The following is a 57,151-nucleotide window of genomic DNA, read 5'->3' as shown; positions in this document are numbered from 1 at the left end:
GTCAGCGGCGCAGGTCCTGTGCGATGCGGGCGGCGATCCACGCATGGCCGGACGGGGTGGGATGCAGGCCGTCGCGGATCCGGGGGAAGGTCCATCGCTCACCGAGGGGATCGAACACGACCACCGCCCCGTCGGCCGAACGCGCTGCGCCGATGATCGTGCGGTCCAGCGCGACCGCCGCCGGCGTCGGACCCGCACGCGTGCTGAACACCGACACCAGACCGAGGCGGGCATGCGGCGCCGCGCGACGGATCGCCCCGAACAGGGCTGCGACCTGCGACGCGACCGCCCCCGGCGGACGGCCCACGTCGTTGTAACCGCCCTGCACGATCACCATGGCGGGGTCCAGCCTGGCCAGATCGAGGCGCCCGAGCAGGCGGGAGAACGGTCCCAGGTGGTGGGCACCGGGGTTGATGAACCCGGCGCCCGGATCCGCGACGACGACCACTCGCCAGCCCTCCGCGCGTCCCAGGAGGTAGGGCCACCCGCCGTGCGGTCCGGCGGCGCCCACGCCCGCGGCGATGGAGGCTCCGATCACCGCCAGCACCGGTTCGGCCGCGGCAGCCGTCGGGACAGGGTGCCCGGGCACCGCGACCGCCGCAGTCGCGGGACGCACGAGCGCCAGCCCTCCGCCCGCCAGCACCACGACCAGTGCGACGAGCAGGGCCGTGCGGGTCGGCGGCAGCCGGCCCGCCACCCGGGACCACGTCCCGCTCTTCATGATCGGCCGCCGGCTACCCGGCATCGGCCACGCGGAACGGCCCGGCGTCGATGATCACCACCACCGTGACGCCGGTGACGAGAACCGTGGCCACACCGGCCAACCCGAGCCATCCCCCGATCGACGCCAGGCCCAGGACGAGAACCGGCAGTGCGAGGACCAGTACGACAAATGCCGCACGCCGTGGCGAATCGTTTCGCGTGAAGAAGATGTGCTGCGTCAATGCCACCTCGACATCCTATCCTCATCGCCACGGAACGCCACCGAACGATCGCAGGAAAATACTCGCGAAAAGTACCCGCCAGACCATGAGAAGGTTAGCGAAAAGCAAATTCGAGAGAGCCTTCCCGGCCGGCTCGAAACGGAGTGCCGCCTGGTTACCATCGAGCGGGAACCCGTATTCGACGACGAGGTGGTGCAAATGCAGGACTCCGCGGCACGGCGCCGATGACCGGCGCGCGACACGATCCGGCGCGGGCGCGACCTCCGGTCCCGGCCGTCGGCCGACCCCGGGCGGCGGCCGGCGCGGACCGGGCTCGCGGCCTGCCCCTGCTCACCCACGACCCCGTGACCACGGTCATCCGGCCGGCCGCCGGTGGCAGGACCCGGACGGGCCGGAAGCCCGGCTCCAATCGGAGCGCCCGCACCACGGGGCAACGAGTGCGGCGCTGGCTGTGGCTCCTGCTGTCGGTGCTCGTCTTCGGACCGCTGCTCGCCTTCGCGATCGGGTGGATCGTGTTCCCGGTCCCCACCGCGGCGGCGGCCACCCTCACCCAGACCGCCACCTTCACCTACGCCGACGGCTCGCCGCTGGCCGTTGTGCGGCCGGACAACGTCAACCGCACCGACGTCACCCTCGACAAGGTGCCGATCACGGTCCAGAACGCCGTGCTGGCCGCCGAGGACCGCACGTTCCGGTCCAACCCCGGCTTCGACATCATGGGCATCGGGCGCGCCGTGGTCAGCCAGCTCACAGGAGGCGACGGCGGGGGGTCCACGATCACCCAGCAGTACGTGAAGAACGTCACCGGCCAGGACCAGGCCACCCTCTGGCGCAAGTTCCGCGAGGCCGTCGTCGCGATCAAGATCTCCAAGGTCGAGACCAAGGACCAGATCCTCGAGAACTACCTCAACACCATCTACTTCGGCCGTGGCGCCTACGGCATCCAGGCCGCGTCGAGGGCCTACTTCAACACCGACGTCAGCCGGCTCACGGTCTCCCAGGCCGCGATGATCGCCGGTGTCATCCAGTCACCCAGCGGCGGCGACCCGGCCAACGACCTGGTGCAGGCCAAGGCCCGCTGGACCTACGTCCTCGACGGGATGACGCAGGCCGGATGGCTGACCCCGGCCGACCGGGCCCGGCAGGTGTTCCCGACCGACTGGCTCCCCGCTCCCCCCTCCGCCGCCGGGGTGCCGGACGACGAGAGCTTCCACATCTACGCCGCCGCCAAGGCCGAGTTGGCGGCGGCCGGCATCTCCCAGGACCAGATCGACACCGGTGGACTCACCGTCACGACCACAGTGGATCCGGCCATGCAGCGGGGGGCCGTGGCCGCCGTCAGGGCGACCATGAGTAGCCAGTCGGCGGGTCTGCGCACCGCGCTGGTGTCGGTCGACCCCCGCACGGGGGCGATCGTCGCCTACGACGGCGGCCCGCAGGGGCTCGGCACCGACTACGCGCAGTCGCTGCGTCAGCCGGGGTCGGCGTTCAAGCCGTTCGTGCTCTCCGCGGCGCTGCAGGCCGGCGGCGGCGTGGGCCTCGGCTCGATCTACGACGGCTCGTCACCGCAGACGATCGCCGGGCAGGTCGTCCGCAACTCCGACGGCGTCAACTGCGACCGGTGCAGCGTCCAGACCGCCATGACCGAGTCCATCAACACGATCTTCTATCGGATCGGGGTCCAGACCGGCGTGGACAGGGTCGCGGCCGCAGCACACCAGGCAGGGATACCGGCCGGTCTGCTCCCCGTCGCCGACGGCGGCATCTCCCTCGGCGACCAGGAGGTGCACCCGGTCGACATGGCCGCGGCCTACGGCACCTTCGCCGCGGACGGCGTCCGCCACGACCCCTACATCGTGTCGAAGGTCGTCGCCTCCGACGGACGTGTCCTCGTCGACCGCACCGGCTCCCCCGCCGGCACCCAGGCCGTCCCGCAGCCGGTTGCGCGCAACGTCACGGAGTCCATGCTCGACGTCGCGCGAACCTCCCGCATCGCCCTGGACGGCGGCCGGCCCGTTGCGACGAAGACCGGCACCGTCCAGCTCGGATCGAGCAACGACAACAAGGACACGTGGACGGTCGGCTACACACCGTCGCTGTCCACCGCGGTGTGGGTCGGCACCGACAACTCCGACCCCGTCCGGACCGCTTCGGGCGCTCCCGCCTACGGCCGTACCCTCGCCGGAGCCATCTGGCAGGGCTTCATGAACGGCGCCCTCGCGGGCACACCGGTGGAACAGTTCTCCCCGTTCGTCCCGGTCGGCACCCCGCCGAGCACCACGGCACCGACCACCGATCCCACCGCGGCACCAACGGCGCCGGCGGCACCGCCGAGCACCACGAACGGGCCAGGAGCCGGCGGCGGGTACTACGACCCCAACTCCGGCATGAACTACTACCCGGACGGCACGTCCAGCCCGGCGGGGGGACGACCGCGAGGACAAGGCGGTGGCTGAGGCGAGCGGCTTGCCGAGGTCCCGGCGCCGGGCTCACCGGGTTCTCATCGGTGTCTCATCGCCTCCGCGCCAGGGTCTGGCCATGACCAGAACGCACCCCGCGGTCGGGCCGGGCGGCGACACGTCGCACTCCGCCGACACGACGCGCCGTCGCCCGCCCTCTCGCCGCTCGCTCGTCGGCGCCGTGGCCGGCCTGGGGGTGGCACTGGCCCTCGCCGGCTGTGCCGGCACGGCGCCCCCCAGCGGTTCGACGGCATCGGCGGGCCCGGCCGGCGCGCCCGCGGCCGCGGCGAACGCCCCCGACCCGAACGCACCCGAGATCATCGCGGCGGGTGACATCCCGGACAACCAGGTCTTCGTGCCCGTGACCCCGGCCGGGGCGCGGTTCACGGTGGCGGTGCCGCAGGGCTGGACGCAGTCCGTCGACGGGACGGCGACGGTGTTCACCGACAAGTTCAACAGCGTGCGTCTCGAGTCACGTCCGCGGACCGCGGCGCCGGACGTCGCGTCCGTCCGGGCCCAGGACGTGGCCCCGCTGCAGTCCTCGGCGCCCGGGTTCGCCCTGGGTGACGTGCAGGCCGTCTCCCGCAAGGCCGGCTCAGCGGTGCTCATGACCTACACGGCGACCTCACCGACCAATGCGGTCACCGGGAAATCGGTGACCGAGGCGGTGGAGCGCTACGTGTTCTGGCGGGGCGGCCAGGAAGCGATCCTGACGCTCTCGGGGCCGAAGGGTTCCGACAACGTCGACCCGTGGCGCGCGGTCACGGACTCGTTCCGGTGGCAGCCGTGAGCGCCGACACCGCGATCGAGGCGAGGTCTCTGTACCGGTTCTTCCGGGCCGGTGAGGAGGAGACCCTGGCGCTACGGGGGGTCTCGCTGGCCGTGTCCGGGGGCGAGCTCGTCGTGGTCGTCGGCCCGTCGGGCTCGGGCAAGTCGACGCTCCTCGCGTGCCTGGCCGGTCTCGACGAACCCGACGGCGGCACGGTGCTGGTGGCCGGCCGTCGGATGAGCCACCGGCCCGAGCCCGAACGGGCCCGCATGCGGGCCCGCGGGATCGGCGTCATGTCGCAGTCGGCGAACCTGTTCGAGCACCTCACCGTCCGGGCCAACCTCGCGTTCGTGCACACCGTGGCGGGCACCACCGAGACCGCGTCGCCCGGTGAGCTCCTCGACCAGGTCGGCCTCACCGGGCGCGCCGATGCCTATCCCGGCGAGCTGTCGGGCGGCGAGGCGGCGCGGGCGGGACTGGCGGTGGCGCTGGCCGGGAGCCCGGTGGTCGTCCTCGCCGACGAGCCGACCGGTGAGCTCGACAGCACCACCGAGGCGTCGGTCCTGGCGTTGCTGGTGGGGGCCGCGCGGCGAGGTGTCGCGGTGGTCGTGGCCAGCCACAGCCCGGCGGTCGCCGGAGCCGCGGACCGGATCATGCGCCTCGACGACGGGCGGGTGGCCGCGTGAGCGAGCTTGCGAGCTCACCATCGACGCAGCAGCGCCGGGCAGATCCGCACGCACCGGGAGACGCGATGCATCGCGGCCAGGACGCCGATCTGGACCTGGTGATCTGCGATGGTGCAAGCCGCACCTTCCTGCGTGGCACCGTCCGGGTGCCGGCGGTCCGGCCGACGTCCTGCACCGTCGTCCCCGGGATGCGGGTGGCGCTCACCGGGCCGTCCGGCTCGGGGAAGTCCACCCTGCTGCACCTGCTGGCCGGACTGGAGACCCCGACGGCGGGAACGGTGTCCTGGCCCGGTCTGGGCGGCCCACCGCAGGGCCGGCCGGGCGTCGTCGGGCTGGTGTTCCAGGGACCGAGTCTCGTCCCGGCCCTGGACGTCGTCGAGAACGTGACGCTGCCGCTGCTGCTCGCCGGGGCCGATGCCGTCGACGCCGTCAGCTGGGCGCACGAGGCCCTGGACCGGCTGGACATCGGCGGGCTGGCGCGCAAGCTGCCCGAGGAGATCTCCGGCGGTCAGGCCCAACGGGTGGCGATCGCGCGGGTGCTCGCGTCGGCGCCCCGGCTGATCCTCGCCGACGAACCGACCGGGCAGCTCGACCACGCCACCGGCGAACGGGTGCTCACCGTGCTGCTCGAGACCGCCGACGAGCTCGACGCCGCACTCGTCGTCACCACGCACGACGAGCAGGTCGCCCGGCGACTCGCGCTCCGCTGGCGGATGGCCGACGGCGTGCTCGCCACGGAGGAGATCTCGTGATCAGGATCTGGCTCGCCGGTCTCGTACGACGCCGCGCCGGGCGGCTCGGGGTGGCCGCCGCCGGTGTCGCGGTCGCCGTGGCACTGCTGGCGTCCCTGGGCGCGTTCCTCGCGTCGTCGCAGGCGTCGATGACCGCACGGGCGGTCCGCGACGTGACCGTGGACTGGCAGGTGCAGGTCCAGCCCGGCGCCGACCCGGCCGCTGTGCTCGACACCGTCCGCGCCGCCGCGGGCACCACGCAGGCGGTGCCGGTCGGGTTCGGTCAGGCCGACGGCCTGACCGCCACGACAGGCGCGACCACCCAGAACACCGGCGCCGCAGTGGTTCTCGGCCTGCCGTACTCCTACCGGGCGACGTTCCCCGGCGAGCTGCGCACCCTCGCCGGAACCGACCAGGGCGTGCTGGTGGCCCAACAGACCGCCGCGAACCTCGGCGTCGCGCCCGGTGGCACGATCACCGTGAACCTGCGGGGCGGTGCGGCCACCTCGTTGCGGGTCGACGGGGTCGTCGACCTCCCGGCCGCGAACTCGCTGTTCCAGACGGTCGGAGCCCCGCCGGGCAGCCAGCCGAACGCGCCACCGGACAACGTGGTGCTGCTGCCCGAGGCACGCTGGCAGGACCTGTTCGCGCCGCTGGCGTCGGGCGCGGCCGCCGCGGACGGGGTGCACACCCAGATCCACGCAGCGCGGTCGCACGCGCTGCCGGCCGACCCCGCCTCGGCGTTCGTCGCGGAGTCCGGGCAGGCCCGCAACCTCGAGGCGCAGACCGCCGGGGCCGCCGTCGTCGGGGACAACCTGGGCGCTGCCCTGGACGCGGCACGCTCGGACGCCGCCTACGCCCAGGTGCTGTTCGTGTTCCTCGGGCTCCCCGGGGCGGTGCTCGCCGGGTTGCTCACCGTGGCCGTGGCCGCGGCCGGGGCCGACCGGCGCCGCCGGGAGCAGGCCCTGGCCCGCACCCGCGGGGTGACCACCACACAGGTGCTGTGGCTGGCTGCCCTCGAGGCCGGGCTGGTCGGGCTGCTCGGCGCAGCAGGCGGGCTGGCGGCGGCCGCGCTGGTCGGATGGTCGGCGTTCGGGGCGGTCCGCTTCGGAGCCACGCCCGTGGCCGCAGTCGGCTGGACCGCCGGTGCCGCGCTGGTCGGGCTGCTCGTCGCTGCAGCGGCGATCCTCGCTCCGGCGTACCGCGACGTGCGGTCGGCCACGGTCGCCGCATCCCGCCGCACGGCCCCCGACGCCCGCTCGCGGGACCGGTCCCCCTGGTGGGCCCGCTACGGCATCGACGTGCTGCTGCTGGCCGGCGGCGGGCTGATCGTGTGGTCCACCACGGGCACCGGCTACCAGTTGGTGCTCGCCCCCGAGGGAGTGCCGACGATCTCGGTGTCCTACTGGGCGTTCGCCGGGCCGGCGCTGCTGTGGGTCGGGGCCGGTCTGCTGATCCGATGCCTGGTCGAGACGACGTTGCGCCGGCGCCGGCTGGTCGGCCGCGTGGTGGGGCCGGTCGCGGGCCGGCTGGCCTCGACCGCGGCGGCGATGATGGCGCGGGGCCGCCGTCCGCTGGCGCGATCGGTGGTGCTGTTGGGCCTCGCTCTCGCATTCGCCGTGTCTACCGCCACCTTCAACGCCACGTACGCGGCCCAGGCCGAGGCGGACGCGCAGCTGACCAACGGCGCCGACGTCACCGTCACCCAGTCTCCCGGCGTACGCGTCGGGCCAGAGGCGGCTCCGCCGCTCGCCGCCGTGCCCGGCGTGCGCGCGGTGGAGCCGCTGCAGCACCGGTTCGCCTACATCGGCAAGGACCTGCAGGATCTCTACGGGGTGCGCCCGGACACCATCACCGGCGTCACGGCCCTGCAGGACTCCTACTTCCAGGGCGGCAGCGCCCGCTCGCTCATGGCCACCCTCACCACCGCACCGGACTCGATCCTCGTCTCCGCCGAGACCGTCAAGGACTACCAGCTCCTGCCCGGTGACGTGGTGAACCTGCGCCTGCAGGACTCCACCACCAAGCAACTGGTCACCGTGCCGTTCCACTACGCCGGGATCGTGACGGAGTTCCCGACCGCGCCGAAGGACAGCTTCTTCGTCGCCAACGCCTCCTACGTGGCCGCGAAGACCGGCAACAACGCGGTGGGGGCGTTCCTCGTGGACACCGGCGGCGGCGACGTCACCACGGTGGCCGCACAGATCCAGGCCCGGCTGGGCGCCTCCGCCACCGTCACCGACATCGCGCACACCCGCTCGCGGGTCGGGTCCAGCCTCACCGCCGTCGACCTGGCCGGGCTGACCGCCGTCGAGCTGGGGTTCGCGCTCGTACTCGCGGCCGCCGCCGGTGGGCTGGTGCTGTTCCTCGGCCTGGCCGAGCGGCGCCGCACCTTCGCCATCACCACCGCGCTGGGCGCGACGCGACGCCAGATGCGCGGTCTGGTGACCGCCGAGGCGGCCGTCCTCACGGTGGGCGGACTCGTCGCAGGGGCCTCGGTGGGCTGGCTGTTGTCCCAGGTGCTCGTCGCCGTGCTGACCGGCGTGTTCGATCCACCCCCGGCATCTGCGACGGTGCCATGGGCCTACCTCGGCATCGCCGTCGCCGTCACCCTCGGCGGTCTCGGGATCGCCACCGTCGGGGCGCTGCGTCCCGGCCGGCGAGCACCGGTCGCTCTCCTTCGGGAGCTGTGAGGATGCCCCAGTCGGTGACGGAGGCCGTCGGATCGACCCCGACCCGGCCGTCCCCCCGGCGCCAAGGTCTGTGGCTCCGGGGGGCTGTCCGGGCCGGCGTGGCCGCGTCCTCGATCTCCCGGAACGTCGGGCTCGGCGCCGGGGCGATCATCGGTGGCCGGGTCACGATGGCCCTGGCCCCGTCGGCGCTGGCCGGGCTGGCCGCCGGCCGGCAGGTGGTGCTCGTCACGGGTACCAACGGCAAGACCACCACCGCCCACCTGCTCGCTGCCGCGCTCCGCACGGTCGGGCCGGTCGCCCACAATGCCACCGGGGCGAACATGCCCGACGGCGCGGTCGCGGCCCTCATGGCCGACCCCGCCGCGCCGGTCGCGGTGCTCGAGGTCGACGAGCTCCACCTCGCCGACGTCGCGGACGCGGTGGCACCGGCGGTGATCGTCGTACTCAACCTCACCCGCGACCAGCTCGACCGCGGCAGCGAGGTCCGCTCGGTGGCCGCCGCGGTGAGCGCAGCCCTCGCTGCGCATCCCGACACCGTCGTCGTCGCCAACGCCGACGACCCGATGGTGGTCTGGGCCGTCGGAGCGACGGCACGGGTCGTGTGGGTCGCGGCCGGGAGCCGATGGACGGGCGACGCGAACGCCTGCCCGCGCTGCGGCGGAACCGTGCACCGCGACCGCGGCGGTGGGGCGTGGCGCTGCGGCTGCGGGCTGACCCGGCCAGTACCGGACTGGACGGCCGGGAGCGCATCGACCGTGACCGGCGGTCGGGTGATCGCCCTGCCGCTGCGGCTGCCGGGCTCGTTCAACGTCGGCAACGCGGCGGTGGCGACCGCCACCGCCACCGCACTGGGCCTCGACCCGGACGTCGCGGCTGCCGCGATGTCCACGACGTCGGAGGTTGCCGGACGGTACGCCATGACGACCCTGCACGGTCGCCGGGCCCGGATGCTGCTGGCCAAGAATCCCGCGGGGTGGGCGGAGACGCTGCACCTGCTCGGCGAGCATCCCGTCCTGCTGGCCGTCAACGCCCGCGAGGCCGACGGGCGCGACAGCTCCTGGCTGTGGGACGTCCCCTTCGAGAACCTCGTCTCCCGGCACGTGGTCGCCAGCGGGGAGCGCGCTGCCGACCTCGGCGTCCGCCTCACCTACGCCGGGATCGACCACACCACCGTCCCCGACCCGATCGCCGCCCTCGATGCCCTTCCCCCGGGCCCGGTCGACGTCGCGGCCAACTACACCGCGTTCCACCGCATCCGCCGCCGCATCGACACCGAGCGCGGGAGTGCGGAGTGAACGGACGGGATGCGCTGTCGATCGCGGTGCTGCTCCCGGACGTGCTGGGCACCTACTCCGACGCGGGCAACGCCGTCGTCCTGGCCCAACGGGCCCGCTGGCGGGGCCTCGACGCCGACATCGTCCCGGTACTCGCCGATGACACACCACCGGCCGGTTGCGACATCTACCTGCTGGGCGGTGGGGAGGACACCGCCCAGGTCTTCGCCGTGGACTGGCTGGCCGGGCACCGCGACGTGCTGGGCGCCATGTCAGGCTCGGCGGTCACGTTCGCGGTGTGCGCCGGCCTGCAGATCCTCGGCACCACGCTCATCGACGGAAGTGGCTACAGCCGCGACGGGCTGGGGCTCCTCGACCTGTCGACGGCTCCGGCACGGGCCCGCGCCGTCGGTGAGCTCGTGAGCGAGTGCGACGTCCCGGGAGTCGGACTGCTGACCGGGTTCGAGAACCACCGCGGCACCACCACCCTGGGACCGGACGCGCGCCCTCTCGGCAAGGTCTGTTCCGGCATCGGGAACGGCGCCCCCCATCCGGGCGGAGCCGTGGACGGCGCGGTCCAGGGCGACATCGTGGCGACCTACATGCACGGTCCGGCGCTGGCCCGCAACCCCGCGCTGGCCGACCACCTGTTGTGGCGGGCCACCGGCGCGCCCTTCGACGACGCCGACATGCCCGACGTGCCCGATCTGCCGGCCCTGCGTCGAACGTACCTCGCCGCCACGGGCCGGATCCGCGCAACTCCCCGCGCAGCCCGGCCGGGTCGACGGTGAGCAGACCTCGTCGTCCACACCGGTCACTCATCAACCTCTCATCGACCGGGGCGCATGGTGGAACCCAGAGCAGCGTTTCCCGCCTGGTCCTGCTCGTCCTGGTCGCTACCGGGGCGACGCTTCTGCTGGTCCTGGCCCTGCTGGGCGTGCGCTGGTGATCGGGGGCGCCGCCGGCCCCCCCAGCCCGGACCGAGAGGAGATGACCGTGCCGCTGCCCGTGGCCGTGCCCGGTTCCGTCGGCGCCGCCGTCGTGCTGGCCCTGCTCTCGACCGTGTGTTTCGCCGGCTCGGCGGTCCTGCAGGAGCGCGAGTCCCGACAGGCGGACAGCGGCAGTCCGACGGCGGGTTGGTCGGTCCTGCGGCGGCCCCGATGGTGGATTGCCGTCGGTATGACGGTGGCCGGTGCCGGTCTGCACATCACCGCGCTCGCCTGGGGTCCTCTGAGCCTGATCCAGCCGCTCGGGATCTTGACGCTCGTCCTCGCTCTGCCCCTGGGCGCCCGCATGGCCGGCAGGATCGTGACCCGCCGGGAATGGGTGGCCGCAGCAGCCGCGGTCGGTGGGCTGGCTGCGGTCCTGAGTGTCGCCCCCCACGGTGCCCCGACCCCCCATCTCCCTGCAGCGGTGATCCTGACCACCGCTGCGGTGGTCGCGACCGGCGCCGCCGGGCTCTACGCACTCGGTACCCGCATGCAGGGACACCGGATCGCCCCGGTGATCCACGCCGTCGCCGCGGCGGTGCTGTTCGGCGCCGGCTCGGGGATGGCTCGGGTCGCCGTGACCGGAGGCCCGTTCCCGCTCGCCGCCGCGGTCGCCGTCCTGGGCTCGGTGAGCGGCCTCGCGGTCGCGCAGCGTGCCTACCGCGCAGGCGGGCTCGGGGCTCCGCTAGCCACGATCAACCTGGCCGACCCGTTGACCGCGGTGATCATCGGGGTCGTCCTCCTGGGCGAGCCGTTCGCCGCCACACCGGGCCGGGTCCTGCTCGGCGCAGCCGGGCTGCTCGCCACCGCCGCCGGCATCGGCGCGCTCACCCGTCCCCGCCCATCCCACGTCATCGTCGCGGCCACCCCGGCCGCCGGGAAACTCGAGGTTGTCCATGTGGTTCGCTGACATCGGGATCGCGATGGCTCTGGTCGCCGTCGCCGGCTGGGTTCTCGTCGCGACCCTCGCCTTCGTCCTGCCCCGGTTCGGGCGCACCGTCCCCGCGCTGCTGCTGACCGCGCCCACGCGTCTGCCGCTGCTGGCCGGTACCGGGGCGGTGGTCCTGCTGTTCGCCGCCCAGGCCGGCGTGGTGGACACCGTGGCCGACTCCGCCGGTGCCGGGTTGCTGGACCGATTGGTCTGGGCGTGGTTCGTCGCCCATCGCGATCCGGCGCTCGACCAGGTGATGATCGCCGTCAGCACCGTCGGCAACACCGTCGGGATGGGGGTGCTGGCGCTGATCGGTGCCGCGGTCCTGTGGCGCCTGCGGCACCGCGTGGAGGCCGCGCTGGTCGTGATCTCCGCAGCCGGGTCCAGCCTGCTCATCACGGGATTCAAGAACCTCTACGGCCGCGGCCGGCCGCCGGTGGCACAACAGCTGACCGCCGAGAACACGGCTGCTCTCCCGTCCGGCCACTCGCTCGGCTCGATGGTGGTGCTCGGGGTGCTCGCCGCGGTGATCGTCCTGCTGGTTCGCCGCCCGGTCGTTCAGACGCTCGCGGTTCTCGCCGCCGCGGTCGGCATCGTCACGATCGGTGCCAGCCGCCTCTACCTGGGAGTGCACTGGATGACCGACGTGCTCACCGGGTGGCTGTTGGGCGGTGCGTGGCTGGCGTTGTGCGTCACCACGCTGATCGTGTTCCGACACCTCCGACCCGTCGCCACACCGATGACCTCCCAAGCTGATCTTGTGGACGGTCTCCCCCGCAACGGAGCGGCGCGATGATCCTGCAGTTGCTGCAGCGGGCCGGCGAGCAGGTCGGGGCATGGATGTACCTGATCGCCGGGTTCCTCGCCTTCGCCGAGGCCGCGCTCATGATCGGCGTCGTGTTCCCCGGGGAGACCGCGCTGCTGGTCGCGGGCCTCGCCGCCCACCAGGGCTACATCGGACTCTGGCCGATGATCGCCGTCGCGGTGCTCGCCGCCGTCCTCGGCGACAGTGTCGGCTACGAGGTCGGCCGCACCCTGGGTCCGCGCCTGCGGGAATCCCGGCTGGGCGTCCGCATCGGTTCGCGACGCTGGGCCGACGCCGAGGACTTCCTCGGTCGCCACGGAGGCAAGGCCGTGCTGCTGGGCCGGTTCACCGCGGTGCTGCGGGCGTTGACCCCCGGCATGGCCGGCATGACCCGGACGCCCTACCTCCGAACGTTCCTGCCCTGGAACATCGCCGGCGGAGTGCTGTGGGGCGCCGGTTGCGTTCTGCTCGGCTACACCTTCTCGGCCTCGCTCACGACCATCGGCCACTACCTGACGTGGGCGCCGCTGGTACTCATTGGGCTGCTCGCCGCCGGTTACGTGACGGTGCGTGCGCGACGCCGGACCCACCCCGTGAACCAAGCCTGATGCCCGACGCCCCGACCACCCACCGGAGGACGATGACCACCCCGACCCCGCTTCGCGACGGCACCGACAGCCAGGTACCCCGCATCGGAGCCGACCGGCGTCGGTGGCGTCCCGAGCTGCGCCGCGGCATCGGCACGGCCGCGCTCGCCACGGCCGTGCTCAGCATCGGCAGCACCCTCGGGGGCCTGCACGCCCCCGAACTGTCCACGAAACTGACCGTCATCGGCTTCGCCGTCGCGTTCGTCGTCCTGGGTGTGATCGCGACCCGCGCGATCGCGTCCCAGGTGGCGGCCGCGGCCACCCGTGCGGGTGCCGGTACGGCAGGCGCGGCGAAGCTGCTGTTCCAGCTCGTCGGCTACCTCGTCGTCACCCTCGGTGTGCTCGGGCTGTTGACGATCCCCCTGCAGCAGCTGCTCATCGGCGGCGCCCTCACCGGCGTGGTGCTCGGCATCGCCGCCCAGCAGTCACTGGCCAACCTGTTCGCCGGGCTCGTCCTGCTCGCGACCCGGCCCCTCATCGGCCGCGGCCGGGTCCGCGTGCACTCCGGTGCCCTGGGCGGGCCCCTCGACGGGCACGTCGTCGAGATGGGCCTGATGTACACGATCCTCGACATGGACGGGGAGAACCTCCACATTCCGAACTCAGCGCTGCTGGGAGCGGCGATCAGCACCCTCCCCGACACCAGCACGGACGACGCCCCGGACGGGGTGTGATCCGGCCGCTGGTCACCGCGGGAGCGCACGATCGAGTGCGTCGGTCGCCATGGACCACGAGTGCCCGCCCGGGAGCTCGACGAGGCCCACGGTCAGTCCGGCCCCGCGCGTCGCGTCCGCCGCTTCCCGCGCCTGGCTCCGGAAATCGGCGTCGTCGCGCCCGACGGCGAACAGCCCCGCCCCGGACGGGTAGCGGGTCCTCCGCAGCTCGTCGACGGGGTTGACCGCCCGGAACGCCGCCTCGTCCCCGCCGAACGCAGCGCGGACGGTCTGGGCGCGATCTCCGAGCGTGGGCTCGGCCTGCCCGGCGATGTCCAGAAAGCTCGGGTAGACATCCGGCCGGCGGAGCGCGAGCTGGAGCGCGCAGGTGCCGCCGAAGGAGAACCCGCCGATGGCCAGCCGGTCGCGGTCGACCTGCAGGTTCGCGGTCAGCCACTCCGGGACGTCCACGGCGAGGTAGGTCTCGGCCGCGCCGAGCCGGGAGTCCAGGCACAGCGTGTTCCCCAGTGACGACCCCGTCGCGTCCGGCACGACCACGACCGGCGCGAGCCCGTCGTGCGCCGCGGCGAAGCGGTCCATGACCTCCGCGAGGCGACCGGCCAGGAGCCAGTCCTCCGGCCCGCCGGGTTGTCCCGGGACCATCACCAGGACCGGTAGCCGCGGTCGCGGGGACGCCAGGTAGGCGGGCGGCAGGTACACCCACGCCTGGCGGTCGGGGAACCGCGACACCCGGCCGGGGAGGTCGACACGCGCGATCCGTCCACCGCGGGGCATGCCCGGCGGGCTGCGCCACACCGCCGACATCGGCTGGCCGGCCGGTGCGGTGGCGAGCGGCGCGATACGCGGTACGTCGGCCAGATCTACCTCGTTGCCCGCCGGCAACCCCAGGACGCCGGCGAGGTTCGGCCGATACCCGTAGAACGCGTTGACCTTCACCGCCGACGTCGCGACGACCGCCAGCAGGGCCAGCACGACGGCCACACCTCGCCGGCGCCGGATCGAGCGGCGGGCGAGTGCCAGACCGGTCGCGGCGGCGGCCACCGCGACCCAGAACACCACCCGCAGCGGCAACGGGTCCGGGAAGGGCCGCGCCACCTCCACCACGGCGGCCGACAGCGCCCCGACCACGGCGCCCGCGGCCACGCACACCACCACCGTGCGCAGCCACCACCGCCGCCCCCGTCCGATCACCAGCGAGACCGCGGCCCACCGCCCCGGCCGCCGAGATCGCCGTCGGCAGCGGGCCTGCGATCAGCGGCGCGTCCAGCAGCGGCGCAAGCAGGAACTCGCCGATCAATCGCGATCCACCGTGCCCAAGGGCGCGCCGCCCTCACCCTGCACGCCCTCGGGATGGGGAACGGCGCCGTCGTGCCGGTGCTCCGTGGCGACGGACGCCACGGCACCGAGCGCGACCCCGGCACCGCCCCCGAGCGCCGCCAGTGCCGCGAACAGCGCCGCCACCACCACGACCGCCCGCCCCCGCCGGGCCCGGTTCGGCGGACCGGTGCGGGAGCCGTCGGCAGCGGGTGCGGACCGGGGATTCACCAGCGCCGCCATCAGCCGAGCAGCCCGGCGGCGAAGCCCGCGAGCAGGCACACGACGGCCCACAGCGCCGCCGCGGTGAGAACGATGGTTGCCGCTCGCCGCTGCGCCGCGTCCGGCGGAGCCGGCGCGACACCCCGGGCCCGGGCCGAGGACGACCACGCCTGGTCGACGAGCGCCCGCCACACCGGTGGCCACCCGCCGACCGGCGATGCGGGTTCGGGCCCCGGGAGGTCCGCCAGGAGGGGCGGCAGTTCCAACCTGAGCCGCGCGGCGTAGACCGCGCCGAGCCGATCCTCGGTCTCAGCGATGTCCAACCGACCCTCGACGAGCGCTGTGTGCAGCCGGTCCGCGGCCGCGGCCCGCTCGGCGTCGGAGGCCCGCATCGCCGGGGCTGTCGAGGCCGGCTGAGCCGCCGTGGCGCCGTGCCCGCTCGTGTGTTCCACCGACGCGCTCTCCTCGGTCATCGTCACCGTCTCTTTCCTGCTCATCGTGCAGCCGTCCGGGTGGAGCTGATCTGACGTTCCCAGAGCGCCGCGATCTTGCGGTAGCCGGCGGCGTCGGGGTGCAACCCGTCGAAGAGGTCACCGGTCCGCAGGACGGTCGCCGCGTCCATGAAGGTCACCGCTTCGCCGCGGGCCCGGTGGCGGCGGACGACGTCGGTCGCGAGGGGGGTGTAGGCCGCCCGTGCCGCCGCCCGGGTGGGCAGCGGCGCCCACACCCCTGCCACGACGACCGACGCCGGGGACACCGACCGGAAGGTGGCCAACATGGTGTCGAGGCGCTGAGCGGTGGCGGCGGCGCTGACCCCCGACAGCAGGTCGTTCGTCCCCACCTGCAGCAGGATCACGTCGGGCCGCGCGGCACTGACCCACCCGGCGACGAGTGGCTGCATACGCGTCATCGTCCAGCCGCCGTGACCCTCGTGGTCGAGGTCGGGCACCGACGGCGGGCCGGAGTGCTGTGACCCGACCATGTCGAAAGCGATGCCGTCGCGGGTGAGAAGGGCCTCCAGCGGTCCGCGGAAACCCGCTGTCCGGGGGCTACCGCCGCCGACGGTGCTCGAGGTGCCCAGCGGCATGATCCGCAGTGGGCGGGAGGACGAGCTGGAGGCGACCTCCGTGGCGTGGCCGCTCACCGCGCTCGGCGCCATCCCGGCCACCACCGCACCGGCGACCGCGGCAACGGCGAGAACCGCTGCGAAGGCGGTGGCCACCAGCCGACGCGGCCGACGACGTCCCGATGCCCGTTCGCTCTGCATGACGCGATCCTGGACGGGACTCCATGAACGGATGATGAGAGCAGCATGCGCAAGCCCGCCGACGACGGTTCGGTTCAGTGTTGCCGGAGTCTGCGCAGCAACCGCACCGAGCCGAGCACCCCGATGTCGGGGACGTAGGCGCGGGCGATCGCGGTTCCGATGGCGGGCAGCGCAGCCGCGTCGGGATAGGCCATGTGCAGGGGTCGGTACTCGGGTTGGAACTTCGCCTTGAACGCCAGCAGCGACCGGAACCCGTACACCGGCTCCAGGGCACGCCCGGACAGGTCCAGCAGCCGCTGCAGCGTGTCCGGCTGCCCGCCACGGTCCAGCCGGGCCAGCGGCGCCCCGGACAGGCTCAGGAACCGTGCGTTCTCCTTCTGGAAGCAGAGCGCCGCGGAGGCGATGAGGAACTCCATCACCCCGCGGAACGCCGTCGCGCCGTCGCCGGTGTCGCGGCGGCGCATGAAGTCCAGGGTCCACCCGACGACGGTGGCCGGCCCACCGTCGGACTCGTACACCGGAAGCCAGCTGGTGACGCCGTGCACGGTGCGGTCGGCGTCGACGGCGATCAAGCAGTGGACCTCGTCGTCGGCGAGCTCGTCGAGGCCGCCGAGGGTGAAGCCCATCTCCGGCAGGCCCTGGTCGGCGACCCACTCCTCGGAGATCGCCCGGATCTGGTCGGTCACCACCAGCGGCGCCCGCGAGTACGTGATCCATTCAGCGGTGATGCCGGCCTTGCCCGCCTTGTTCAGCGCGGTGCGGATGTCCTGCCACTTCTTCCCGGTGAACGCCAGGTCGGCGAGCGGGACCACGGTCTCCTCGGCCACCTGGACGGAATCCCAGCCCAGGCGGACGGCCTGGTCGCGGACGGCGTCGCCGACGCTGTAGAGGCACGGGGTCCAGGCGTGCTCGGCGCAGAACCGGGCGAAGCCCTCGACGGCGCCGGCGCGCGCCGCGGGGTCGCCGAACGGTTCCCCGCTGGTCACCGCGACGCGCCCGATGACGCGGTAGGCGATCGCGACGCGGCGCCCGGCGTCGAACCAGTAGCTGTTGCCGTCCCAGGTCGTCTGCCACGACAGCGACGACCCGCCGCCGCGGACGAGCAGGTCGCGGGCGGCCCCGACGTCGCCGGTGACCGTGCGGGTACGGCGCAGCACCCACAGCGTCGCGCCCAGCGCCACGCCCCAGAACGTCACACCGGTCCACTCGTAGAGCACCGTCGCCGCCATGCCGGTGGGCAGGAACGCGACCTCGACCTCACCGAGATAGCCCGGCGGCAGGAAGCGGGTCGGCAGGTCAGCGACCAGGTCGGCCCACCCCGGAACCGGCGCGAAGCGGTCGCGCACCAGCATGCCGCCCAGCACGTAGACGCTGCTGACCACGAGGAGAACCGCCGCCACGAGCAGGCCGGGGCCGCGGTACGCGGCCGCCGGAGCCCGGACCCGGAACCGGTTCCGGGTCACCACCAGCAGCGCCACGATCAGCAACGGCTGCACCACGCTGGTCACCACGCCGGTGTAGAACTGCCGGTCCGCCGCGCCCCCGAAGGCGACGAGCCGCTCGGCCGGCACGCTCGTCGTCACCACGGCCAGGGCTGCTCCGAGCAGCGCGAACCCCAGGTTGAGGCCGGTGGCGGCGAACCAGGCGAAGCGGCGGCCCCTGCGCAGACCGTCGGCCAGGACCAGCAGCACGAGCACGGGCAGCACCGACATGACTGCCGGTCCCACCCCACCCAGGCGCAGCCGGTACAGCAGGCTCGTGCAGTCCTCGACGTTGGCCGGGTCCGCGCACACCGCGGCGACCGCGGCCGGGTCCGGCAGCGTCGGCAGGACCAGGAACCGCAGCACGGACAGCGGACCGATCGCGGTGCCGGTCACCGCCGCCACCAGCGGACCGATCGCCGACGCCGCGACGACCAGTGCGACGAGCATGCGCGTCTCCGGGCCGGACACCGCCAGCCGCGGCCGCCGACGGGCCCGGCCGAGCGCGGCCGGACCGAGCAGCAGGCCGGTCACGCCACCCAGCAGGCGCAGGATGTCGTGCAGGGCACCCGAGTACAGGGTGAGCATCATCAGGACCCCGAGCAGCACGACCCGCACACGGCGGCGCCACAGCGGGCCGAACCGGCAGCTGGTGGCGAGCAGGACACCCACCGCGGCCGTGGAGGGCCCGACGGCGAGGTCGGTGGCCAGGCGCCGGACCCAGTCCCCACCCGACGCCACCGTCAGCGCGACCACACCGATTCCGATGCCCGAGCCCGCGGCCTGGCACACGACCATCAACACCGCGGTCCGGCGGGAACCGATGCGGCTCTCCGCCGGCGCGACCAGGCCCAGCAGCAGCACCGACGCGGTGACGTAGCTGATCGGGCCGGCGCACCACAGCGCACCGGACACGAGCGTCCACCAGTGACCGGCCGCGAGCGACGGAACCCCCGCCCCGATCACGGCCCGCAGCGCGCGCGCCGGGCCGTGCGCGATGCTCCCGGTCGCGGCACCGATCACCCACAGCAGGGTGACCAGCGAGATCGTGACCGGGGCCCGGCGCACCAGCCGGGCGAATCCGCACCCGGCGTGGCCGATGCGTGACACCGGTCGCCCTGGTCGCGGCCCGGTCGTGATCCGTCCGGGCGGTGCTGTGGGTGCGAGGTCGGGCGGGGCCATCGGCTCCTCGTTCGAGTGGGGTGAGCTCACCCTGTCAGGTGCAGCCGGGTCGCCAGCCACGGGAGCGCGGTCTCCAGCCCGGTGCCCGACAGCCGCCAGTCATGGCCGCCAGGCAGCTCCCGGTACCGGACATCCATGCCGGCCCGCCGGGCCGCCGCGACCACCTGTTGCGCCTGGGGCCGGTACACCGGGTCCCCGGTACCGGCCACGAGGAACCCGGCGGTCGCCGGGTAGCGGTTGCGGGCCAGCTGGTCGAGCGGGTCGACCGCGGCGAACGCGGCGGTGTCACCACCGAAAGCCGCGGCGACCGTGCGGGGACGGTCGCCCAGGGTCGGCCCGGACTGGCCGGAGATGTCGACGAATGTCGAATACACCGCCGGCCGGTTCACCGCCAGCTGCAGCGCGCAGGTGCCGCCGGCCGACGACCCACCCACCGCCCACCCGGCCGGCGACGGGTCGATCTGCAGGTGGCCGCGGATCCACGCGGGAACGTCGACGGTCAGATAGGTCTGGACCTGCCCGAGCCGCGAGTTCAGGCACAGCGGGTTGGCCATGGCCGACCCGAGGGCGTCGGGTACCACCACCACGGGGGCGAGCCCGCCGTGTGCGGCGGCGAACCGGTCCATCGTCACGGCCAGCCGCCCGCCGTCGAGCCAGTCGCGCGGGCTACCCGGCTGTCCGGCCAGCAGCACCAGCACGGGCAGCTGGGGTCGCGGCGATGCGGCGTAGGCGGGCGGGAGGTACACCCAGGCGGGCCGGGCCCGGAATCCGGACAGCGGCCCCGGGACCGGGATCTCCGAGACCGTGCCGGCGCCCGGCATGCCGGGCGGGGGGCGCCACACGGCGTCGAGCGGGCCCCCGGACGGCCGGGTGACCAGGACCGACGCCGCCCGGGTGACCTGCGGCAGGTCGACCTGGTTGGCCGCGGGCAGCGCGAACAGGGCCCGGGCCGTCGGGAACTGGGCGAAGTATACGTTCACCTGGCTACCCGCGGCGACCGCCACCAGCACCGCGGCCGCCACCACCGCCGACCCGAACTCGGGCCGGCGCGGGCGGGTCGCCACCACCATCGCGGCGACACTCGCCGCCGACAGCACCACGCCCAGCGACCACCACACCACGGCCGGGACCGGATCGGGGAACGGTGCCGCCAGGGCGACCGCGGCCATCGCTGCCGCCACCCCCGCGCCAGCCACCGTCGCCGCCACCATCGCGGTCCGCCCCCACCGCCGCTCCGGACGGGGCCAGAGCAGGAAGACCATCGCGACGCACCCGAGTACGAACACCACGGCGGGGACCACCCCGGTGACCAGCGACCAGTCCAGCACCACGTCACCCCGCCGCAGCGCGACAACGCGACCGGACGCTCACCGGGAACCTGCCGGGACCGACGAGCTGAGGGCGGCGGCCCCGGAACGCACCGTGACGGCGAAGAAGTCACGCTGATCGGGCTGGAGGTACCGGGTCGCGGGCTGCGGCATCGCGGGAAGCAGCTTGGCCGCGGCGAGCCCGAACGGTCCGCCGGGCGCGGGATGGAAGGTGTTGAAGGTGACCATGCCGGGGTGGATGTCGAGCTCCATGCCCCGCTGCACTCCGGCCTCGACCATCGCCTGGGCCAGCCCGGCGAGCGTCAGCTTGTCGCCGGCGACGTAGACGAGGTTGCCGGAACGGTCGGTCCCGACCCCCGAGCGCCAGGTGTACTGGAACTGGTTCTTCGCACTCCCCCACGCCCCGCTGGAGTTGTCGGCCAACCCGGACACCGCTCGCCCCTGGTCCACGACCAGGCTCAGGTTCTGGCGCACCGAGGCCACCTGGGGCGACATCGAGACGTCGCGGCCCCACTGCCCGACCGTCACCCGACCGGCGGTGTCGATGACCAGCGACGCCGCACCGTCCTGCAGGGGCACGGCGGTCCGTCCAGCCGCGTAGAAGCCGCCGGAGATGTCCTTCATCTTCCAGCCGGAGTTGAACGCGGCCACCAGCGTCGGGCGCAGCTGCGGGGGCACCTGCGCGCCGTCCGGGGAGGTGCCGCCCGGCTCGCGGGTGCCGGAGATCAGGCGGGTGGAGGTCAGCGACTGGTCGAGCCAGGCCGCTCCCACGATCTGGCTCGGGTAGGCCGGGTCGGGCCGGAAGTAGCCGGTGTCCATCACCGGTGCGCCGGCCACCGTCTGCGCGCTGGGCACCCAGACCCCCTCCCCGGTCAGCGGAGTCACCCCGCTCAGCAGCGGCAACCGGGGCGGCTGCGCCGCAGCAGCCACGGCCGGGGCGCCGCTGCCGGTGACCGTCGGCAGTGATCCGGGCGCCGGGGCGGTACCGGTCGGGACGTTGTGGGCGAACCACCAGTTCTCGACGATGTTGACCAGCCCGGCGCCGCCGTTGTCGCGCACCCACTCGACGGTGCGCACCTGCCAGCTCGCGTCGCCGGGGAAGGTCAACGCCTGCGTGTAGGAGATACCGGCCGTCCCGAGCACCAGCGCCAACACCACCGCGACGATCAGGCGCGGGCGCCGCCCACGGCGGCGGTGACGGGGCGCTCCGGCGGCCGGGCGCGGGGGTTCCTGGAGCAGCACCTCAGGCCACCGATCCGGCGCGCAGGGCGACCGCCGCCGCCCATGTCTCGCCGGCAGGCGTGTCGCGACAGCCGGGCAGCACCACCAGCCGGTCCCGGGCCTCGAGCACGTCGCGGGCCAGCTCCCGACGACCGGGCGAGGTGAGGGTGAACCGCGCCGGGTCCAGGACCGCCTCCGCGGCGTAGCGGTGGACGTCCAGGCCGCGCCGGGCAAAGGGGTGCGGGTCGGCCACGTCGACGAACAGCGGCAGCAGATGCTCGGCGCGCAGCACGTCCAGGTAGCTCGACAACGCGAGCTCCCGGTCCGACGGGCGTGCCTGCACACCGGCCGACGTGACTGCCCACCGGCCGCGGCGCCGGTAGCGACCGGTGGCCCTCCCACCGAGCAGCGAGACCCGATGATCACACCGAGACGGTGACGACCGCTGCGTCGCACGCGTTCCCGCACGCTGGTCGGTGATGCTCATCGGGTCTACCTCCGCTGAGGGCCGGGTGGGACTGCACCACCTTCCGCCGCCGAGCATTGGCCCAGGATGTACGCCGGATGAGAACGCCCTCATCACCCGCGCGGCCATCGCCCGCGGTGTCGGATCGCGTCACGACCGCGTCTGTCACGATGGAGGCCGAGCATCTGGAGGACGCGTGTCTCTGGCCTACCTGCCCAGCCCGGCCCAAGGGGTCTGGTACCTCGGGCCGGTCCCGATCCGCGCCTACGCGCTGTGCATCCTCGCCGGCATCATTCTCGCGGTATGGCTCACGCGGCGACGCTGGTCCGATCGCGGAGGCCATCCCGACGACGTCGTCGACATCGCGATGTGGGCCGTGCCGTTCGGCATCGTCGGCGGACGGCTCTACCACGTCATCACCGACCCGGAGTTCTACTTCGCCCCGGGGCAGCAGCCCATCCGCGCCCTCTACATCTGGGACGGAGGGCTCGGGATCTGGGGCGCGGTGGCCCTCGGCGCGGTCGGGGCGTGGATCGGCTGCCGGCGCCGCGGCATCCGGCTCGCCGACTTCGCGGACGCCATGGCGCCCGGCCTCGTCCTGGCCCAGGCCGTCGGACGCTGGGGCAACTGGTTCAACCAGGAACTCTACGGAGGACCGTCCACCCTGCCGTGGGCCCTGGAGATCGACCCGGCCCACCGCCCGCCGGACAGCCCGCTCATCGCGACGTACCACCCGACGTTCCTCTACGAGTCGCTCTGGGACGTGGGTGTCGCGGTCCTGCTGATCTGGGCGGGACGACGCTGGATCCTGAACAACGGGCGGCTCTTCGCGCTCTACGTGGCCGCCTACACCGTGGGCCGGGCCTGGATCGAGGCGCTACGCGTCGACCACGTCAACCACTTCCTGGGCCTGCGGCTCAACGACTGGACCAGCCTCGTCGTCTTCATCGCCGCCGCCGGGTTCGTGGCGTTACGCGCGTCGCCTACGACACGAGCCGGCACCGCCGATCGTCCGACGACACCAGGTCGCACAGGTTAGTGCCCTCCGGCCTACGCGGTCCGGTTCGGCATCGAACGTCCACAGCGCAATCGGATCGGGCCGGGACGATGTCCCGACGGGGCCGACATCGAGCGCCCGCCTTCACAACGCGATCACATGGCGCTGGCCAAGAGGACGAATCCGGCGCCGACCACCAGGCCCAGCTCGACGCGATTGAGCCATGCCAACCGGAGAAGTCGGCGCCGGACGTCCGGGTGGTCCGGGCCGTGGGTGGAGGCGAATGTCATCAAGCGCAGGTATCCGGGCGCGCTGACGGCCGAGCCGGCCACCGCCGTCACCAGGTACAGACCGAGCGGGACGGCGACGACCGGACTGCCGAACGACGCGCCGGCTTGCACGACGAGGCCGAGGCCGCACCCGAGCGCGACGAGCCCCAGTGGCACATAGAAGCGCGGGATGATCCACATCAGCAACCGCAGGTAGTCCAGCACGCGCCGGCCGTCGCCACCGTCGAGCAGACGGGCCATGAGTACCTGACCACTGATCGCACCGCCCACCCACAGGACCAGCGACCCACCCACGCCGAGGGCCAGCCACTGGGTTGCCGTCACCCCGACCACCAGCCCGACCGCCACGGCCAGCGCGAGGGTCACCAGTCCCGTGATGACCACGTGCGCGAGCTCGGTCGATGTCGAGCTGGTCGAGCTGCGATCAGCAGGTCCGCGAGATCTCCTCACTGACAACATATTGACAGAGTAGCAGCATGTTGTCAGAGGGCCGGGCGAGACGGCACGATCGAGCGCGTGACGAGCACCTCGCAGACACCCGGCCCGCCGGCACCGACCGCGGAGCGAAACGGCATGGCTCCCCCACCTGCGATGCGGATCGACCCGGACAGCCACCTGACCTATCTCATGGCGAAGGTGGGACACCTGCTGGAGCGACGCGTGGACAGCGCACTGGCCGACATCGGCCTCACGTTGCGCCAGTTCAGCGCTCTGGCCCACATCGCGAGCCGACCCGGACTGTCCGGCGCCGACCTCGCCCGCGCGTTGCTCACGAGTCCGCAAGCGGTCAACACCCTCGTTCAGCGACTGCTCGCCGCCGGGCTCATCGAGCGTGCCGACGGTCCCTCGCGACAGCCCAGAGCCCTGACCCTGAGCCCGGCCGGGTTGTCCACAGTGGAGCGCGCAGCTCGGATCGCGACGCGCGCCGAAGCCACCGCGCTGAAGCTCATCGATCCCGACGGTGTCGCGACCACGCGCCAGGCCCTGCAGTCCCTTCTACGCGTGCTCGGCGCGGGCTGAAGCAGACGCTCAGTCGAGCTCCGCGTTGAAGGTCCACAGCGCCATCGCGGCTCCGGCGTGGCGCCAGGTGATCTGGGCCGCGCCGGCGTGGACCTCCGCCGTGACCCGCAGGGTGGCCGGTGCCGCTCCCGGCACCGACACCGCCGTGGCGGGCCCCATCGAGGTGAGGACGAGGGCACGCCCGTGGTCGTCACGGCCCGACAGGTCCGTCGCCGCGACCGCGACCGTGCCCGAGCCGGCGGCGACCTGCACGGTGAACGCGGCCGAACCCTGCTCAGGCGGACCGGTCGGGCTCGGGGCCGGCGTGATCTCCGGCCCCAGCACGCTCACCCGCGCCGCGCCTCCCGGCACCGTCGCGTCGACCGGCTCGCCCATGGCGAGGACCTGGGGATGGGCGGCGTCGGCCCGTTCGACGGGCGCGACGGCCGGCGCCGTGGGGATCGGGACCGCCCCCAGCCTGGCGACGACCGAAGCCGCATCGTCGGGCGCCGCCCCGGCCGAGCATCCGGCGAGACCGAGCAGGACGACCAGCGTGAGCGCCGGGACACCGTTCCTCACTTCGGGGCCGGCACGGCCGGGACCGCCGGGTCGTCCGAGCTGGCGGTCGCCGGGTAGACGACGGTGCCCGACGGCGCGGGCGGCAGGGCCTTGCCCGACGGGTTGTTGTAGACGTCGGCACCGAAGGGACGCAGGCCGTCTGCTCCGGCGAACCCGAGGTGCCCGTCGCCGTCGCTGCCGCCCTTGCGCACCCCGAACAGGTCCTCCGTGCTGCGCAGCCAGCTGTAGTGGTTGTAGGGCTGGTCACTGATCGAGCCCGGGGTGATGTAGCGGCTGATGAACACCGCACCGGTGATGCCACCGCCGGGGGTGGTGTCCTGGCCGAACGCCTGGAAGCCGGGCTGGGCGGTGTTGGGGCCGGGCAGCTCGTTGCAGCAGGCCACCACCGACTGCGAGACGTCGGTCGGGACGTTGAGCGATGCGGTGGCGTTGCCGGCGAAGTCGGCGATCGAGTTGCCGTACATCTTGTACGGCGGGAACGCCTCGTCGAAGATCACCTGGATCAGGCCGTCCTTCTGGAACGCCGGCGACGCCATGATCTGCGGGACGACCTTCTCGAGGAACAAGTCCGCGGCGTAGAGCCCGCCCTGGTGGTTGTTCGGGTCCCCGGAGAGGTTGTCGCCCTTGCAGGTGGCGTCGTGGGCGTCGGAGCAGTTGTTCGGGCTGATCCACGAGAACTGCGGCGTGGACTTCTCACTGGCCAGGTCCTGGGCGAGACCGTTGACGGCGGGGTGCCCGGTGGCGGCGGGCAGCCCGTCGAGCGGCACGACGTTCTTGCAGTCGTTCGGGTTGTCGGTCACCGAGTGGAACCAGGGGGCAGGGTTGTGCTTGGCCACGTACTGGTCCTGCGCGGTGGCGCTCGGCGGGTCGGGGACGCCGGCGCCGGCGGGGTTGCCGGGGATGCCGCAGTGGTAGGGGTCCTCCCGGCCGGGGGTGTTGCCCATGTCCTGCGCGTAGATCTTCCACGGCACCCGCGCCTGGTCGAGCTGGTTGAACAGCGTGGGCACCGACGCGGGGTAGACACACCCGGACGACACGTTGACCTGGCCGTCGGCGGCCTTCGTGGCGGGCTTCGCGTCGACGTAGGTGGGGCAGTCGTTCTGGTTGTCCGGTGCCGGGGACTGGCCGCCGACCAGCGAGATGTAGTTGTCCAGGCTGAAGTGGCCGGTGCCGTAGTACTGGCGCAGCAGCAGCCCGTAGCTGGGGAGGGTCTTCCACAGGTAGTCGTTCTGGTTCAGCCCGGTGAACGTCGCCTCGTAGGACTTGTTCTCCAGGATGATCGTCCACACGTGCCCCACCCTCGGCACGTCGCCGCGGCCGTCGCGTGCCTGGGCCACCCCCGGGGCGACCACGGCCAGCCCCGCCGCGGCCAGCAGCGCGATCAGCAGTGCCACGAACCGGGACCGCGTCATGCGTCCAGCAATTCCCGCCATCGGTGACAGACCCTCCGCTTGCATCCGCCGAACGCCGCCCGCCCGGCTGGCTGGCACAGCATTCCCGACCCCGATCGGGTGACAACAGGTCTACCGTCGGCGAACAAGCGACGACAAGATGAATATTTCCTCAGAATGCGATCAATCAGACGCCTGGGCCAGAACCCCGTGAATTGCGACGTTGCGACCGAAACTGACATGATCTAGTGGTCGATGCCGACTCCGTTGAACACCTTAACGTGGGATTACGGCTGATCATGCGGCGTTGCGGCTACCTCGCCCGTCGAGTTTCGATCACCCCGTGTCGTCGAGGAACGGGCTGAGCGCGGCTGTCACGCTTCTGGTGATCGCCGGGCTGGGCGCACTGGCCGCCTTCATGACTCTGCCGCCGGCGGCTGCCGGGAGGGACGCTCCGGAGGCCGAGTTCTCCGCGCAGCGGGCGATCACCCGCCTGGGGCCGATCGTGGGAGACCCGCATCCTGCCGGATCTGTCGCGAACGAGAAGGTCCGTGACTACCTGGTCGACCAGCTGCGAGGGCTTGGCCTCCGACCGTCGACCGACACCCGGGTGGCAGGTCGGGCTCATGCAGACCAACTGCATGTCGTGGGTACCGTCACCAACATCCGAGCACGGCTTCCCGGTTCTGCGCCCAGCGGACGGATCGTGCTGGTCGCGCACTACGACTCGGTGGCGTCGGGGCCCGGCGCTGCCGACGACGGTTCGAACGTCGCCGCGATCCTGGAGATCGTCCGTGCGCTGAAGGCGGCGCCACCCCTGCGCAACGACGTGGAGATCCTGTTCACCGACGGCGAGGAGGTCGGCGACCTCGGCGCCCAGGCCTACGTGGACTCCGGTGGCGCCGCCGATCCGAGGCGCACAGCGGTGGTCAACATGGAGGCCAGGGGGACATCCGGCCCGGCGATCATGTTCCAGACGGTGGGTGCGAACGCAGGGCTGATGCGCGCGGCCGGTGCGAGCGGCGCGCTCGCGACCTCGGTGTCGGATGACATCTACGAGCTGCTGCCCAACTACACCGACCTGACCGTCTTCGGCGAAGCCGGGTTACGCGGGCTCAACTTCGCGTTCGTCGGCGGATCGGCGAACTACCACACCCAGCACGACGACCTCGCACACCTGGACGCGTCGAGCGTGCAGGACATGGGCGCCTCGGTCCTGGCCGCGGTGCGCGAGCTGGGCGGCAGCGATCTCGGCGCACTGCCCGACGGAGACGACAGCTACTTCACGGTGCTCGGCCTGTTCGTGCACTACCCGGCGTGGCTGGTGTGGCCGCTGGCCCTGCTGGCGGCGTTGGCCGTCGTCGCCGCGATCTGGTCCCACCGCCGCCGCGGCGCCCGACCGGGTCGGATCGGTGACGTCGCCGCGTCGTTCCTGGGGCCGGTGATCGCAGCGGCGGCGATCGGAATCGCACTGTGGCTGTTTCTCCTCTCCGTCCGCCCGCTGTACGCGTTGCTCTACATCGGCGACACCTACCGGTCGCAGTACTACGCGACGGGTTTCACCCTGCTCGCTCTCGTGGCGCTGACGATCTGGTACCGCTGGGCCCGCCGCCGAGCAACGGTCGCCGAGGTAGCTCTCGCGTCGTTGAGTTGGCTTGCCACGCTCGCGCTGGTGACGGCCGCCGTCGCGCCGGGAGGGGCGTACCTGTTCACCTGGCCGGCGGTGATCGGGGCGTCGGCGATGGCGGCCGCGCAACGCTGGGCGGGCGAGGGCTCACCGTGGCATGCGATCGCGGCAGGCGCGGCCGCAGCGCCCGCGATGCTGCTCGTCGTGCCGATCGTGCTGCTGCTGTTCCCCCTACTGGGCATCTCACTGGCGGCGGCGCCACTCGTCGCGGCCGTGCTGTTCGGCGCGACCGCCCTGTCGTTGCTGCCGTTCACGCCGCGCGTGTTCACCGTGATGCAGTCGTTCGTCCTGGTGGCAGCGGTGACACTGGTCGGGGTCGGTCTGGGTGTGGACGGCTTCGACATCGGCAGGCCGCGCCCGGTCAGTCTGGGCTACGCGGTGGACGGCGACACCGGTCGGGCGTACTGGGTGACGACCGGCGAGCCGGACGAACCCATGGTCGCGCCCCTGTTGGCGCAACGAGTGACGCTGCCCACCGGTAGCTTCCCGAACCTGCCACCGCGGCCCGTCCTGGCCACCGTTGCTCGTCCTACGCGGTCGGTCGTGGTGCCGACACTGCAGCAGCTGGGCGACCGCCGCCGGTCCGACGGAGCCCGCGACACATCGGTCCGCGTCCAGGCAGGTCCGGGCGCCAGCTACGTCTACGTCTACGGCGACGCGATCGAGGGTGCGACCGTCGGCGGCATCGCGTTGCCGGGCGGCACGAACGTCGGAGGGAGATGGGGCGCCGGCTACGCTGCGCCGCCCGCCGACGGCATCGAGATGACATTCACCACGCATGGGCCGCTGACCGTCAGGGTCATCGCTCTCTACGGCACCTTGCCCGCTGATGCCGGCGCCCCGGGCCTGCCACCCGATGCGAGCTGGGTGACCATGTCCGCGCTGGCCGGGCAAACCTCTGCCACCCGCGAGTTCACCGTCTGACAGTCCCGCATCGGGACCGGTCAGATCACGCCGAAGGTGTTGGCGGCGACGTCAAGATCGCGAGAGCCGCACGACGGTGAGGCGTCGGCGACGTCGAGGTTCGCCACGTCGACCAGTGCCTGCTCGCTTATCGCCGCACCGTGATGTGCCGCGATCTGGTTGACCGGGCCACCACCGAGACCTACTGTCATTTTATATGTCCGGACATTTCAACGGAGGGTCCGCATGCTGAACGTCGAAGTGATCGCCACGGAGGAGCTCGGGGACCGCAGCTACCTCGCGCACGACGGTGCTGCCGCCGTGGTCGTCGACCCGCAGCGCGACATCGACCGCATCGAGGCCCTCCTGGCGGAACGCGGCCTCGTCCTGGAGATGGTGGTCGAGACCCACATCCACAACGACTACGTCACCGGCGGCTACCAGCTCGCCGCGCGCACCGGCGCCCGCTACGTCGTCAACGCGGAGGACCCCGTCTCCTTCGACCGGGTCGCCGTGCGCGCCGGCGACGAGCTGACCGTCGGCACGATGACCGTGCGCGTGATCGCCACTCCGGGCCACACGTTCACCCACCTCGCGTACGTGGTCAGCGGCGCCGACAGCGACGCCGCACCGGCCGTGTTCACCGGCGGATCCCTGCTCTACGGCAGCGTGGGGCGTACCGATCTGGTGGACGCCGACCGCACCGACGAGCTCACCCGCGCGCAGTACCACTCCGCCCGACACCTGGCCGAGAGCCTGCCGGGGGATGCCGCGGTCTACCCGACCCACGGCTTCGGCAGCTTCTGCTCTGCGGGACCGGCCGCCGGCGGCCGCGACGGCACCATCGCCGACGAGCGCACCCGCAACGACGCGCTGCTCGAACCCGACGAGGACGCGTTCGTCGCCCGGCTCGTGGCCGGCCTCACCGCCTACCCCGCCTACTACGCCCACATGGCCCCGGCCAACCTGGCCGGCCCCGCCGCGGTCGACCTCTCGCCGCTGCCCACCCTCGAACCCCGCGAGCTGGCCAAGCGCATCGCCGCCGGTGAGTGGGTCGTCGACCTGCGCGACCGCACCGCCTACGCCGCCGAACACATCGCCGGCAGCGTCGGCATCGGCCTGGGCCCGCAGTTCGCCACGTGGCTCGGCTGGGTCATCCCGTGGGGCACCCCGCTCACCCTCATCGGCGAGAACCCCGACCAGGTCGCCGAGGCCCAGCGTCAGCTCGTCCGCATCGGCATCGACCGCCCCGAGGGCCGGGCCACCGGAACCATCGACGCGCTGGCCGACGGCCAGCCCACCCGCAGCTACCCCACCGCGACCTTCGAGGACCTGCACGCCGGACGCAGCGACCGCGGCGAGGACCCGGTGATCGTCGACGTCCGCCGCGACGACGAGTACGCCGCCGCCCACATCCACGGCGCCCTGCACATCCCACTCCCCCAGCTCGCCGCACGACTCGACGAGCTCCCCGACCGGCAGCTGTGGGTGCACTGCCAGAGCGCCTACCGCGCGTCCATCGGAGCCGGCCTGCTCGACCGCGCCGGGTTCGACGTCGTCCTCATCGCCGACGAGTTCCCCCACGCCCAGGAGCTCGGCCTGACCACGAGGAGTGCCGAATGACACCCCGCACGCGTCCGGCCGGGACCACCACGACCACTCCCATCGACGGCGACGACCTCCCGACCGGAGCGGCGCCGACGACCAGGGTGAGCCGGATCGGCCACGGCTTGCCCGGGCTCGCGGTCGCCCTCGCCGTCGCGGTCGTCGCCACCCTCGCCGGCATCGAGGTCCCGGTCGTCGGCGGGCCGGTGTTCGGGATCGTGCTCGGGGTGCTGGTCGCCGCCGTGCTCCGGCCCGGCGAGACGCTGCGCCCCGGGCTCGCCTTCGCCTCCCGGCCCGTCCTGCAGGCCTCCATCGTCGTGCTCGGCGCGACCCTGTCGCTGCAGCAGGTGGCGCAGGTCGGGGCGTCGTCGCTGCCGGTCATGCTCGGCACCCTGGCCGTCGCGCTGCTCGGGGCCTGGGGGCTGGGCCGGCTGCTCGGGGTCCGCGGGCCCACACAGTTGCTCATCGGCGTCGGCACCGGCATCTGCGGCGCGTCGGCCCTCGCCGCGACCCAGGCCGTCATCAAGGCCAAGGACTCCCAGGTCGCCTACGCCATCGGCACGATCTTCACCTTCAACATCGTCGCCGTGCTCGCCTTTCCCCAGATCGGGCACCTGCTCCACCTCGACCCCCACGCGTTCGGCCTCTGGGCCGGCACCGCGATCAACGACACGTCCTCGGTGGTCGCCGCCGCCTACGCCTACGGCGGCGACGCCGGCTCGTACGCGGTGGTCGTCAAGCTGACCCGCAGTCTCATGATCATTCCTATCGTGACGGCGCTGGCGCTGTGGGTGGCCCACCGCGAGTCCGGCGGAGAGCGGCGTGAGGGCGGGTTCAGCCTGCGGGCGCTGCCGTGGACGAAGCTGGTCCCGCTGTTCCTCGTCGGGTTCGTCGTCGCGGCGGCCCTGAATTCGGCCGGTCTGGTCCCCGCCGGCTGGCACTCGGCGCTCACGTTCGGCGGAACGTTCCTCATCACCACCGCCCTCGCCGGGATCGGGCTGACGCTGCGCCTCGGCGACATCCGGCGCGCGGGGGTCCGTCCGCTGCTACTCGGCGCGGTTCTGTGGGTGCTGGTCGCGGCCGCGAGCCTCGGACTGCAGGCCCTCACCGGCACCCTCTGAACGCCCGACCGACGACGGGAGAGCGGCGAGCCGCCCGGAGTAGATCGAGTACCCGTCCACCCGGCGGGCGACCGCGGTGGCCAAAGCCGTCGCCACCACCAGCGGCACCGTCAGCCCGAACCCGGTGCCGGTGAGCTCCAGGACCAGCACCAGCGCGGTCAGCGGCGCCTGCATTCCGGCCCCGAGCATCGCCGCCGCCCCGACCAGCGCGAACACCCCCACCGGCGTGCCCGGCCACAGCGCCGACCACACGATCCCCAGCAACCCGCCAAGCGCCGCCCCGGTGGCCAGCGTCGGCGTGAGCAGCCCGCCCGACGCACCACTGCCCAGACACAGCGCCGTGACCAGCGGTTTGAGCACGAACAGCGCCAGCAGCAACCACACCCCGGTCGTGCCGAGGAACGCATCCAGCGCGATGCCCTTCCCGTTGCCGAACAGCTGAGGGAACACCTGCCCGACCCCGGCGAGCACCCCGAACGCCACCAGCGGCGCGACGAGCACGAGCCTCCCGCTCGCCCGGTGGTGCGACACGACCGCGACCATCCGGATGAACGCGACCGCCACCAGCCCGATCACCGGCCCGGCCAGCATCGCCCACACCAGCGCCGACGGGGTGAACGCGTAGTCGGGGACACCGAGGTACGTGGCCTGCGCCGGCAGGTACACCCACGCCGTCACCGTGGCCACCCCCGAGCACACGAGCGCCGGCAGGGCCACGGGCAGCGTGATCACCCCGATCATGATCTCCGCTGTGAACAGCGCCCCGGCCAGCGGCACGTCGTACACCGCGGCCAGCCCGGCACCCGCCCCGCACGCCACCAGCAGCCGTCGCTGGCCCGCGTCCATCCCCGTCCAGCGCGCCAGCACGCTGCCCGACACCGCCCCCATCAGCTTCGGCGCCGCCTCCCGCCCGAGCGACGCCCCGAGCCCGATCACGATCTCCGACAGCACCGACGTGCCCAGGCTGCGCGGCCACGACAGCGCCGAACCGAACCACGCGGCCTCGTCGGCCTCGGCCCGCTGGCCCTTCGTGCAGCGCCGCAACAGGTACCAGCCCAGACCCCCGATCACCCCCGCCACCAGCAGCGCCACCACCCTTCGCAGCCCGGACGCCTGCTCCACCCCGGAGGCGAAGCTGCCGCTGTCGTAGCCGAACCCGATGTGCTCGACGGTGGTCAGCAGCGCCATCATCGCCACCCCGAACAGCCCCGCCGCCACACCGGTGAAAAGCACCGCCCCCCAGAACCGCGGGGTCAGGGCGGCCTCACCGTCACCACCGGCGTTGGGCTGCTCCGTGGCCCCACGCCCGGAGGCGATCCGACGCGAGATCAGCGGTGGGGGCACCCGCACCCGTTCCGACGGGCGATCCGCGGGATCGGGCATGCCCACACCGTAGGACGCGCCGAGCTCGGAGGCCACAAATGTCCGTACCTTGTTGGCGTGCGGCCTCGAACACGTAACACCGGCGACGACGCCGGCGATCAACCGGCGTGAGCAGCAAGGCGCCTCGCCGACGTGGAGCCTGGACCCGATCGGGACCGGTCCGATGGAGCGACCGGCTGATCGGCTCCACAGTGGTAGCCGCCACGGTCATCGCCGCCGTGCTGATCTTCGCGCAGTGGCAGGACCCCACCCCGGCCCCGCCGGTGTCAAGGTCACCTCAGACCGGCCCGTCGCTCGCGGCTACGGACCGACTGGCCCTCGACACACAGGACTGCCTGAAGAGCACACAGACCCTCGAGGACCTGTCGCAGGCTGTCGTCGCCGCCGGAGGCGCGAAGGGAGCGGCCGTCATCGCGGCCGCCGACCGTGCCGAGACCCGCATGGACCGCCGCCTGTCCACCCGGAACGAACAACTGCACGCGGTGTTCGCCGACCTGAAGGACTCCGTCGCCCAGCTCCGTGAAGCTGCCCGCACGGGCCGCGACGGCACGGCAGCCATCGACCACGTTCTACAGCTGATCGACACACTCGACGCGCGCTGCCAGACGGCTCTGGTGCCGACCGGATCGGCCACCGCCCCGAACGGCTGACGGCGACCCGTCCCACCGGTCGGCGCGATCGCCCGCCTCACGACAGTGCAGCAGTCGTCGGGTGCTCGCCGACGACCCCGCACCCTCGGCTGGCCGACCCTCGTGAAGGGCCGGGCCGCCGCCTTTTCTCATCGTTCTCACATCGAGCCTGAATAGGGTTCTGGGCGTGCGGGTACTGGTCGTAGAGGACGAGCTTCGGATGGCCGCACTGCTGAAACGGGGCCTCGAGGAGGACGGCTACGCCGTCGACGTCGCCAGCACGGGTCCGGGCGCCCTGTGGCAGGCAACCGAGCTTGACTACGACGCGGTGCTGCTGGACGTGATGCTGCCCGGCATGAACGGCGTCGAGGTGTGCCGCAGCCTGCGCTCAGCGGGGCGCTGGATGCCGGTGCTGATGCTCACCGCCCGCGATGATGTGGACGACCGGGTGCGCGGACTCGACGCGGGTGCCGACGACTACCTCGCCAAGCCGTTCAGCTTCGCCGAGCTCTCCGCGCGGGTACGGGCACTGATCCGGCGGGGCGCGGTGGAGCGGCCCACCGAGCTGCAAGTATCGGACCTGCGGCTGGACCCGGCCACGCGCCGCGCGTGGCGTGGTAACACCGAACTGGAGCTCTCGAGCAAGGAATTCGCGCTGCTGGAGCTGTTCCTGCGCCATCCCGGACAGGTGCTCACCCGCACCCGGATCCTCGACCACGTGTGGGACTTCGCCTACGACGGCGTGTCCAACGTGGTCGACCAGTACGTGCTCTACCTCCGCCGCAAGATCGACCGACCGTTCGGGGTCGAACAGCTGGAGACCGTCCGCGGTTCGGGATACCGGCTCCGCACGGAGCCGTCGGAGATGTCGGCATGACGCCGCCGCGGCCCGGCGGACGGACCGTCCGATGCCGCTGAGGTTCCGCCTGGCCCTGCTGTTCGCGCTGGCCACCGCCGTGGTGATCGGGTTGGCGGGGGCCACGTTCGTGCTGCAGCTGCGCGTCAGCGTCGACGCCTCCCTGGACCCGGGACTGCGTGCCCGCGTGGCATCCGTGGCCGACGAGCTCGGGTCGGAGGGCGGGCTCCCGCGGGCGGGCCTGACCGACGAGATCCTGCAGATCAGCGGACTCGACGGGCAGGTCGTGACCTCCTCCGTCGAGGCAGGTCCCCAGCCCTTGCTCGACCCGGCGCAGCGCGCACAGGCCGCTGCAGGTGAGGTGTCGTTCACCGCGACGGTGAACGGCGACCGCAGCCGCGTGCTGGCCACCACCGTCGTGACCGGTGGACGTCGCCAGCTGATCGTGGTCGGAACCGGGACCGACGTTTCCGACGCGGCGGTCGACCGGGCGACGTCGGCGCTGATCATCGGCGGGCCGCTCGCGGTGTTGCTGGCCGGCGTCGGGGCGTGGCTGCTGGCCGGAACCGTGTTGCGACCGGTGGAACGGATGCGCGGCCAGGCCGCCGAGATCAGCGAGCAGAACCTGAACCGCCGGCTCGCGGTGCCCTCGACCCGCGACGAGATCGCCGCGCTGGGCACCACGATGAACGCGCTGCTCGATCGGCTGCAGAAGGCCTTGGACCGCGAGCGCGGGTTCGTCGCCGACGCCGGACACGAGCTGCGCACCCCCCTGGCGATCCTGCGCACCGAACTCGAGCTCGCGGCCCGTCCCGGGCGCAGCCGCGACGACCTCGTCGAGGCGGTCACGGCGGCCGGCCAAGAGACTGACCGGCTGATCCGGCTGGCCGAGGACCTGCTGCTACTGGCCCGCGCGGACAATCACCAACCATTCCTGCGCCCGCAACGGTTTTCCCTGCCGGACCTTCTGTCAACCGCCGCCCGCGGGGCGGCCGCGCGCGGCGGCGCACGGATCACGGTGGTCCGGCACGGCCCTGCCGAGCTCACCGTCGACGCCGACCAGGACCGGCTCCGTCAGGCGGTGGACAACCTGCTCGACAACGCGATCCGCCACGCTCCGGCCGGCACAGTCGTGGACGTCACCACCGCGGCAGGGCTGAGCGGCCAGATCACGATCGAGATCGCCGACCGCGGAGGAGGCTTCCCGCCGGAATTCCTGCCGCACGCCTTCGAGCGGTTCCACCGCGCGGAAGCGGCACGAACCCGCGACAGCGGCGGCACCGGGCTGGGTCTGTCCATCGTGGCGGCCATCGCGCAGGCCCACGGGGGCCGGGCCATCGCCGCGAACCGCGAAGGTGGCGGCGCCGTGGTGACAATCGAGCTGCCGGCGTCGGTGTGACGCCCCGGCAGCGATCCCCCGATCACCGGCACGGTCACCATCGAGGTGCCCATCGATCAGGCGTTCGCGGTGATCACCGGCTCGATCGACTCGTGGTGACCGCACCAGTTCCCGCATCGGAGCGTCGGCCGCCGGAAGGCGACCTGACGTCGAAGGGCCGGCTGAATCCCTGCTCATGACGATTGCCGGGCGCCGCGGCACCGCCCAGGAGTTGTCCGGCCCGGTACAGCCGAATCTCGCCCGCCGCCTCGACCCCTGACGGGGCTAACCGCGCCGCAGCGACGTCGGGGCCACGACCATCTCTACGCGGGTGGCCGTCAGGCGCGACGGAACAGCCGCCGCCACCCACCGCCCGAACTCGGCGTCGCCGCACAGCTGCAGCGCTGCGCCGCCGGAACCCCGGCAAGAACCTGCTCGACGTGCTGCCCACAGCCACGAAAGGTGGCCTTCCCGCACGTCCGGCACGTCGCCCGCTGACACATGTGAAACCTCCGAGTCCAACGCCATTGATACCCCACTGGGTATCGAATGTACGATTGGCAGCATACCCCCAGAGGTATCACTCGGAGGAGTCGGAATGAAGATCGAGGACGATGTCGTCGGCAGCGTGGTCAACCGACTGCGACGCGCCGAAGGCCAGCTCGGCGGCGTCATCCGCATGCTGCAGGACGGCCGCGACTGCAAGGACGTCGTCACCCAGCTCGCCGCCGTCTCACGAGCTCTGGACAAGGCCGGGTTCGCGATCATCGCCGCCGGACTGGAGCAGTGCATCAACGCCGGCGAGGAAGGAAGACCCGACCGGGCCCAGATGGAGAAACTTTTCCTCTCCCTCGCCTGACATCCGCCCGAACACAGGAGACAACGATGTCCGCACACACCGTCACACTCGCGCTATCGCAGAGCGACGCCATCGATGCCGTCACCGCGGCACTGGCCACCCAGGGCTTCGGCGTCCTCACCACCATCGACGTCCGCGCCACTCTTAAGGCCAAGCTCGGCGAGGACGTCGAGGACTACACCATCCTCGGCGCCTGCAACCCCGCCCTCGCCCACCAAGCCCTGTCCACCGACCCCGAGATCGGCCTCCAACTGCCCTGCAACGTTACCGTCCGCCAATCCGACGGCCGCACCCTCGTCCAGGCCGTCGACCCCGCCGAACTGCTCGCCATGGCCGGCGACGGCAACAACCAGCAACCGGCCGAGCTCGCCACCGTCGCCAGGGACGCCTCCACGCGCCTCCGCGCCGCCCTCGACTCACTGACCGCCAGCTGACATCGTCCGGCCGATCACTGATTCCGCGCGGCAACAGCTGCTGGACCACACCTCCGGGATCTCCTGCGTGATGCGGTCGAGGCCTGGCGCCGTTCGCGACGACGTCCCGCCCGGCGCACTCGCGACCCACCGCCTGCGCGCGATGCCGTCGCGGAGCAGCAGAGGACTCGTCGCCGCCAGCGAGGCGATCCCGAGCAGCACTCCAGCGGCGACTCGCTGGGGTAGTGGACGGCCACGACGACCGCACCGAACACCGCTGCGCTGCCCGCGGCGTGGCCGGACGGGAAGCGTAGACCGGCAGCGTGAGCCAGAGGATCGGTCAGTACCGGCCGCGGCCGGTCGACCAGGTCCTTGACCGCCGTTTCCACCCCGAGCTCCAGCAACCGGGCCACCACGACGACGGCCGCGACCCGGGTCAGCCGTGCGCCCAGCAGGACGACCGCAGCCACGGCCGTCACGTGGGCGGCAAGCCCGCCGACCGTGACGATGCCCCCCTGGTCACCTCCGCGGATCCGTCCCGGTCCTGGCCTCGATCAGCGGGCGAAAGTACATCCTGAGCAGCCGCTGGGCGACGGCGGTCGCCGGACCGCGCAGGCCGGGGACCACCACCGCGGCCACGACCGCCCCGAACAGCAGACCCACCGCCACGTCGCTGGGATAGTGCACGCCGACGTAGACGCGCGAGAACGCGACCAGCAGCGCGAGCGCCGCACCGAGCACGCCCAGCCTGCGCTGCAGGACCCACAGGCCGACCACGAGCGCCCCGGCGACGACGGCGTGGTCGCTGGGCATCGAGTAGTCCGCACTGCACGGTGCAGGCCCGCCTGGCCGGCGAGCCGCTCGTCGACTACATCAAGCCCCACGGCGGCGGCTACTTCTTCGCGCTGCCGGGCGTCGTCGACGAGCGTGACGGGTTCGGGCGGGCGCTGATCAGTGGCTCGGCGTAGCGCTGTCGGCGAGGGACACCGGCTCGGGCCACCTGTCCGTGGCCGGGAGCCGGACGCCCCGCACGCCGCTACCGGCCGAGCAGCGGCAGGACGGCTCCGCCGGCGATCCCGAGCACGACCGACGCCACGGCCGCGGTCACGGCCACCGTCGTCGCCACCGGCGTGCGGCCCCCCGGTAGCGGGTGCTCGGGGTCGGGAGCGGCGAAGGCGGGGGCGATCCAGCGCAGGTAGTAGAAGACGCTGGCGACGGTGTTGACAACGGCGAGCACGGCCAGCCACGCCATCCCGCCGTCCACGGCGGCGGTGAACAGCGTCAGCTTGCCCAGGAAGACCGCGGTGGGCGGGGTGCCGACGAGCCCGAGCAGCCCGACGACCAGCGACGCGGCGAGCAGCGGCCGCCGACGGGCGAGGCCGCGGTGGTCGTCGAGGGTGCGGGCGGTGGGGACGGCGGCCGCGACGGCGAACACGGCCAGGTTCGTGACCGCGTACCCGGCGAGGTAGAACAGCAGCCCGGGCAGCGCGAGCGTGGACCGCCCGGCCACAGCGACGCCCATCAGCAGGTAGCCGACCTGGGAGATGGTGGAGTAGGCGAGCAGGCGTTGCACCGAGGTCTGGAAGAAGGCGCCGAGGTTGCCCAGCGTCACCGACGCCGCCGCGATGACCGCCACGAGCAGCGGCCAGTCGACGACCGCGGCGGGCACTGCCTCGACCAGCAGTCGGTAGGTCGCGACCAGGGCGCCGATCTTCGGGATCGTGGTGACGACGGCGGCGACCGGGGCGGGGGTGCCGTCGGTGACGTCGGGAACCCAGAACTGGGCGGGTACGGCGCCGGCCTTGAACATCAGCCCCGCGAGCACCGCCACCAGCCCGACCGCGGCGACCGCGGCCGGGCCCGCTGCGAGCCCGACGCGCAGGGCCGGATAACCGGTGGCCCCGCCGGCGCCGTAGAGCAGCGTCACCCCGGCCAGCAGCGCGACCCCGGTGAAGGCACCCGACAGGTAGTACTTCATGGCGGCCTCGGTGGCGCGTCCGTCGGCGGCCCACCCGGCCAGGGCGTACAGGGGGACGCTGGCGAGCAGGAACGCGGCGGCGAGCAGCAGCAGGTCCTGGGCGCCACCCATCACGATCGCGCCCAGGGCCGCGAGCTGCACCAGCACGGTGTACTCGGCCTCGCGGGGGTGCCCGGCGACCGCGTCGGCCGAGAGCCAGATCGCCAGCAGGGTCGCGACCAGCACGATCGCCCGCGTCGCGGTGGTGGTCGGGTCGATCGCGTAGCTGGCGCCGAACACCAGCTGCGGCGGGGCGAGCGCGCCGGCCGCCGTGGCCGCGAGCCCCGCCACGCACGCCGCGGTGGCCAGCCACCGGATCCGGCCCTGGTGGCGGCGTGGCGTCCACGCGCCGAGCAGCAACCCGAACACCGCGCTGCCCAGCAGCAGCAGCTCCGGCAGCAGCGCGACAGGGTTCTCGTTCATCCCCTCCACGGGCGCACCCCCGTCATCGCGACACCAGGTCGACCAGTGTTCGGGAGGCGGGCTCGATGACGTCGAGCAGCACCCGCGGGACCACGCCGAGCACGACGACCAGCACCAGTAGCGGAACCACGGCCAGCGCCTCGCTCACCCGCACGTCGGGGAACGGCCGTGGCGTGCCCGGCGCGTCCGGCACCCGCAACGGGCCGAGCAACAGCCGCTGGACCGCCAGCAGGAACAGCCCCGCGGTGACGACGATCCCGGTGACGGCGACCGCGGTGGGGACCGGGGCGGCGCCCAACGCGCCGGTGAAGATCTGGAACTCGGCGATGAACCCGGAGAACCCGGGCAGCCCCAGCGACGCGAACGCGGCGATCACAAACAGACCCGCGAAGCGTGGCACGCGCGCGGCGAGCCCGGAGTAGGCGCCCATGTCGTAGGTGCCGCCGCGGTCGTGGAGCACCCCGGCGAGCAGGAACAGCGCGCCGGTGATCAGCCCGTGCGACACCATCTGCGTCACCGCGCCCGTGGTGGCGAGCTGCCGCGCCTGCTCGTCGCTGCCGGCGACCAGCCCGGCGGCGCCGACACCGAGCAACACGTAGCCCATGTGGTTGATCGAGGTGTAGGCGATCATGCGTTTCAGGTCGGTCTGGGCGAGTGCGACCAGCGCGCCGTACACCACCGACACCACCCCGACGATCACGACCACCATTGCGTAGTCGCGCCAGGTCGCGGGCAGCAGCGGCATCGCGATCCGGACGAAGCCGTAGGTACCCATCTTCAGCAGCACCCCGGCCAGTACCGCCGAGCCGGTGGCCGGGGCCTCGGTGTGCGCGGGCGGCAGCCAGGTGTGGAACGGCACGCTGGGGGTCTTCACCGCCAGCCCGACGCCGATCGCGAGCAGGGTCAGCCCTGAGTAGAGCCCGCCGCCGGCGAGCGGGTTCGCCGCGACGAGCTCCGGGATGTCGAAGGTGTGCGGCACGGCGGCCAGGAACAGCAGGATGAACCCCAGCAGCAGCGCCAGCGAGCCGAGGAAGGTGTAGAGGAAGAACCGCAGCGCCGCCCCGCGGGCCGCGGCGCCGTGGCCCCAGCCGGCGATCACGAAGTACATGAATACGATCGACAGGTCGAAGAAGACGAAGAACAGGATCAGGTCCAGCGCCACGAACAGCCCCAGCGACACCGCCTGCAGCGCGAGGAACAGCGTGACGTACGCCTTCACCCGGCGGGTCTCGCGCCAGGCGAACACCGCGCAGGCGGTGAACAGCACACCGGTCAGGGCGAGCAGCGGCAGCGACAGTCCGTCGACGCCGACGTGGTAGGAGATCCCCGCCGTCGGGATCCAGACCACCCGTTCCTCGAACCCGTAGCCGCCGCCCGCGGGCAGGCCCACCCACACGACGCCGATCAGCACGAGATCGACGAGGCTCGCCGCGATCCACGCCCCGACGAACACCTTCGGGGGCACCCGGGCGGGCACGCACAGCAGGACGGCAGCGACCAGCGCCGGCCAGAACACGATCAACGACAGCATGCCTCAGCTCACCTCACGACGATCACGAGCAGGGCCAGGGCCGCCAGCAGGGCGAACCCCACGGAGGTCTGGGCGTAGTACTGGTGCAGCTGCCCGGTCTGCGGGCGCCGGGCCCAGCGCCCCAGGACCCGGGCCCCGGCGGCGACCGCGCGCACCGCACCGTCCACCGAGAACTCGACGCGCCGGTCCAGCGTGCGGGCGAGGCGGACGGTGGCCAGCGCGGTGTCGTCGGCGCCCCTGGCCAGTACGCGGTCGTCGAAACGGGCCAGCGCCGAGGCGAGGGCGAGCACCGGTGCCACGACCGTGGCGTGCGCGGCACGTTCCAGGCCGACCCAGCCGCGCAGCGGCGCCGGGCGCGGCATCCGCTCCCCCAGCCGCCAGGCCAAGGCCACCGCCGCGACCGCGACCACGCCGGACACCACGAGCTCCGATGCTGCGGGTGCGGGATCCAGTGCGAGCCCGCCGCCCAACTGCGGTAGCAGCCCCAGCACCGCGGCGAGCACCGCGAGCCCGATCAGCGGCGGGCGCATCGGCGCGCTCACCCGACCGGCGACGGGCGCGTCATCGGGGACGGCCTGCCACACGTACCAGAGCGCGACGCCGCTGTAGAGGCCGGCGACGGCGGCCGCGACCAGACCCACGCCGTACAGCGCCGGTGAGGCGTCCAGCGCCGCGGCGAGCACCGCGTCCTTGCCGATCCACAGCGACAGCGGCGGCACACCGGCCAGCGACAGCGCCCCGACCGTGAACGTCACCCCGACCACCGGGAACCGGCGCGCGGCGCCGCGCAGGCCGTCGAGCTGCCGGGTGCCCAGCGCCGCCAGCCACGCCCCCGCGGCCAGGAACAGCAGGCCCTTCGTCGCGGCGTGCGCGACGAGCGCCACCGTGCCCGCGGCCGTCCCGCCGACCCCGGCGGCCAGCACCATGTAGCCGATCTGCGCGCACGTGGACGCGGCCAGCAGCTGTTTGAGGTCGGTCTGCGCGACCGCGACCAGCCCCAGCACCAGCGCCGTCGCCGCGCCGACCCACGCCACCAGTGGCCCGGCCCAGCCGGATGTGCCCAGCAGCGGCGCGAGCCGCAGCAGCACGTACGCCCCGGCCGCGACCATCGTGGCGGAGTGCAGGAGCGCCGACACCGGGCTCGGGCCGCGCATCGCCCCCGAGAGCCAGAAGCTGAACGGCAGCTGCGCGGACTTGCCCAGCGCGGCCACCACCACCCCGGCGACGAGCAGGTGCAGCCACGCGCCCCGCGCCGCGGGCAGGTCGGCGAGCGCGAGCGACCCGACCCCGCCCGCCAGCGCTGCACCCGCGGCGAGGTAGAGCCCCAGGTCCGCGGTCCGGGTGGTCAGGAACGCCGTGTGCGCGGCGCCGACGGCCGCGGGGTCGCGGAAGTGGTAGGCGATCAACGCCCAGCTGGTGGCGCCCATGACCTCCCAGGCCATCAGCAGCGGCAGCAGCCCGGTGGCGGTGACCGTCACCAGCATCGCGCCCGCGAAGACCAGGACCAGCCCGACGAACCGGGCCGTGCGCAGCTCCGCCTCGCCGGCTGCGAACACCAGCACCGCGAGCACCGCCACCGCGACCGTGACGAGCATCACCGCCGAGAGCCCGTCCACGCCCAGGCCGAACCCGATCCCCGCCAGCAACGGGGCGCCGGTCGCCGGGCGCAGCACGGCGGCGGCGATCCCCATAGCCAGCGTCACGGCGGCCACCACCAGCCCTGACGCCGTGGCCCACCGGTCGGTCCGGCGCGTCACCAGAGCGGCGACGACGAGACCGGCACCTCCGAGGAGCGGCACACCCACCAGCAGCCAGAGCACGCCGTCAGCCCCTCAGGTCCGCGGCGCTGTCCGTCACGTCGACCTGCCGGGACCGGTAGATCGCCGTGACGACGGCGAACCCGGCGGCCATCTCGATCGCCATCGCGGTCAGCACGACGACGATCAGGACCGGGCCGTCGTTGCCGGCCGGGGTGAGGAAGTACCACAGCGCGGCCGCGGCGAGGATGATCCCGTTGAGCATCAGCTCCAGGCCCATCATCAGCATCACGATCGACTGCTGCGAGAGCGCGCCGTAGAGCCCGATCGCGAACAACCCGGCCGCCACCAGCAGGAACAGCTGCAGGCTCATCCGACACCGCCCCCGGCCGGGTCGTCGGCGCGAGGCGCGGCGAGGTCGTCCCCGTACCGGTCGTAGCGGCCCCGGCCCGTCGAGAGCACCACCGTGGCGACGATCGTGGCGAACAGGGTGACCCCCAGCGTCATCATCGTCAGCATCTGCCCGCCCATCAGCGCCAGTCCCAGCTGGTAGGTCTGCGCGGGCGCCGGGACGCCGCGGCGGACCGGCCAGTCGGTGAGCAGGATCCCCACGGCCAGCACGGCGAAGGTGCCCACGGAGATCGCCATCGAGCCGGCCTTGTTGTGGTACATCGACATCGGCATCAACCCGGCCGGGTTCATCATGTACATGATCATGAAGACGGCCATGACCACCATCTCGATCACCATCATCAGCGCGGTGACCACGCCCAGGTAGCCCAGCCCCAGCAGCACGACCAGCCCGGCCACGGCGAGGAACGACGCGAGCAGCGCGAACGTCACCCGCGCCATCGAGTTGAGCCGGAACACCGCGAACCCCGACAGCACGGCCACGATCCCCAGCACCCAGAACGACACGTCCGCGAGCACTACATCCCCCTCCCCAGCACGACCAGCGCCACCACCAGGGCCTGCGCAACCGTCAGCGGCACCAGTACCACCCACGACACCTCCGTGAACCGGTCCATCCGCACGGTCGGGAACCGACGGCGCAGCCACAGCACCGACGTGAGCAGCGCCCCGGCCTTCACCGCCACCCACCCCCACGCCGGCAGCCACGGGCCCGCTCCACCGCCGAGGAACAGCGGCACCGCCATCGCCACGGCCACCACCAGCAGCAGCCACCGTCCGCCCGCGAACACCAGCCGGTCCACACCGGACAGCTCGGCCGCCGCCCCGCCGGCGAGGTCGCGGCCCACCGCGGCGTCGAACGGGCCCCAGAACGCCATCGCCACCGCCGAGACCAGATACGCCACGAACGCAACCGGCATGATCACCACGAACCACAGGTCCTGCTGCGCGGCGACGATGTCGGTGACGCGCAGGCTCCCCGCGGCGAGGGCCGCGGTGATGAGGGCGAACATGTGCGGCAGCTCGTAGGCCAGCCCCTGCGCGACGAATCGGTAGCCGCCCACCAGGGAGAGCGCGCTGTTGGCGCCCCAGCCGACCATCCACACCGCGGCCCACGCCAGCACCTCCATGGCGTTGAACCACACGACCCCGTCGGTCAGATCCGCCACCGGCCGCGACCCCAACGGGACCACCGCGGCGGCGAGCAGCGCCGCAACCGGGAGCGTCGCACCACCGATCCTCCACAGGACCGAGTCCGCGGCGACGGTCCGGCGACGCTGCCCGACCAGCAGCCGGGCGCCCTCGCGCAGCGGCACCACGGCCGACCCGAGCAGGCCCTCGCGAGCCCCCCGGGCCCGCGCGGCCGCGGCCTCGTCGACGGCCACCACCCCGGCGGTAACCACGATCAACAGGACCGGCAGCAACGGCACCCACCACAGCGGCAGCGCCATCCGGTCACCGGTGTCCATGTGACCGGGCCTCCTCGACCGGAGTGCGGAGATGCGGGTCGAGCGCGGCGACGACCAGCCTGGCCGCAGCCAACTCCGCGCCGACGAGCGCGGCCGCCAGCCCCGCAGGTGTGATCACCGCGTCGTCGAGGGCCCGCAGGTCGACGTCGGTGGCCGGGCGCGGGTCGTCGAGCAACGCGAGCGCCGCCCGCAACGCGGCCAGCCGCGCGGCCAGGAGGCCGGCGACCTCGCACTCCCCGGCCGGCACACCGCGGATGAGCCAGCGCAGGGTGCGCGAGCGCTCGACCCGCGTGATCAGGTCCCGGACCGGTGCGCCGACCTGCCCGGTCGGCTCCCCGGCGAGCACGGCATCGCGCCACCGCCGGGCGCGGTCCGCCGGATCGGTCCAAGCGGCGACCCCGAGGAAACGCGCCAGCCCGTCGAGGTGCCGCGCGGCCGCCCGCCGGGCGACATCCCCGACGGAGACCGGCTCGCCGGCCCCGGCCCGACGCCGTGGTTCCGCCCAGAACGACGGCCCGGCTCCGCCGTCCAGGACCTCGGCCTCGGCGTCGACGACGACGTCGCCCTGCAGCACCACCCGCAGCACCAGCCCCGCCGGCCAGTCCGGCAGCACCGGACCCAGTGCCACGTGCAGCGCATCGAGCCGCAGCCCGTCGCGGTCCTCGCCGAGGTCGGCCATCGGGACACCACCGGGCATCTCCATCCCCTCCATGCCCCCGTGACCGGAGTGCATGCCGTGCCCACCGGCCATGCCCGGCTCCATCGCCATGCCATGACCGGCTCCTCCGGACTCCGGTGCCGCGGCGATGTCGTGAACGGCGCGGTGGTCGGTGACCGCCGCGTGCGGCAACGCCGCTTCGGGTGTCGCCACAACGTGCCGTTGCAGCGCGGCGTCCGCCAGCTCGCGCTCCCCCGCGTCGAATGCTCGGGACAGGTCGGAATCCCCCGCGACGTCGACGCGCGCCCGCGGGGCCGGGAGCTGCGCCCACACCGTCTCGGCCACCGCCGCCAGCTCCGGCCCCGGAGTGCCGGCGACCACCAGCAGGTCCGCTCCGGCCGGGGAGTCCGCGACAGGCCAGCCACGCCGGCCCAGCTCCATCTCGACGGCCAGCCGGAGCCCGGTCTCACCCGGCACCGCCACCACCAGCGCGTGCGGGCGCCGCGCGGCCACCCGCAGCAGCCACCCCGTCAGGTCCACCGCAGGGCCCCCTCCCGCCAGGCGTAGGCCACCCCGGCCAGCAGGATCGCCAGGAACAGGAACATCTCGATCACCGCGGGCGCTCCCACCCTGGTGACGACCAGCGTCCACGGGTACATGAACAGCATCTCCATGTCGAAGGCCAGGAACACCATCGTCACCGGGTACCACCGCACGTGGAACCGCGAGAACGCGTGCTCGACCGGCGGGAGCCCCCCACCGAACGCCACCGCGTCCACAACGGGCCGCGCCACCGCCAGGAACGCGGAGAGCCCGTAGACGAGCACGACCAGCACGACACCGACCAGCAGCAGCACTCCAACCGGGCCGAACTGCACCATCTCCACCCTCCCGTCGTCACGACCCGCACACCTCACCGCACGGGCAACCTAGTCGATCTCGGCAACAGTTTGCGTACCGTACCCCCCTAGGGTATTACTGTCCAGGGAGACCAGGAGGGACCGGGATGAACGGCTACACCGAGGACAAGGACGCCTACCTCAAGCGGTTGCGGCGGATCGAGGGCCAGATTCGCGGGATCGCCAGGATGGTCGAGGAGGACAAGTACTGCATCGACGTCCTCACCCAGGTCGCGGCCGCGAACAAGGCCCTGCAGGCCGTCGCCCTCGGGCTGCTCGACGAACACCTCGCGCACTGCGTCACCGAAGCGGCCGCACAGGGCGGCGACGTCGCGGACACGAAGATCGCCGAGGCCAGCGCCGCGATCGCGCGCCTGGTCCGGTCCTGACCCCACCCCGAACCGAGCGAGAGGACAGCACATGAGCGACACCAGTCACTACACCGTCACCGGGATGACCTGCGCGCACTGTGTCGCGTCGGTCACCGAGGAGATCAGCGACATCCCCGGCGTCGAGGCGGTGTCGGTCGACCTGCCCACCGGGGCGGTCACCGTCATCAGCGAGGGCCTAGTCGACACGGCCGCCGTGCGCGCCGCCGTCGAGGAAGCCGGCTACCGGCTCGCCGGCTGACCCCGACCCCGCCGCCCACCCCGACCATCTGGAAGGTGCACGATGAGCACGACCCTCACACCCGACGCCGCCGGACTCGCCCCCGACCGCCACGACATCGAGCTCTCCATCGGCGGTATGACCTGCGCGTCGTGCGCCAACCGGGTCGAGCGCAAGCTCAACAAGCTCGACGGCGTGGCGGCGACGGTCAACTACGCCACCGAGAAGGCCAGGGCCACGGTGCCCGACGGCATGGACCCCGCGGTTCTCGTCGCCGCCGTCGAGTCGGCCGGTTACACCGCGCTGATCCCACGGCCCGCCGTTCCGGAGGCGACCGACACCGGCGGCGGCGAGGAGCCGGACCCGACCGCGGCGCTGCGCACCCGGCTCGTCGTCTCCTCCGTGCTCGCGGGGCCGGTCGTGGCCATGGCGATGATCCCGGTCCTTCAGTTCACCTACTGGCAGTGGATCTCCCTGGCCCTGGCCGGGCCGGTCGTCGTCTGGGGCGCGCTGCCGTTCCACCGGGCCGCCTGGACGAACCTGCGCCACGGCGCGGCCACCATGGACACGCTGATCTCCCTCGGCACCCTCGCCGCGCTGGGCTGGTCGCTCTACGCCCTGCTGTTCGGGATGGCGGGGATGCCCGGGATGACCCACCCGTTCGAGCTGACCATCACCCGCGGCGACGGCACGAGCAACATCTACCTCGAGGTCGCCGCCGGCGTCACCACGTTCATCCTGGCCGGGCGCTACTTCGAGGCCCGGTCCAAGCGCAACGCCGGCGCCGCGCTGCGCGCACTGCTGGAGCTGGGAGTCAAGGACGTCGCCGTGCTACGGGACGGCGTCGAGTCCCGCATCCCGGTGGTCCAGCTCGCCGTCGGCGACCGGTTCGTCGTACGACCAGGTGAGAAGATCGCCACCGACGGCACCGTCGTGGAGGGCTCCTCCGCCGTCGACGCCTCGATGCTCACCGGCGAGTCCGTCCCGGTCGAGGTGCGGGTCGGCGATCCCGTCGTCGGCGCCACCGTCAACGCGGGCGGGCGGCTCGTCGTCGCCGCGACCCGCGTCGGCTCCGACACCCAGCTCGCGCAGATGGCTCGGCTCGTTGAGGCCGCCCAGACCGGCAAGGCCCAGGTCCAGCGGCTCGCCGACCGGGTCTCCGGGGTCTTCGTCCCGATCGTCATCGCCCTCGCGCTGGCCACCCTGGGTTTCTGGCTGGTCACCGGGGCCGGCGCGGCGACCGCGTTCACGGCCGCCGTCGCCGTCCTGATCATCGCCTGCCCGTGCGCGCTCGGCCTGGCCACGCCGACCGCGCTGCTGGTCGGCACCGGACGCGGCGCCCAACTCGGCATCCTGATCAAGGGCCCCGAGGTGCTCGAGTCCACCCGGCGCGTCGACACCGTCGTGCTCGACAAGACCGGCACCGTCACCGCCGGCGCCATGACGCTCGTCGCGGTGCACGTCGCCGGCACCGAGGACGAGGACGCGGTCCTGCGGCTTGCGGGAGCGCTGGAGGACGCCTCCGAGCATCCCATCGCCGCGGCCGTTGCCCGCGCAGCCCGCGAACGACACGACACCCTGCCCGCCGTCGAGGAGTTCACCAACCATGAAGGACTCGGCGTCCAGGGCGTCGTCGACGGTCACGCCGTCCTCGTCGGGCGTCCCGCGCTGCTGGCGCAGTGGAGCCAGCCGCTCACCGGCGATCTCGCCGACGTCGCGCACACCGAGTCCGCGAAGGGGCGCACCACGGTCGCCGTGGCCTGGGACGGCGCGCCCCGCGCGGTGCTCGTGGTCGCCGACGTCGTCAAGCCGACCTCGGCGCAGGCCATCGCGCAGCTACGCGGGCTCGGGCTCACCCCGGTGCTACTGACCGGCGACAACCGGGCGGTGGCCGAGTCGGTCGCGGCCGAGGTCGGCATCGACATCTCACCGAACACCGTGATCGCCGAGGTGCTGCCCGCCGACAAGCTCGCCGTCGTGCGCCGGCTGCAGGCCCAGGGAAAGGTCGTGGCCATGGTCGGCGACGGCGTGAACGACGCCGCCGCGCTCGCCCAGGCTGACCTCGGCCTGGCCATGGGCACCGGCACCGACGTCGCCATCGAGGCCGGCGACATCACCCTGGTCCGCGGCGACCTCCGCGCCGCGGCCGACGCCATCCGGCTGTCCCGCTCCACGCTGCGCACGATCAAGGGCAACCTGTTCTGGGCCTTCGCCTACAACGTGGCCGCCCTGCCCCTGGCGGCCGCCGGGCTGCTCAACCCCATGCTCGCCGGCGCCGCGATGGCGCTGTCCTCGGCGTTCGTCGTCGGCAACAGCCTGCGCCTCCGCCGCTTCAGAAGCACGTCCATCTGAACCCGTCTACTTTCCGCGAATCGCATCGAAAATGACCGAGTGCGGGGCGTCCTTGGGTATACACCGACGCGCCCCGGCGTCAATTGCCTGGCGAGCGAGAACGCTTGTCGGTGAAGCGGTAAGGATGATCACTGCGATCCGAGGATTCCGCTTCAGAATCCGGCCGGCAGCCACGGCTCCGTTCATGATCGGCATATTGAGATCCATGACGACGACGTCGGGTCTCACGGTGTCTGCCATCCCGATCGCGTCATCGCCGTCGACGCACTGTGCCACGACGTCGAAGTCGTCCTGCAGATCCAGAAGCTGCGCCAACGACGTCCGCACAAATGCATGATCGTCCACCAGCATGATGCGCCTCACTGGCGCCTACCCGTTGTCATCGCGCTCTCCGGACGTCGACGGCCAGGTCCGAGTCGATCAGCGATCAGGGATTCGACCGAGACCTATGAATCATAGTAGTAGTCGGCCCCGCGGCCCGGTCGCGCGACTGGCGGGCAGCCAGGTCGCGGCGGGCCGTGTGGGTCCCACCGCACGTCCTCGCGGTCGCGGCCGTCGCGGCGGCCGCGCTCGTGTTCCACTGCGCGGTGATGTTCTTCGCCCCATGGACGGATGCGGTACCCGGGCTACAGCCCCCGGGCGCCGTGATCCGGGCCATGGGCCCGGCCAGCCGGTGGGCGTACGCCGTGCCCTCAGCGGTCCTGGTCCTGGCCCTGTTGCGGGTGTGGTGGCCGGCACCGGCTCTGCTGGCGGTGACCCTGACCGGCGTCGGCGTCACTATGTACGGCCGGTTCACCCTCGAAACGCACCTGGCCTGGTTGGCGGCCCTGATCGTGGTCGGCGTGCTGATCACGACGAACCTGCTCAGCGGCCGGAGAGCAGGTCCAGGCAGTGCCACGCAGGCCGCCTGACACGTCACCGGGTCGACCGCTCCCCGGATCGTCCCGCTACGGAACGCACATCTCCTACGACTCGTAGTAACCAGTTCCCGTGCCTGTCGTTACAGACACGGAAGTGCAGCCGAGTTCAGGAGAGTGCAACGTGCAGATGGCCTGGTGGCAGAGGGTGTCGATATCGAGGCCGGGGGTGCCGGGGGTCGCCGTCGCGGTGGTCGCGGCCGTCGCGGCCGGGGCGATCGGCATGGGAGTCGCCTCTGCGGCGCCCGGCTCCACGACCGACACCGTCGTGGCCGCGAGCCCGGTTGCGGGGACGCCCTGCTCGGTGACGGCCAAGGCCTGTGTGGAACTGGCCACCCACACCGCGTGGCTGTTGGACCAGGGTCGGATCGTGCGGGGTCCCGTGTCGTTCGCCGATGGTGATGTCAACGCTCCGACCCCCCGGGGCAACACGTACAAGGTGGAATGGAAGGCCCAGCACTGGGTCAGTCGCGAGTACGGCACGCCGATGCCGAACGCGGTGTTCTTCGCGCCCGGCGGGATCTCCTTCCACGAGGGACGCCAGGACACCCCCTCCGCCGGCTGCGTGAAGCTCACGGCCGCCGACGCCCAGGCGTGGTTCGACTACCTGAAGGTGGGCGACCAGGTCCAGGTCCGCTGAACGGCCACGGCCGCAACCGAATCCTCACATCGCACTACCCATGAGGGCCCGCCGGAACGGCGGGCCCGATCCAACGAACGGAGATCCATGCCCACCCACCACAGGAACGCACCGTCGCACTGGAGGACCACAGGGGTCGCGACGTCGTTGGCCGTGGCCGGCGCCCTGGCTCTGGGCGGTGTCGCGGCCGCCGCGCCCGGTGTCCCCGGAACCACCGGTTCACCCCAGGAGCCGTCGCCGTGCCAGACCGCGGTGAAGGCCTGCGTGCAGCTGTCGACGCACCAGGCGTGGCTGACCGACGGCGCCGGGACGGTGCTGCTCGGCCCGGTGGCCATGAACGACGGGGCGTCGGCGACCCCGACCCCGACCGGGATGTTCACCGTGCAGTGGAAGGACCGGGATCACCGCAGCCGCGAGTTCAACAACGCCCCGATGCCCTTCGCGGTCTTCTTCGACACCAACGGCCGGGCCTTCCATGCCGGCGACCCGGCGCGGCAGTCCGCCGGTTGCGTCCGCCTGGACCCGGCCATCGCTGAGCAGTTCTTCAACGCGCTGCAGCCCAGCGATCGCGTCCAGATCCTGCCCTGATCCCGGAGCCGCCGCCTGCCCGCCGGACGCCCTTCGGAAGCGCGAGATCCGAGCACCCGCGAATGCGATCCGGACCGGCGGCGTCGTGGGCCTTGCGGATGACCATCGACGGTTCGCAGCATGTCGGGAAGCACTGCGGACACCGTGTATGCGCTGCGCGACAACGCTTGGGTGAGACCTCCGCCGCTGCGCAGACCGCGCGCCGATGCAGCCGCAGCCGTCGTCGGCGACCGTATCGTGGTCGTCGGAGGTCAGGCCGACGGCGCGTTGGTGACGGCGACCGAGGTGTTCGACGGCGCCTCCTGGACCGACGCGGCACCCATACCGACCCCCCGCAACGTCCTGGCGGCGGCCACGGACGGCGCCTACCTCTACGCGCTCGGCGACCGCAACCTGTCTGCGGACAAGAACACCTCGGCCGCCGAACGGTTCGACCCCGCTACCGGCCGCTGGGTGACGCTGCCCGACATGCCGACCCCTCGTGGGGGCCTCGGAGCGACCTACCTGGACGGTCGGATCGTCGCCGTCGGCGGTGAGGAGCCCACCCGGGTCCTGGGCGACGTGCAGGTCTACGACATCGACAGCGGAACCTGGTCCACCTCGCCGCCGCTCGGGGTGGCCCGGCACGGCATGACCGTGGTGACGGTCGGTGCCACCATGTTCGCCGTGAACGGAGCCAGCCGCCCGACCCACACCGAGTCCGCGGCGACGGGCGAGGCCCTCGACTTCTCCTGACCACCGTTCTCGAGGCCACCGCCGGTCACGGCGGACCGGTAGGACGCAGGCGATAGCGTGGCGGCAAGGCCCGGTCGATCCGGTCCTCCGTCGCCGTGGCGCAGACCTGGACGCCCTGGCGGGCGGTCGTCAGCAGGGACGCGATGCGGCCGGTCTCGTCGTCGATGGGGAACGTCGCGTCGGGATAGCGCTCGGCGAAGCGCAGGATCACATCGGCGTCGCGCTCGATCTCGTTCCCGCCCGCCCGACCTGGCCGGCACCGGGCGTCGATGTCGTGCAGCGCGTCATGGACACCCTCCACGACCGCGGCCGGCACTGCGACGGGGGACGCGGCCGGACCCGGCGCCGATGCGAGGGCCGTCAGTTCGTCGACACGGGGACCGAGAACCGCGACGAGAACAACCCCGATCACGAGCAACGTCGCCGCCAGAAACGCCCCGAGCAGGACCGGCCGCGGCACGGGGCGATCCCCCGGACCACCGGCCTCTCGAGCCGGGCTCCCTGCGCGGGTGCTGTCGGCAGAATCAGACCCCCGGCCCTCGACCACGTCACCACCCCGTCCACCTGCCTCGTCGTCCGACGGCCCGCCCGTGACCGTCGACGTCCTCCGCGCAGGCCACGACCGTAGCTGCGCCGAAACCCAGTCGGCAGCCTGGTCCGCCCCCCGTCGAGGACCCCGGCTCACACCGTGGGAGTCCCACGGTCGAGGATCGACCGGCGGCCGTCGACCATCCGGGGCGGGGGATGACGAGCATCCCGGCGTCGCCGGAGACGTTGTACGGCTACCGAAGGACGATGACCCCGGTCCGCGGGAGGTGAGAGCCAGTGGACGACGCAGTGACCGAGCGGGGCGAACGCGGTTGGTCGCTCCACGGCCGCAGGTCCGCCGACGACGTCGACAGTCGAGGTGAAGGGTGTGTCCTGTGGTCGGTGGCGACGGCTCGCGAGATCACGGCCTTGATCGAGGAGGACGTCGCGGCAGGTCGCATCGACCGACCTCACGGCGACGACCTGATCGGGCGGGTATGGGATCGCGCAAGCCTCCGCTCAGCGATGGCTCATGATCCCGGACCCCGACCGGCGACTCACCCGGTGTTCTCAGCCGGCCTTCAGGAGCGAACCCCTACGGTCCGAGCGTGCCCTTCCGCGCCGGCGTCTTCGGAGAACGTCGAACCGTGACCGCCGCGTCGGCAACGGTGCGTTTCATCCCGGCCATCGGAACCCGCCTCGTCGCCCTCGTCCTCGCTGTCGCTGCGGCGCTCATGCTCGTGGTCGCCTGTCACTGGAACTCCGCCACCCGGCCTGATCTCGCCGGGAGCGGAACCGGTACGGCCATGGCGCTGCTCGGCTCCGCGACGCCGGCCGGGGCCGGGGCCGGGGCCGCTGAGCGTTCCGCAGCAGCACGGCCCGGCGGGCACGACGTCGCCGACGACTGCTCCGCCGCACACCCCGTTGCCGTGGCGGATCCCGTCCTCACCAGTGCTGCACGACCCGAGCTGCCCGCCGAGAGCGCGGCGGCCGCACGAGCGGTGCGGCCGGGTGTCGCTGCCATGCACTCATCGCTCGCGACCGACGACGTCCCGCTGGCCCGCACGCCGCATCTGCTCTGCGTGCTGCGCACATAGAGCCCGACCCGGGACATCGCGGATCGCTGCATCCGTGACTCGTCGCCGTCACGCACCTCAGCTGTCTCACGGACCTCGAGCCGTCGTCGCAGCCACCATCCTCGTTCCCCCTTGTCATGCAGGAGTAGTTCCATGTCGGTGTCAGAAGAGCCAGTGACCGAGGTCATGCAGCAGGTGTCCCCACCCCGGCGTGGCCATGCCGCGCCGTTGCGGGGTGACTCGCTGGGCAGGTGGGCCCTGACCGTGGCGGGTGTCGTCGCCGTCCTCTCCGTGGTGCGGGCCGTCCTGCCGATGCCGTGGCTGGGGGACATCTGGCGTCCGGCGGACACCGCGAGCATCGCCCACAACTTCTTCGTGGGCGGGATGAACCTCTTCTACCCGGCGATCGACTGGGGGGGTGCCGGCCCGGGCTACGTGGAAGCCGAGTTGCAGATCCTGCCGTGGATCTCGGCGGGGCTGTATTTCCTCTTCGGTGAGCACGCGTGGGTCGGCCGGCTGGTCTCGGTGGCGATCACGCTCGGTGGGGCGGCGGTGTTCTGGGCATTGGCCAAGCGGCTGGTGCCGGGGACGACCGCACGGTGGGCATTGATCGCCTACCTGGTGTCCCCAGCGGTGATGACATACGGCAATGCGTTCATGCCGGACGTGACGGTGCTGCTGTTCTACCTGCTCACGCTGCTGTTCTTCGAGCGTTGGCTGGCGCAGGACCGGCTGGTCTGGCTCGTCGCCGCGGCAGCTGCGGCGTCGATCGCAGGTCTGGCGAAGCCCACCTCGCTCCATGTGTTCCTGGTTCTGCTGCTGTGGCTGGTCGTAGCCGCGCGCGACCGGCTGCGGCGTCCGTCGCTGTACGTCGCCGGGGTGGCGGCGCTGATCCCGCCGGCGCTGTGGCTGTGGCATGCCCACAACCTCTACGTGACCTACGGCAACACGTTCGGCGTGATCTCCGGGGGCGACAGCAAGTTCGGCAGCATCGCGATCTGGACCTCGAAGCTGTTCTGGACCGGGAACGTCACGATCGAGGCCACGCTCATCTACGGGATCGTCGGAGTACCGGTCGCGCTGGTCGGAGCATGGCTGGCGTGGAAGAACCGAGGCCCGGCGATCCTCGCCGCCGGATTCCCCGCCCTGGCGGTGTTCTACTTCGCGGTCGCGCGCTACAGCTCCGAGCTGGGACCGCAGTACCACATCTTCTCGCTGCCCTTCGCGGCCCTGCTGGTCGGCATCGGGGCTGCGGGTGTGGCGCAGTGGTTGCGCGGTCGGGTCCCGCCCGTCGCCCGTGTCGGTGTGGCGGTCGTCGCCGTGCTGTTGCTGTTCGGACAGAGCGCCCAGATCTTCGCCGGATCGTTCCGCGACAACAGTGGCGTCTACGGGGCGTGCGCGGCGCAGCTCGACGAGGTCTCCGCGCCCGGTGACCTCGTCGTGATCGGCACGACGAGCCTGGCCGTCGACCGGGGGGTGTCCAACAACTTCCAGGAACCCACGATCTTCTACCTGGCCGGGCGGAAGGGCTGGAGCCTTCCGGCGGACTGGTACTCCCCGTCGTACCTGAGGGACTACACCGCGCAGGGTGCCCGGTACTTCGTCAACTACGACCCGGCGCTCGCCCCGGCCGGCAGCGAGATCGCCGACTGGCTCGCGACCGACGCGCAGCAGGTGCGATCCAGCGCCGCCAACGGCTGCGACATCTGGGCCCTGCGGCCTGCCGGGGCAGCATGAGCAGCCCCCGGGGCCCCGGGTCGCGGTTCGCCGCCACCCGGGTGCTGGTCGTCGACACCGAGCTACCGGCTCCGCGACTGTCGCAACACGCGGACCGCTATGGCCACGCCTGGGTCGTGATCCGCCGGGCCGACCGCCCGCGATCGCTCGTCGAGGTGGACCTCGGGCCGGACGGAGTGGCGTCCCGCGACCACTTCGCCACGGTGTTCGACCGTATCCGCACCGCGGACGACCTGATCGGTGGCATTCCGGTCGTCGCCGACGAGTTGCTACCGAGCCTGTCGGTCGTCATCCCGACGATGGCCGAGCGGCTCGCCGCATTGGAGGCCTGTCTCGCGTCGATCCACACATCGGGCCTGCCGTGGGTCGAGATCCTGGTGGTGGACAACCGGCCCACCGTGCCGGTGCCCGACCCGCTGCCCGGGCTCGTGGGGCAGTTCCGCGACGCGCGGGTCGTGCGCCAGTCGCACCCGGGCATCGCCGCCGCCCGCAACGCCGGGGTGGCGGCAGCGACGGGTGACGTCGTGGTGTTCACCGACGACGACGTTCAGGCCGACCCGGTGTGGCTGCGCGCCATGGCCGGCAGATTCGCGCTGCACCCCGAGGAGACGGCCGTGACCGGCCTGGTGCTGCCCTCGGAACTGGAGACCCCGGCGCAGATGTGGTTCGAGCGCTACTACGGCGGGTTCGCCGCTGAGCGCGCCTTCGAGCCGCTGACCTACCGCCTGGCCCGCCCTGACGCCTCGGCGTGGCGGCGGTCGACGGTCGTCGGTCAGGATTCCGACGGCCGCGTGGTGCGTCGCTTCGCCATCTACGGCGCGGGGGCCTGTGGGGCAGGCTGCAACATGGCGTTCCGCCGGGCAGCCCTCCGGGGTAGGTCCCCGTTCGACACTGCGCTCGGCACCGGTACGCCCGCGCAGGGCGGGGAGGACCTCGCGGCGATCATCGGCCTGCTGTGGAACGGCGGCCTCCTGGGTTTCGAGCCCGCTGCGCTCGTGTACCACCAGCACCGGCGCGACTACCCCGCCCTCCGTAGGCAGATGAGGGCCTACGGCGCGGGTTTCACCGCCATGCTGACCGGGCTCATCGCCCGGGATCCCACCCATGCCCTGGGCGTCGGTGCACAACTCCCGCGCGCGCTCGGCCGACTGGCCACGTCCACCGCCGTTCGGCTGCGCGGAGTCCGTCCCGCGGGCGATGACCATGTCGCGGTCCCGGAGGACCGCGATCCTCACGAGATCGGCGACGGCGACGAGTCCGGCCGCGGTTATCCGGCCGCACTCACCCGCGATGAGCTCGGTGGACTCATCAGTGGACCGGTGCTCTACGGACGCAGCCGATGGGCCGAACGTGTGCGGAGGCAGCGCTCAGTCCTGCAGGCTCCTGTGCCCGGAACGACCACGGCGTCGGTCGTCCTACGGCGGGACCGGGGTCCGACCGCTCCCCGGCCACCGATCCAGCTCACGATCGCGACGGAGCCCGCGGCGTCACGCCGTGGGCAGCCGTGAGCGCCGCAACCGACCGTTTCACCGAGCTTCCTGGAAGGGACGGCATGCGCACACTGATCATCGACAACTACGACTCCTTCACCTACAACCTCGCCCACTATCTGGCCGAGATCAACGGGTGCG

57 protein-coding genes and 1 pseudogene are annotated in these 57,151 nt (G+C 72.7%); 32 read left to right on the top strand and 26 right to left on the bottom strand.

Annotated elements, in window-relative coordinates; translation table 11 throughout:
* Position 1: 1 nt before the first annotated feature.
* Complete coding sequence (locus BGP03_RS27320; RefSeq protein ID WP_296369192.1) at positions 2-721, bottom strand: SGNH/GDSL hydrolase family protein; 720 nt, start codon at positions 719-721, stop codon at positions 2-4.
* 13 nt (positions 722-734) lie between these two features.
* Positions 735-950: a hypothetical protein gene (locus BGP03_RS27315; RefSeq protein WP_296369191.1), complete on the bottom strand. Its 216-nt coding sequence runs from the start codon at positions 948-950 to the stop codon at positions 735-737.
* A 338-nt stretch (positions 951-1,288) separates the two neighbouring features.
* Here BGP03_RS27315 and BGP03_RS27310 point away from each other — a divergent pair, with 338 nt between their 5' ends.
* The 11 genes from BGP03_RS27310 (at position 1,289) to BGP03_RS27260 (ending at position 13,602) form a co-directional block, all read left to right on the top strand.
* Positions 1,289-3,400: a transglycosylase domain-containing protein gene (locus tag BGP03_RS27310; RefSeq protein ID WP_296369189.1), complete on the top strand. Its 2,112-nt coding sequence runs from the start codon at positions 1,289-1,291 to the stop codon at positions 3,398-3,400.
* A gap of 82 nt (positions 3,401-3,482) precedes the next feature.
* A complete protein-coding gene (locus BGP03_RS27305; protein WP_296369187.1) occupies positions 3,483-4,193 on the top strand; it encodes a hypothetical protein in 711 nt (236 codons plus the stop codon).
* Positions 4,190-4,858 (top strand): ATP-binding cassette domain-containing protein, encoded by a 669-nt coding sequence (locus BGP03_RS27300; RefSeq protein ID WP_296369185.1) that lies wholly within the window; start codon positions 4,190-4,192, stop codon positions 4,856-4,858. Before BGP03_RS27305 ends, BGP03_RS27300 begins: the two co-directional genes overlap by 4 nt.
* A gap of 65 nt (positions 4,859-4,923) precedes the next feature.
* On the top strand, positions 4,924-5,610 hold the full coding sequence (locus tag BGP03_RS27295; protein WP_296369184.1) for an ABC transporter ATP-binding protein: 687 nt from the start codon (positions 4,924-4,926) through the stop codon (positions 5,608-5,610).
* Complete coding sequence (locus tag BGP03_RS27290) at positions 5,607-8,282, top strand: ABC transporter permease (protein ID WP_296369180.1); 2,676 nt, start codon at positions 5,607-5,609, stop codon at positions 8,280-8,282. Before BGP03_RS27295 ends, BGP03_RS27290 begins: the two co-directional genes overlap by 4 nt.
* A 98-nt stretch (positions 8,283-8,380) precedes the next feature.
* On the top strand, positions 8,381-9,577 hold the full coding sequence (locus BGP03_RS27285; RefSeq protein WP_296369178.1) for a Mur ligase family protein: 1,197 nt from the start codon (positions 8,381-8,383) through the stop codon (positions 9,575-9,577).
* The gene (locus BGP03_RS27280; RefSeq protein WP_296369176.1) at positions 9,574-10,347 is read left to right on the top strand and encodes a glutamine amidotransferase; all 774 of its coding nucleotides are present in this window, start codon (positions 9,574-9,576) and stop codon (positions 10,345-10,347) included. The genes BGP03_RS27285 and BGP03_RS27280 overlap by 4 nt, the downstream gene beginning before the upstream one ends.
* 205 nt (positions 10,348-10,552) lie before the next feature.
* The gene (locus BGP03_RS27275) at positions 10,553-11,455 is read left to right on the top strand and encodes a DMT family transporter (protein ID WP_296369174.1); all 903 of its coding nucleotides are present in this window, start codon (positions 10,553-10,555) and stop codon (positions 11,453-11,455) included.
* Complete coding sequence (locus tag BGP03_RS27270; RefSeq protein WP_296369172.1) at positions 11,442-12,272, top strand: phosphatase PAP2 family protein; 831 nt, start codon at positions 11,442-11,444, stop codon at positions 12,270-12,272. The genes BGP03_RS27275 and BGP03_RS27270 overlap by 14 nt, the downstream gene beginning before the upstream one ends.
* Positions 12,269-12,889 carry a DedA family protein gene (locus BGP03_RS27265; RefSeq protein ID WP_296369169.1) on the top strand — a complete coding sequence of 207 codons (621 nt, stop codon included), beginning with the start codon at positions 12,269-12,271 and terminating at the stop codon, positions 12,887-12,889. The genes BGP03_RS27270 and BGP03_RS27265 overlap by 4 nt, the downstream gene beginning before the upstream one ends.
* Positions 12,890-12,921: 32 nt before the next feature.
* Positions 12,922-13,602: a mechanosensitive ion channel domain-containing protein gene (locus BGP03_RS27260; protein WP_296369167.1), complete on the top strand. Its 681-nt coding sequence runs from the start codon at positions 12,922-12,924 to the stop codon at positions 13,600-13,602.
* 12 nt (positions 13,603-13,614) lie between these two features.
* On the opposite strand, the gene BGP03_RS27255 is transcribed toward BGP03_RS27260, so the two are convergent.
* From BGP03_RS27255 to BGP03_RS27220, 8 genes are all read right to left on the bottom strand, one after another.
* A complete protein-coding gene (locus BGP03_RS27255) occupies positions 13,615-14,793 on the bottom strand; it encodes an alpha/beta hydrolase-fold protein (RefSeq protein WP_296369165.1) in 1,179 nt (392 codons plus the stop codon).
* A gap of 102 nt (positions 14,794-14,895) precedes the next feature.
* The gene (locus BGP03_RS27250; RefSeq protein WP_298800652.1) at positions 14,896-15,147 is read right to left on the bottom strand and encodes a hypothetical protein; all 252 of its coding nucleotides are present in this window, start codon (positions 15,145-15,147) and stop codon (positions 14,896-14,898) included.
* A gap of 11 nt (positions 15,148-15,158) precedes the next feature.
* Complete coding sequence (locus BGP03_RS27245) at positions 15,159-15,635, bottom strand: DUF1707 domain-containing protein (RefSeq protein ID WP_296369161.1); 477 nt, start codon at positions 15,633-15,635, stop codon at positions 15,159-15,161.
* Positions 15,632-16,405, bottom strand: a complete 774-nt coding sequence (locus tag BGP03_RS27240) for an SGNH/GDSL hydrolase family protein (RefSeq protein ID WP_296369159.1) — start codon at positions 16,403-16,405, stop codon at positions 15,632-15,634. Before BGP03_RS27240 ends, BGP03_RS27245 begins: the two co-directional genes overlap by 4 nt.
* 74 nt (positions 16,406-16,479) lie before the next feature.
* Positions 16,480-18,996 carry a DUF2156 domain-containing protein gene (locus tag BGP03_RS27235; protein ID WP_296369155.1) on the bottom strand — a complete coding sequence of 839 codons (2,517 nt, stop codon included), beginning with the start codon at positions 18,994-18,996 and terminating at the stop codon, positions 16,480-16,482.
* Between the two features lie 98 nt (positions 18,997-19,094).
* Positions 19,095-20,396 (bottom strand): alpha/beta hydrolase-fold protein, encoded by a 1,302-nt coding sequence (locus BGP03_RS27230; protein ID WP_296369153.1) that lies wholly within the window; start codon positions 20,394-20,396, stop codon positions 19,095-19,097.
* 39 nt (positions 20,397-20,435) lie between these two features.
* Entirely contained in the window at positions 20,436-21,638 is a 1,203-nt protein-coding gene (locus tag BGP03_RS27225) for a phosphodiester glycosidase family protein (RefSeq protein WP_296369151.1), read from the bottom strand.
* 1 nt (position 21,639) lies between these two features.
* Positions 21,640-21,960, bottom strand: coding sequence for a hypothetical protein (locus BGP03_RS27220; protein ID WP_296369149.1), 321 nt, complete (start codon positions 21,958-21,960; stop codon positions 21,640-21,642).
* A 319-nt stretch (positions 21,961-22,279) separates the two neighbouring features.
* Here BGP03_RS27220 and lgt point away from each other — a divergent pair, with 319 nt between their 5' ends.
* Positions 22,280-23,122: a prolipoprotein diacylglyceryl transferase gene (gene lgt, locus BGP03_RS27215; protein ID WP_296369146.1), complete on the top strand. Its 843-nt coding sequence runs from the start codon at positions 22,280-22,282 to the stop codon at positions 23,120-23,122.
* A gap of 113 nt (positions 23,123-23,235) precedes the next feature.
* Here lgt and BGP03_RS27210 read toward each other — a convergent pair whose 3' ends face one another.
* On the bottom strand, positions 23,236-23,736 hold the full coding sequence (locus tag BGP03_RS27210; protein WP_296369144.1) for a hypothetical protein: 501 nt from the start codon (positions 23,734-23,736) through the stop codon (positions 23,236-23,238).
* Between the two features lie 225 nt (positions 23,737-23,961).
* On the opposite strand from BGP03_RS27210, the gene BGP03_RS27205 reads away from it, so the two are divergent.
* Complete coding sequence (locus tag BGP03_RS27205) at positions 23,962-24,390, top strand: MarR family transcriptional regulator (protein ID WP_296369142.1); 429 nt, start codon at positions 23,962-23,964, stop codon at positions 24,388-24,390.
* A gap of 9 nt (positions 24,391-24,399) precedes the next feature.
* Here the strand turns inward: BGP03_RS27205 and BGP03_RS27200 are convergent, their stop codons facing one another.
* Both BGP03_RS27200 and BGP03_RS27195 read right to left on the bottom strand, forming a co-directional pair.
* On the bottom strand, positions 24,400-24,948 hold the full coding sequence (locus tag BGP03_RS27200) for a hypothetical protein (protein WP_296369140.1): 549 nt from the start codon (positions 24,946-24,948) through the stop codon (positions 24,400-24,402).
* Positions 24,945-26,360 (bottom strand): alkaline phosphatase family protein, encoded by a 1,416-nt coding sequence (locus BGP03_RS27195; protein WP_296369139.1) that lies wholly within the window; start codon positions 26,358-26,360, stop codon positions 24,945-24,947. Before BGP03_RS27195 ends, BGP03_RS27200 begins: the two co-directional genes overlap by 4 nt.
* A gap of 397 nt (positions 26,361-26,757) precedes the next feature.
* Between BGP03_RS27195 and BGP03_RS27190 the strand changes: the two genes are divergently transcribed.
* On the top strand, positions 26,758-28,950 hold the full coding sequence (locus BGP03_RS27190; RefSeq protein WP_296369434.1) for a M20/M25/M40 family metallo-hydrolase: 2,193 nt from the start codon (positions 26,758-26,760) through the stop codon (positions 28,948-28,950).
* A 20-nt stretch (positions 28,951-28,970) separates the two neighbouring features.
* Here BGP03_RS27190 and BGP03_RS27185 read toward each other — a convergent pair whose 3' ends face one another.
* Complete coding sequence (locus BGP03_RS27185; RefSeq protein ID WP_296369138.1) at positions 28,971-29,141, bottom strand: hypothetical protein; 171 nt, start codon at positions 29,139-29,141, stop codon at positions 28,971-28,973.
* A 34-nt stretch (positions 29,142-29,175) separates the two neighbouring features.
* Between BGP03_RS27185 and BGP03_RS27180 the strand changes: the two genes are divergently transcribed.
* Positions 29,176-30,552 (top strand): MBL fold metallo-hydrolase, encoded by a 1,377-nt coding sequence (locus BGP03_RS27180; RefSeq protein WP_296369135.1) that lies wholly within the window; start codon positions 29,176-29,178, stop codon positions 30,550-30,552.
* On the top strand, positions 30,549-31,655 hold the full coding sequence (locus tag BGP03_RS27175) for a putative sulfate exporter family transporter (protein ID WP_296369133.1): 1,107 nt from the start codon (positions 30,549-30,551) through the stop codon (positions 31,653-31,655). The genes BGP03_RS27180 and BGP03_RS27175 overlap by 4 nt, the downstream gene beginning before the upstream one ends.
* Here the strand turns inward: BGP03_RS27175 and BGP03_RS27170 are convergent.
* Positions 31,581-33,038, bottom strand: coding sequence for a chloride channel protein (locus BGP03_RS27170; RefSeq protein WP_296369130.1), 1,458 nt, complete (start codon positions 33,036-33,038; stop codon positions 31,581-31,583). The genes BGP03_RS27175 and BGP03_RS27170 overlap by 75 nt on opposite strands.
* 191 nt (positions 33,039-33,229) lie before the next feature.
* On the opposite strand from BGP03_RS27170, the gene BGP03_RS27165 reads away from it, so the two are divergent.
* The 5 genes from BGP03_RS27165 (at position 33,230) to BGP03_RS27145 (ending at position 37,194) form a co-directional block, all read left to right on the top strand.
* Positions 33,230-33,688 carry a hypothetical protein gene (locus BGP03_RS27165; protein WP_296369129.1) on the top strand — a complete coding sequence of 153 codons (459 nt, stop codon included), beginning with the start codon at positions 33,230-33,232 and terminating at the stop codon, positions 33,686-33,688.
* A gap of 166 nt (positions 33,689-33,854) precedes the next feature.
* On the top strand, positions 33,855-34,544 hold the full coding sequence (locus BGP03_RS27160; RefSeq protein ID WP_296369128.1) for a response regulator transcription factor: 690 nt from the start codon (positions 33,855-33,857) through the stop codon (positions 34,542-34,544).
* Between the two features lie 31 nt (positions 34,545-34,575).
* A complete protein-coding gene (locus BGP03_RS27155; protein WP_296369127.1) occupies positions 34,576-35,922 on the top strand; it encodes an ATP-binding protein in 1,347 nt (448 codons plus the stop codon).
* A 577-nt stretch (positions 35,923-36,499) separates the two neighbouring features.
* On the top strand, positions 36,500-36,760 hold the full coding sequence (locus tag BGP03_RS27150) for a metal-sensitive transcriptional regulator (protein ID WP_298800650.1): 261 nt from the start codon (positions 36,500-36,502) through the stop codon (positions 36,758-36,760).
* Between the two features lie 26 nt (positions 36,761-36,786).
* The gene (locus BGP03_RS27145) at positions 36,787-37,194 is read left to right on the top strand and encodes a DUF302 domain-containing protein (RefSeq protein WP_296369125.1); all 408 of its coding nucleotides are present in this window, start codon (positions 36,787-36,789) and stop codon (positions 37,192-37,194) included.
* 498 nt (positions 37,195-37,692) lie between these two features.
* On the opposite strand, the gene BGP03_RS27140 is transcribed toward BGP03_RS27145, so the two are convergent.
* Complete coding sequence (locus BGP03_RS27140; RefSeq protein WP_363094576.1) at positions 37,693-37,986, bottom strand: phosphatase PAP2 family protein; 294 nt, start codon at positions 37,984-37,986, stop codon at positions 37,693-37,695.
* Positions 37,987-38,006: 20 nt separating this feature from the next.
* Between BGP03_RS27140 and BGP03_RS27135 the strand changes: the two are divergent.
* Positions 38,007-38,141: pseudogene (locus BGP03_RS27135) on the top strand (deferrochelatase/peroxidase EfeB); the annotation flags it as partial.
* Between the two features lie 68 nt (positions 38,142-38,209).
* Here the strand turns inward: BGP03_RS27135 and BGP03_RS27130 are convergent.
* From BGP03_RS27130 to BGP03_RS27095, 8 genes are read right to left on the bottom strand one after another with little or no spacing between them, the layout of a single operon-like run.
* Positions 38,210-39,613 carry an NADH-quinone oxidoreductase subunit N gene (locus BGP03_RS27130; protein WP_296369124.1) on the bottom strand — a complete coding sequence of 468 codons (1,404 nt, stop codon included), beginning with the start codon at positions 39,611-39,613 and terminating at the stop codon, positions 38,210-38,212.
* 22 nt (positions 39,614-39,635) lie between these two features.
* Positions 39,636-41,144, bottom strand: coding sequence for an NADH-quinone oxidoreductase subunit M (locus tag BGP03_RS27125; protein WP_296369123.1), 1,509 nt, complete (start codon positions 41,142-41,144; stop codon positions 39,636-39,638).
* Positions 41,145-41,152: 8 nt separating this feature from the next.
* A complete protein-coding gene (locus BGP03_RS27120) occupies positions 41,153-42,964 on the bottom strand; it encodes a proton-conducting transporter membrane subunit (protein ID WP_296369122.1) in 1,812 nt (603 codons plus the stop codon).
* Between the two features lie 4 nt (positions 42,965-42,968).
* The gene (locus BGP03_RS27115) at positions 42,969-43,274 is read right to left on the bottom strand and encodes an NADH-quinone oxidoreductase subunit K (protein WP_296369121.1); all 306 of its coding nucleotides are present in this window, start codon (positions 43,272-43,274) and stop codon (positions 42,969-42,971) included.
* Positions 43,271-43,831 (bottom strand): NADH-quinone oxidoreductase subunit J, encoded by a 561-nt coding sequence (locus BGP03_RS27110; RefSeq protein WP_296369120.1) that lies wholly within the window; start codon positions 43,829-43,831, stop codon positions 43,271-43,273. The genes BGP03_RS27115 and BGP03_RS27110 overlap by 4 nt, the downstream gene beginning before the upstream one ends.
* Positions 43,831-44,781, bottom strand: coding sequence for a complex I subunit 1 family protein (locus BGP03_RS27105; RefSeq protein WP_296369119.1), 951 nt, complete (start codon positions 44,779-44,781; stop codon positions 43,831-43,833). The genes BGP03_RS27110 and BGP03_RS27105 overlap by 1 nt, the downstream gene beginning before the upstream one ends.
* The gene (locus BGP03_RS27100; RefSeq protein ID WP_296369117.1) at positions 44,768-45,979 is read right to left on the bottom strand and encodes a hypothetical protein; all 1,212 of its coding nucleotides are present in this window, start codon (positions 45,977-45,979) and stop codon (positions 44,768-44,770) included. Before BGP03_RS27100 ends, BGP03_RS27105 begins: the two co-directional genes overlap by 14 nt.
* Positions 45,970-46,320 (bottom strand): NADH-quinone oxidoreductase subunit A, encoded by a 351-nt coding sequence (locus BGP03_RS27095; protein ID WP_296369432.1) that lies wholly within the window; start codon positions 46,318-46,320, stop codon positions 45,970-45,972. The genes BGP03_RS27100 and BGP03_RS27095 overlap by 10 nt, the downstream gene beginning before the upstream one ends.
* A 125-nt stretch (positions 46,321-46,445) precedes the next feature.
* On the opposite strand from BGP03_RS27095, the gene BGP03_RS27090 reads away from it, so the two are divergent.
* The 3 genes from BGP03_RS27090 to BGP03_RS27080 are packed head-to-tail and all read left to right on the top strand — an operon-like array spanning position 46,446 to position 49,299.
* On the top strand, positions 46,446-46,727 hold the full coding sequence (locus BGP03_RS27090) for a metal-sensitive transcriptional regulator (protein ID WP_296369115.1): 282 nt from the start codon (positions 46,446-46,448) through the stop codon (positions 46,725-46,727).
* Positions 46,728-46,758: 31 nt separating this feature from the next.
* Entirely contained in the window at positions 46,759-46,968 is a 210-nt protein-coding gene (locus BGP03_RS27085) for a heavy-metal-associated domain-containing protein (RefSeq protein ID WP_296369113.1), read from the top strand.
* A gap of 42 nt (positions 46,969-47,010) precedes the next feature.
* The gene (locus BGP03_RS27080; protein WP_296369111.1) at positions 47,011-49,299 is read left to right on the top strand and encodes a heavy metal translocating P-type ATPase; all 2,289 of its coding nucleotides are present in this window, start codon (positions 47,011-47,013) and stop codon (positions 49,297-49,299) included.
* A gap of 6 nt (positions 49,300-49,305) precedes the next feature.
* On the opposite strand, the gene BGP03_RS27075 is transcribed toward BGP03_RS27080, so the two are convergent.
* A complete protein-coding gene (locus tag BGP03_RS27075) occupies positions 49,306-49,650 on the bottom strand; it encodes a response regulator transcription factor (RefSeq protein ID WP_296369109.1) in 345 nt (114 codons plus the stop codon).
* Positions 49,651-49,817: 167 nt separating this feature from the next.
* Here BGP03_RS27075 and BGP03_RS27070 point away from each other — a divergent pair, with 167 nt between their 5' ends.
* The 4 genes from BGP03_RS27070 (at position 49,818) to BGP03_RS27055 (ending at position 52,179) form a co-directional block, all read left to right on the top strand.
* The gene (locus BGP03_RS27070; RefSeq protein ID WP_296369107.1) at positions 49,818-50,210 is read left to right on the top strand and encodes a hypothetical protein; all 393 of its coding nucleotides are present in this window, start codon (positions 49,818-49,820) and stop codon (positions 50,208-50,210) included.
* A gap of 175 nt (positions 50,211-50,385) precedes the next feature.
* On the top strand, positions 50,386-50,856 hold the full coding sequence (locus tag BGP03_RS27065) for a L,D-transpeptidase (RefSeq protein WP_296369105.1): 471 nt from the start codon (positions 50,386-50,388) through the stop codon (positions 50,854-50,856).
* A gap of 87 nt (positions 50,857-50,943) precedes the next feature.
* Positions 50,944-51,444: a L,D-transpeptidase gene (locus BGP03_RS27060; protein WP_296369103.1), complete on the top strand. Its 501-nt coding sequence runs from the start codon at positions 50,944-50,946 to the stop codon at positions 51,442-51,444.
* Positions 51,445-51,564: 120 nt separating this feature from the next.
* Positions 51,565-52,179: a kelch repeat-containing protein gene (locus tag BGP03_RS27055; RefSeq protein WP_296369101.1), complete on the top strand. Its 615-nt coding sequence runs from the start codon at positions 51,565-51,567 to the stop codon at positions 52,177-52,179.
* Positions 52,180-52,204: 25 nt separating this feature from the next.
* Here the strand turns inward: BGP03_RS27055 and BGP03_RS27050 are convergent, their stop codons facing one another.
* The gene (locus tag BGP03_RS27050; protein WP_299737993.1) at positions 52,205-52,639 is read right to left on the bottom strand and encodes a hypothetical protein; all 435 of its coding nucleotides are present in this window, start codon (positions 52,637-52,639) and stop codon (positions 52,205-52,207) included.
* Positions 52,640-53,354: 715 nt separating this feature from the next.
* Here BGP03_RS27050 and BGP03_RS27045 point away from each other — a divergent pair.
* From BGP03_RS27045 to BGP03_RS27035, 3 genes are all read left to right on the top strand, one after another.
* Positions 53,355-53,804, top strand: coding sequence for a hypothetical protein (locus BGP03_RS27045; RefSeq protein WP_298800649.1), 450 nt, complete (start codon positions 53,355-53,357; stop codon positions 53,802-53,804).
* 153 nt (positions 53,805-53,957) lie between these two features.
* Positions 53,958-55,520: a glycosyltransferase family 39 protein gene (locus BGP03_RS27040; RefSeq protein WP_296369096.1), complete on the top strand. Its 1,563-nt coding sequence runs from the start codon at positions 53,958-53,960 to the stop codon at positions 55,518-55,520.
* A complete protein-coding gene (locus BGP03_RS27035; protein WP_296369094.1) occupies positions 55,517-57,028 on the top strand; it encodes a glycosyltransferase in 1,512 nt (503 codons plus the stop codon). The genes BGP03_RS27040 and BGP03_RS27035 overlap by 4 nt, the downstream gene beginning before the upstream one ends.
* Positions 57,029-57,151: the final 123 nt, after the last annotated feature.

The organism is Pseudonocardia sp. 73-21, assembly GCF_001899645.1.
Lineage (GTDB): Bacteria > Actinomycetota > Actinomycetes > Mycobacteriales > Pseudonocardiaceae > Pseudonocardia.
Note: the sequence above shows the minus strand (reverse complement) of the source record. Positions and strands in the feature narration are given on the sequence as shown.

Bases quoted from the DNA above. Each gene is read 5' to 3' on its own strand.
- BGP03_RS27130 (WP_296369124.1), bottom strand. From the start codon at position 39,613: ATGAACGAGAACCCTGTCGCGCTGCTGCCGGAGCTGCTGCTGCTGGGC.
- BGP03_RS27125 (WP_296369123.1), bottom strand. From the start codon at position 41,144: ATGCTGTCGTTGATCGTGTTCTGGCCGGCGCTGGTCGCTGCCGTCCTG.
- BGP03_RS27260 (WP_296369167.1), top strand. From the start codon at position 12,922: ATGACCACCCCGACCCCGCTTCGCGACGGCACCGACAGCCAGGTACCC.
- BGP03_RS27265 (WP_296369169.1), top strand. From the start codon at position 12,269: ATGATCCTGCAGTTGCTGCAGCGGGCCGGCGAGCAGGTCGGGGCATGG.
- BGP03_RS27140 (WP_363094576.1), bottom strand. From the start codon at position 37,986: ATGCCCAGCGACCACGCCGTCGTCGCCGGGGCGCTCGTGGTCGGCCTG.
- BGP03_RS27295 (WP_296369184.1), top strand. From the start codon at position 4,924: ATGCATCGCGGCCAGGACGCCGATCTGGACCTGGTGATCTGCGATGGT.
- BGP03_RS27055 (WP_296369101.1), top strand. From the start codon at position 51,565: ATGTCGGGAAGCACTGCGGACACCGTGTATGCGCTGCGCGACAACGCT.
- BGP03_RS27095 (WP_296369432.1), bottom strand. From the start codon at position 46,320: ATGGTGCAGTTCGGCCCGGTTGGAGTGCTGCTGCTGGTCGGTGTCGTG.
- BGP03_RS27080 (WP_296369111.1), top strand. From the start codon at position 47,011: ATGAGCACGACCCTCACACCCGACGCCGCCGGACTCGCCCCCGACCGC.
- BGP03_RS27090 (WP_296369115.1), top strand. From the start codon at position 46,446: ATGAACGGCTACACCGAGGACAAGGACGCCTACCTCAAGCGGTTGCGG.
- BGP03_RS27270 (WP_296369172.1), top strand. From the start codon at position 11,442: ATGTGGTTCGCTGACATCGGGATCGCGATGGCTCTGGTCGCCGTCGCC.
- BGP03_RS27170 (WP_296369130.1), bottom strand. From the start codon at position 33,038: ATGCCCGATCCCGCGGATCGCCCGTCGGAACGGGTGCGGGTGCCCCCA.
- BGP03_RS27245 (WP_296369161.1), bottom strand. From the start codon at position 15,635: ATGAGCAGGAAAGAGACGGTGACGATGACCGAGGAGAGCGCGTCGGTG.
- BGP03_RS27060 (WP_296369103.1), top strand. From the start codon at position 50,944: ATGCCCACCCACCACAGGAACGCACCGTCGCACTGGAGGACCACAGGG.
- BGP03_RS27085 (WP_296369113.1), top strand. From the start codon at position 46,759: ATGAGCGACACCAGTCACTACACCGTCACCGGGATGACCTGCGCGCAC.
- BGP03_RS27185 (WP_296369138.1), bottom strand. From the start codon at position 29,141: ATGACAGTAGGTCTCGGTGGTGGCCCGGTCAACCAGATCGCGGCACAT.
- BGP03_RS27150 (WP_298800650.1), top strand. From the start codon at position 36,500: ATGAAGATCGAGGACGATGTCGTCGGCAGCGTGGTCAACCGACTGCGA.
- BGP03_RS27175 (WP_296369133.1), top strand. From the start codon at position 30,549: ATGACACCCCGCACGCGTCCGGCCGGGACCACCACGACCACTCCCATC.
- BGP03_RS27305 (WP_296369187.1), top strand. From the start codon at position 3,483: ATGACCAGAACGCACCCCGCGGTCGGGCCGGGCGGCGACACGTCGCAC.
- BGP03_RS27155 (WP_296369127.1), top strand. From the start codon at position 34,576: ATGCCGCTGAGGTTCCGCCTGGCCCTGCTGTTCGCGCTGGCCACCGCC.
- BGP03_RS27105 (WP_296369119.1), bottom strand. From the start codon at position 44,781: ATGGACACCGGTGACCGGATGGCGCTGCCGCTGTGGTGGGTGCCGTTG.
- BGP03_RS27075 (WP_296369109.1), bottom strand. From the start codon at position 49,650: ATGCTGGTGGACGATCATGCATTTGTGCGGACGTCGTTGGCGCAGCTT.
- BGP03_RS27320 (WP_296369192.1), bottom strand. From the start codon at position 721: ATGAAGAGCGGGACGTGGTCCCGGGTGGCGGGCCGGCTGCCGCCGACC.
- BGP03_RS27035 (WP_296369094.1), top strand. From the start codon at position 55,517: ATGAGCAGCCCCCGGGGCCCCGGGTCGCGGTTCGCCGCCACCCGGGTG.
- BGP03_RS27145 (WP_296369125.1), top strand. From the start codon at position 36,787: ATGTCCGCACACACCGTCACACTCGCGCTATCGCAGAGCGACGCCATC.
- BGP03_RS27240 (WP_296369159.1), bottom strand. From the start codon at position 16,405: ATGCAGAGCGAACGGGCATCGGGACGTCGTCGGCCGCGTCGGCTGGTG.
- BGP03_RS27115 (WP_296369121.1), bottom strand. From the start codon at position 43,274: ATGAGCCTGCAGCTGTTCCTGCTGGTGGCGGCCGGGTTGTTCGCGATC.
- BGP03_RS27205 (WP_296369142.1), top strand. From the start codon at position 23,962: ATGCGGATCGACCCGGACAGCCACCTGACCTATCTCATGGCGAAGGTG.
- BGP03_RS27180 (WP_296369135.1), top strand. From the start codon at position 29,176: ATGCTGAACGTCGAAGTGATCGCCACGGAGGAGCTCGGGGACCGCAGC.
- BGP03_RS27190 (WP_296369434.1), top strand. From the start codon at position 26,758: ATGACTCTGCCGCCGGCGGCTGCCGGGAGGGACGCTCCGGAGGCCGAG.
- BGP03_RS27195 (WP_296369139.1), bottom strand. From the start codon at position 26,360: ATGACGCGGTCCCGGTTCGTGGCACTGCTGATCGCGCTGCTGGCCGCG.